Genomic DNA, 42,198 nt, shown 5'->3' with positions numbered 1-42,198 from the left:
CGGCTCCAATCAGCGTCAGCCAATCTCTAGGATTTCTCTAGAACAAAGGACTTCGTCGCCAGCAGCGCCGCCGCCCTCGTTCAGTGAGCGGCGTTATAAGCGGAGCCCCGGAAACAAGTCAACAGCGTTGTTTTCAAAAATCCAAGAAATCTGACAAGTAGCTGATTTTTCTTGGAAAATTCGAAACCACTCAGAATTTGTCCGGAAAAGGAGCCGCTTCCACGACATTTTTCCCGGGCCGCTCGCGACGCTTCCTGTGGAACGCCCCGAAACTGCCCCGACAAATTCACAATCTCATGATTAGCAGTCTTTAGATGGGGATTCGCAACCCGATTTCAAGAGGCGTATGCCGCCGCGGAGAGTTTGACTCCCGGCGCCGAAACGGGCACATGTTTGGCCCACGTCCGGCGCGGGGGGCTCGATCTGCCGGCAGTACCAAGGGGATTTGACGAACCGGATGACGACGGCGCGCAGTATGATCCGTTCGCTTGGCAACGAACCGCCGATCCTTGCCGATGGCAGGCGCGCGCCCGACCGGCGTGAGATTTCCTTTCGCTGGCTCTCCGGAACCTTCCTGACGGGCATCACCTCTTCTATCCTTATGGGCGTCGCATTGTTTGCCGCTCTCGACGGCCGCCAGCAGCTCGCGATACCCGCCGAGGCATCCGCCGCTCTTCCCGCCGATGATGGGGATGGCGAGGTTTCCCGCGGCGGCCGTCTGCTCGGCGGCAATATCGTGGCCATGCCGACGGACCGGAAGGTCATGGAAGTGGCCACCGTCGTTCACGAGGGCAATAAGGAAGTCATCCGCCGCAAGCCTTTCGCCCATGTGAAGATGAACCTCGCGGTCAATCACGTGGCTCAGGAAGACTATCCTTCCTTCGATCCCTTGAAGATCTTCGCCTCCGCCGAAAGCTCCCCCGCGGCCAGCCGCACCGGCGCGATCTATGGCTCGGAAGTCGAATCAGAGGTCAGCCTGCAGACTGTCGCCTTCCCCGTGAAGGATGCGACCTATGCATACGCGCCCTCGATGACGCTGGAGGAGGTGGAGGAGAATGTCCGCTCCAACGGCTCGGTCCTGGCGGATGGCAATGCGCAGCTTTCCGCGCTCTATTACGTGGACCCGCGCCGCTTCTCCGCCGACAATGAAGGCGATCTCGACATCACCGCCGGACTGGCCGCCCGCATCGTCGAGCAGAACATGACCGTTTCGGCCTCCGAGCCGTTCACGCCGAAGACGCGGGAATATGCCGACGACGTCATCCCCATCCGCCGCGACATGCCGATTGCCGCCGCGCTGACGGAAGTGGGTTATCCCAAGGGCAAGGCCGACGAGATCGGAACCTATCTGGAGCAGCGCCTCGGTAAGAAGGAACTCTCCACCGGTGACGTGCTGCGCATCGGCGTGCTTCAGGAAGGCGACATGGTATTGGTCGTTCGCGCCAGCGTCTATCACCGCGGCGATCATGTCGTGACGGTGGCGGTCGATGACCACGGACGTTTCGTCGACGGGCATGAACCGCAGATGCTCGATGCGGTCGCATCGGCCTTCAGCGAGCAGCCGCCGCAGATCATAGCCGGCCGGGAACTGCCGCGCGTCTATGACGGCATCTATCGCGCCGCCCTCTCCTACGGCATGACGACGGATATGACCGGCCTCTTGGTAAAGCTGCTTGCGAGCAGCGTCGACCTGCAGGCGCAGTTGAAGCCGACCGACAGCGTGGAGGCCTTCTTCTCCGTGGCCGACGAGAAGGGTCAGGCGACCCGTGAATCCGAGCTGCTCTACGTCAACGCCCGTTTCGGCGACACGCATACCCGCTTCTACCGCTTCCAGAACCCGGAAGACGGCTCGGTGGATTACTATGATGCCGAGGGCAAGAGCATCCGGCAGTTCCTGTTGCGCAACCCCGTGCCGAACGGCCGCCTGACCTCGGGCTTCGGCATGCGGCGCCATCCGATCCTCGGCTTTTCGCGCATGCATACCGGCACTGACTGGGCTGCACCGCGCGGTACGCCGATCATCGCGACCGGCAATGGCGTCGTGGAATCGGCCGGCTGGTCTTCCGGCTACGGCAACCAGACTATCGTGCGGCATGCCAACGGCTACGAATCCTCCTATAATCACCAGAGCGCCATCGCCAAGGGCGTCAGGCCCGGCGCGAAGGTAACCCAGGGCCAGGTCATCGGTTATGTCGGCTCGACCGGCCAGTCCACCGGCGCGCATCTGCATTACGAGCTGATCGTCAACGGCACCAAGGTGGACGCGATGAAGATCCGCCTTCCCGGCGGCAGCTCGCTCACCGGTCGCCAACTCGCCCGCTTCGAGGAAGAGCGCAAGCGCGTCGATGCGCTGCTCGGTACGAGCGGGCAATCGGACAAAGTCGCCAGCCGGTAATATCAGCTTCGGTAAGTCATAGCGTACGACGAAAAAGGCGGCCTTGTGGGCCGCCTTTCGTTCGTTTCTCGACGCTCCGGCTTATGCAGCTTCGCTGACGTCGCGCTCGACGCGGAAGAGCAGCCGGTCAGAACCGGAGCTCACCGCCACCATCGAACCATCCGGGATCTGCCCTCCGAGGATCTGCTCGGCCAGCGGGTCCTGGATGAACTTCTGTATCACCCGCTTCAGCGGCCGTGCGCCATAGACCGGATCGTATCCCTTGGCCGCCAGCCAGTCGCGGGCGTCTTCTCCGAGGTCGATAACGATCTTCCGCTCCGCCAGAAGCGAAACCAGCCGCTTCATCTGGATGTCGACGATCGCGCCCATGTCCTCGCGGCGCAGGCGGTGGAAGAGGATGATCTCGTCGACGCGGTTCAGGAATTCCGGCCTGAAATGCGCCCGCACCATCTCCATCACCGGCTCGCGCACCGCTTCCACGTCCTGGCCTTCCGGCAATTCGGTGAGATAGGTCGCGCCGATATTCGAGGTCATGATGATGATCGTGTTCCTGAAGTCGACTGTGCGGCCCTGCCCGTCCGTCAGGCGCCCGTCGTCGAGCACCTGCAGGAGGACGTTGAACACGTCCGGATGCGCCTTCTCGATCTCGTCGAACAGCACGACCTGGTAGGGCTTGCGGCGAACGGCCTCCGTCAGCGCGCCGCCTTCCTCGTAGCCGACATAGCCGGGAGGCGCGCCGATCAGCCGGGCCACGGAGTGCTTCTCCATGTATTCCGACATGTCGAGCCGCACCATCGCCGTCTCGTCGTCGAAGAGGAAACGGGCGAGAGTCTTGGTCAGCTCCGTCTTGCCGACGCCGGTCGGACCGAGGAAGATGAACGAGCCGATCGGCCGGTTCGGGTCCTGCAGGCCGGCGCGCGAGCGGCGGACCGCACGCGAGACCGCCTGCACGGCGTCGCCCTGGCCGACGACAGCTTTCGCCAGCTCGTCCTCCATGCGCAGAAGCTTTTCGCGCTCGCCTTCCAGCATCCTGTCCACGGGAATGCCCGTCCAGCGGGAAACCACATGGGCGATATTGTCCGGCGTCACGACCTCCTGCACCATAGATGCGGCGGCGCTGTCGCGCTCCTCGGCTTCCTTCAGCTCCTTTTCGAGCCCCGGGATCACGCCATAGGCAAGCTCGCCGGCGCGCTGGAACTCGCCCTTGCGCTGGGCGATCGCCAGTTCGTTGCGGGCCTCGTCGAGCTGCTTCTTCAAGTCGGCGGCAAGGCCGAGCTTCTGCTTTTCCGCCTGCCAGCGGGCGGTCAGCGCATCCGCCTCTTCCTCGAGCGAGGTGAGTTCGGTTTCCAGGCGCGCCAGGCGGTCGGCCGAGGCGCTGTCGGTTTCCTTCTTGAGCGCCTCCCGCTCGATCTTGAGCTGGATGATGCGCCGGTCGAGCTCATCGAGCTCTTCGGGTTTGGAATCCACCTGCATGCGCAGCCGCGAGGCGGCCTCGTCCATCAGGTCGATCGCCTTGTCCGGCAGGAAACGGTCGGTGATGTAGCGATTGGAAAGCGTCGCGGCAGCCACGAGCGCCGAATCCGAGATGCGGACCTTGTGGTGCTGCTCATATTTTTCCTTCAACCCGCGCAGGATCGAGATCGTGTCCTCGACCGTCGGCTCGTCCACCATGACGGGCTGGAACCGGCGGGCAAGTGCGGCGTCCTTCTCCACATGCTTGCGGTACTCGTCGAGCGTGGTGGCGCCGACGCAGTGCAGCTCGCCGCGCGCGAGCGCCGGCTTCAGGAGGTTCGAGGCATCCATAGCGCCTTCGGACTTGCCGGCGCCCACCAGCGTGTGCATCTCGTCGATGAACAGGATGATCTCGCCGTTTTCGGCCTGCACCTCGTTGAGCACCGCCTTCAGTCGCTCCTCGAACTCGCCGCGATATTTCGCGCCGGCGATAAGCGCACCCATGTCGAGCGCCATCAGCCGCTTGTCCTTCAGGCTTTCCGGCACGTCGCCGTTGACGATCCTGAGCGCCAGGCCTTCGGCGATCGCCGTCTTGCCAACGCCGGGCTCGCCGATCAGAACGGGGTTGTTCTTGGTGCGGCGGGAAAGAACCTGGATCGTGCGGCGGATCTCGTCGTCGCGGCCGATGACCGGGTCGAGCCTGCCTTCGCGGGCTTCGGCCGTCAGGTCGCGCGCATATTTCTTCAGCGCGTCGAAGCCCTGTTCGGCATTGGCGCTGTCGGCCGTGCGGCCCTTGCGCAGCTCGTTGATGACCTGGTTCAGCCCTTGCGCGGTCACGCCTGCTTTTTTCAGGCTCGCGGAGGTCGAGGCCGAGCTTTCGATGGCAAGCGCAAGCAGCAGCCGCTCGACGGTGACGAAACTGTCGCCAGACTTCTTGGCTGCCTCTTCGGCCGTCGAAAACACCTTGGCGAGCGGCTGGGAAAGATAGATCTGGCCGTTGCCGCCGGAAACCTTCGGCAGCTTGGCGAGCGCCGCATCGTTGGCGATGCGCGCCTCCTTGGCGTTGCCGCCGGCGCGCTCGATCAGCGAGGCCACCATGCCCTGGTCGTCGTCGAGCAGAACCTTCAATACGTGTTCGGGCGCGAACTGCTGGTGACCCGAGGCCAGCGCCTGGGTCTGCGCCGATTGCAGGAAGCCCCGCACGCGCTCGGAATATTTCTCTATATTCATGCCTATACCTCCTGAATCGCCCTGCCCTTCCTGAGGCACAGGCCGATGGTTGAGATCGGGCTCCCCGAAGGCGAGCCCCCGCCGATCAACTCGGCGCTGACGGAGATATGGTAGGTGATTTCACGGATTTAAAGGATCAGCCGGATAGCTTTTCGCCCCTGGCCATCTGGCTCCGCCGTCAGCCGGAACGGCTCAGCGGTGAAGGGAGGGCGAAGCGGGAGAAAGCAGCAGTCTCACGCCGAATGCGATCATGATGCCGCCCGCGATACGCTGTTGCCAGACCACGAAGGACGTGTTGCGCGACATCCAATCCTTGAACGCCCCCGACGTCAGAGCCACCGTGCCGAGAATGAGCAGTCCCGTCAGCTTCATTGTCGCACCGAGAACGAAAAACTGCAGCGCCGCGGAGCCTGCGGACGGGTGCACGAATTGCGGAAGGACCGCGAGCATGAAGGAAAGCGCCGTGGGATTTGTCAGATTGCAGATGACGCCCTGCCGGAAAGAGCCGGCAAGCGACGGCGACCCGACACGATCCTGCATGTCGCCCGAGGCCGTCTTCCCGCCGGCGGCCAGGAAACGTATTCCGAGATAGATCAGATAGGCCGCGCCGATCAATTGCATGGCTTTGTAGAGCGGCGGCGAGGATATGATGACGGTGGCAAGACCCATTGCCAGCAGGGGTATCTGAATTGCGCCCGCCGCGACGCAGCCGAAGGCCGTGGCAAGAGCGGCCTTTCTCCCCTGCCCGATGCCACGGCTGATGACGAGCATCATGTCCGGACCCACTCCGGACAATTGATAGGCAAGCACGGCGCCGAGAAATGCGGCATAGGTAGCGGGATCTGGCATTGCCCTGGAACTCCCGCGGGTGGTGGAGGTTCCCGCAACCCTGGAGTTTCGCTATCCGGGCGATCCCGTGCCTTTACCCTGACCCTATGCCCGCCAATCCGTTCACTCGATTTCGACCGCACGCCGTGCCCTGCGCCACATATCGGCATAGGGCAGCGCGAACATGTAGAGCCCGGTGAACAGCAGCAGGAAAAGCGGCGGCAATGGCGAGTAGACCACCCAGGCGGGAGGCTCTCCCGCCAGCCCGAAAGAAGCAAAGTTGGCGATGACGGTCACCGTAAAGATGACGGACAGCCAACGGTGGACTTGCCGAATCCATTTGTTCCAGTTCAATCCGACCTCCCTAAAAACGAAATCTGACGCATGTCGCGCAAAAGTGTGCAGCGGTTTTGCGCGACATGCGCAAAAAAGTTCCCTTGGATTTCAGTCCAGCCGCTCCAGAACCCGTTCCATCGCGTCGAGGAACCTCGGCCAACCGGCATGGGCGCCCCGGAAATACGGCTGCTGATCCGGCCGGAAGCCCGACTGCTCCATGCGGATCTGGGTTCCGCTATCCGTGGGGGTAAGCGTCCAGGTGACGGTGCTCTTGAGGTCCTTGGTATCCCAGCTATAGACCAGTATCTTGTGCGGCTCGATCGCCTGGACCTCACAGTCGACGGCGCCCCAATCGGCGCGAAGATTGAAACGATGCCCCTTCTCGGGTTTGAAATCGTTCGTCATCAGCCACTCCTCGATCAGATGCGGTTGCGTGAGCGCGCGCCAGATCTTTTCCGGCGGATACGACACCTCTCGTTCGAGAACGACGGAAAGCGTTTCGGTCGACATTTCGTTCATTGGTCCATCCTTTTGAGCAAGTCTTCCAGGGCGTCGAACCGGCCCTGCCAGAAGCCGGTCATCTGGCTTGTCCAGTCGATCAGCGGCGCGAGCGCGTCGAGTTGGGCGCTATAATGCGTGTTCCGTCCTTGGTGGCGGTCGCGAACCAACCCCGCCTGCTTCAGAACCCCGAGATGTTTCGAGACGGCCGGTTGGGAAACCCCGGCCCCGGCCGTCAGGGCCGCAACCGTCTGGTCTCCGTCGCGGCAGAGCCGCTCGAAAATGGCCCGCCGCGTCGGATCGGCAAGTGTTCTGAAAAGGACATCGTGGGGTTCAGACATAACAAACCCATAACTCGTTGGCTATGAGAAATCCATAACCGACGAGCTATGAGTGAGTCAAGCGGCAGCGCGAAACATCAACGCGGTTCCTCAAGACGAAAAAAACTCCGGCCTTTCGGCCGGAGTTTTATTTTTTGTCAGTCTCTGAAGCCTGCGCTTATTCCGAAGCGGCAGCAGCCAATATAGGCGGCTGCGGGACTTCACCGGATTCGCCTGACTCGTCGGCGGAACCGGCTGCTGCTTCCTCGCCCTCGTCAGCGGTCTCGCCGCGGCGCGGACGACGCGCGCGATTGCCGGCATTGCGGCGGCGGCGCGGAGCGGCTTCTGCCTGCTGTTCTTCCTCGACGGCGACTTCCGCCGGCGTACCCTCGATCACGGGCTGCGGGCCGCTGCCATCGTCGGTGGCCTCGGCGGCCGGAGCGGGCTCCGGACGGCGCTCGCGGCGCGGCTGCTGGTCGCGGGGGCGACCTTCGCGGGAACGCTGCTCGTTGCGCTGTTCCTGCGGCTGCTCCGGCTGCGCTTCGGCGATCACCGGCTGCGACGAGCCAGTATCATCGGTATCGGCCATATCCAGATCGTCCTGATCCAGATTGCCGTCGCGGTCGTTGTAGTCGTGGCGGTCGTCGCGCTGGAAGCGCTCCTGCATCTGGGCCTGGGCGGCCGCGATGATCCGGTTATAGTGCTCGGCGTGCTGGAGATAGTTCTCGGCCATCACCCGGTCGCCGGAGCTCTGGGCATCGCGGGCCAGAGCCGAATACTTCTCGGCGATATGCTGGGCGGTTCCGCGGATTTTCAGATCGGGACCCGAGCTATCGTAAGTCCGCGTCAGCGGATTGCCACCCTTGCGGTTGAAGTTGTTGTTGTTACCGCCGCCGCCGCCGCCATTGTTGCTGCCGCGCCCTCGACCGCGTTTGTTCTGCTGTCCTGGCCTCATCTATCGTTCACCAATTCTCTGTCTACGCTGATAATCTGTCATCGCTGGTAAAGGGCCGCGCGGCCGTTCCAGCGTCGAGCCGGAGCAAGACTTCGCGCGCCGCGCACAGGGCGGAAAAAGCGTCCTGCCGCTTGTGAAAGTCGAATTAACTGAATCACGCACCGGGTTTGCTCAACCTTCGCAACTCTTCGAAAAGAGCAGGCTTTGGGGTTGACCTTATAACCCGAACGAATCGCTGTTCATTCCCAGCCGCCCCGATGCGTGCTGTCACGCTATCCCGCTTCATCCGGAAATCCAAGCCTTTTCTTTCGCTGGTCAACATCATTGCCGATCGATTGAAAACACGAGCACCCGATCATTGCCGCCATAGTCGCGCACCGCTTCGCGAAGCACAAAGCCATGGGAAGCAAAAATGTCGGTGACGGCTCGCTTCTGGTCGAATCCGATCTCGACGCCTAATACGCCGTCCTCCTGGAGGAAATTTCCTGCCTCCGCGGCAATCGCGCGATAGGCATCGAGTCCATCGGGCCCTCCGTCGAGCGCCGCCAGCGGATCGAAATCCCGGACTTCCGGTTCCAGTGCGGGGATAACATCGCTGCGTATATATGGGGGATTTGACGCGATTATGTCAAAGCGCCCCGAAATATTTTCAAACCATGTACTGCGCACCGTTTGGAACCTTGCGGCCATTCCCAGCCGTTCCGCATTGCGTGCGGCGGTCTCGAGCGCGTCTTGCGAGATATCGCTTCCAACCCCGCTAAGTTGCGGAAATTCCTTCAAAAACGAAAGCGCAATCGCGCCGGTGCCCGTACCGATGTCGAGCAGGAGGGCCGAGCCCTTCCCTGCGACAATCCGCCTCACGTGAGGCAGCATCGAATCCACCAGGATTTCGGTGTCCGGGCGAGGCTCCAATGTCTCCTTCGAGATCAGGAGCTCCATGCCATGGAATTCACGTATCCCTAATATGCGGTGCACGGGCTCCCTTTTCAAGCGCCGCTCCACCGCTTGCGCGATTTTCTCCTGTTCGGCCTCGGTCAACAGCCGGTCGCCGCCGGTGAAAACCTCCGTATTGGAGAGCCCTAGCAGTCCGCCGATCAGCATCCGTGCCTCGATCGCCGCATCAGCAAGTCCGGCCGCCGAAAACCTGGCGCGGGCCTCGGCCACTGCGGCGTCGAGCCTCGTCATCTCTGGTTCTCTCCGAGCCGGGCGAGCTGGCCCGCCTGGTAGTCCGCGATCAGCGCATCGACCAGTTCATCGATCTCGCCTTCGATCATGCGATCGAGCTTGTAGAGCGTCAGGTTGATGCGGTGGTCGGTCACCCGCCCCTGCGGAAAATTATAGGTCCGGATGCGTTCGGAACGGTCGCCGGAACCGACCTGGCTCTTGCGGTCGGCGGAGCGCTCGCTGTCGGCCTTCTGCCGCTCCATGTCGAAAAGCCGCGAGCGCAGCACCTGCATCGCCTTGGCGCGGTTCTGGTGCTGCGATTTCTCCGAGCTGGTCACCACCAGGCCGGTCGGCAGGTGGGTGATGCGCACGGCGGAATCGGTCGTGTTGACGTGCTGGCCGCCCGCACCGGAGGAGCGCATCGTGTCGATGCGGATGTCTTCGGGGCGGATTTCGATGTCGATCTCTTCCGCCTCGGGCAGCACCGCCACGGTCGCCGCCGAGGTGTGGATGCGCCCTTGCGTTTCCGTGTCCGGCACCCGCTGGACGCGATGCACGCCGGATTCGAACTTCAGCTTCGAGAAAACCCCGCGCCCGGTAACCGTCGCGATGATTTCCCGGTAGCCGCCCGCTTCGCCCTCGCTGGCGGAAAGCACTTCCACCTTCCAGCCATGCGTGCTGGCATAGCGCTCATACATGCGGAACAGATCGCCGGCAAAGAGCGCCGCCTCGTTGCCGCCGGTGCCGGCGCGGATTTCCAGAATGGCGCTCTTCTCGTCGGCCGCATCCTTCGGCAGGAGAAGGATCTGCATGTCCTTTTCCAACGCCTCGACACTCTCCTCAGCCTCCGGCAGCTCCATTTCGGCAAGCTCGCGCATCTCGCGGTCCGTCGCCTTGTCGGCAAGCATGGCACGAAGACCCGCCACCTCGGCGACCGCCTTCTCGTAATCGCGGATCTTGCGCACCACCGGCTGAAGCTCGGAATATTCCGAAGCCAGCTTCACATAAACTTCGGCGGAAGGCCCCGCGGACATGCGCGCCTCGATCTCGCCGAAGCGGCGCTCCAGTTCACGCATCTTTTCAACAGGAAGCTTCGCCACCCTGACCTACTCCGTTCTTGTTATTGTTGCCCGCTAAACCGGGATGTTATTGGTCTCGGCGAACCGGACCAGCAGGTCGCGCACCGGCTCCGATGATCCGGTATCGTCGAGCACGGCATGCAGTTCGGCCGAGAGCTTGTCCGCGTCGAGCGCAAGCAGCATCGCCTTGATGGGCCCGATCGAGGTCGCCGCCATCGAGACCGAGCGGAAACCAAGCCCGATCAGCGCCATGGCCGAGAGCGGCTTGCCCGCCATCTCGCCGCAGAGCGTGACCGGCGTGTTGTTCCGCTCCGAAGCCCGCACGATATCGCGCAGGATACGCAGGAACGGCTTGCCCAGATTGTCGAACCGGTCGGAGACGCGGGCGTTTCCGCGATCGGCGGCCATGGTGAACTGCAGGAGGTCGTTCGATCCCACCGAGACGAAATCCACCTCCGCCATCAGCTCGTCGAGCTGCCACATCAGCGCCGGCACTTCCAGCATGGCGCCGAACTGCAGCTTGCGCGGCAGGCCGTAGCCGAACTTCGAAAGATGCTGCACTTCCTTCTGCATCAGTTCGCGCACCGCATGGATTTCCGCAACCTCGGTCACCATCGGCAGCATCATCTTCAGCTCGGCTCCCGCCGAGGCTCTCAGCAGCGCCCGCAGCTGCGTGCGCAGCAGTCCCGGCCGGTCGAGCGAAAGGCGGATCGCCCGCCAGCCGAGCGCCGGGTTCTCCTCGTCATGGCTGCGGAAATAGGGGAGCACCTTGTCGCCGCCGATATCCAGCGTGCGGAAGGTCACCGGCCGGCCGGCCGCCTGCCTCAGCACATTGCGGTAGAAGGCCTCCTGCTCCTCCATCTTCGGCATGGTCGAGGAGATCATGAATTGCAGCTCGGTCCGGAAAAGCCCGATGCCGTCGGCGCCGGATTCGGCAAGCTGCGGCAGGTCGACCATCAGGCCGGCATTCATCTGCAGGCTTATGCGCTTGCCGTCCTTGGTGACCGGCTCAACCGTGCGGAGCGCGCGGAACTGTTCCTGCCTGCGGGCTCTCAGCCGCACCTTCTCGCCATAGGCCTTCTGCAGGTCCACCATCGGCCGCAAATGCACCTGCCCGTCATCGCCGTCGATGATGACCGGATCGCCGTTCTCGGCGAGCGCGACGACGCCGGCCGCCTGGCCGACCACCGGAATGCCCATGGCGCGCGCCACGATCACCACATGGCTGGTGACGGCGCCGTCCTCCAGCACCAGGCCGCGCAGGTTCATGCGCGGATAATCGAGCAGCTCCGCCGCGCCCATGGCGCGAGCCAGTACGATCGCATCGTTCGGGAAGCCCTCATCGACCGTGCGGCCGCTATACCCGGTGAGCTGCCGAAGCAGCCGGTTGGCGAGGTCGTCGAAATCGTGCATGCGCTCGCGCAGATAGGGATCGGTCAGGCGCAGCATGCGCGCCTTGGTGTCGCTCTGCACCTTCTCCACCGCCGCTTCGGCGGTCAGCCCGTTATGGATCGCCTCTTCCATGCGGCGCACCCAGCCCTGGTCGTGCGCGAACATGCGATAGGTTTCCAGCACCTCGCGATGCTCGCCCTCCTGGGCGACTTCGCGGCGCGACAGCATGTCGTCGATGGATATGCGTAAGCTACCCAGCGCTTCGGCAAGCCGCGTGATCTCGTTTTCCGCGTCCTCGTTCAGGAGATTGGTTACGACGACGCGCGGCTCGTGCAGCACCACGTGGCCCAATCCGATGCCTTCGTTATAACCGTCTCCCTCGATCGTCACCGCGCGGGTGAGGTCGAGTTCGAGGCCCGGCCGGGTTATCTTCTTAAGTTCTCCGGTCGCGATCATCTCGGCGATTACCATTGCCGTGGTTTCAAGCGCCTCGACTTCGTCCTCGCGATAGTTTCGGCTGGCCCGGTTCTGGACGACGAGAACGCCCAAAGTGCGGCCGGCTCTCAAGATAGGAACGCCAAGGAAGGAATGGTAGATTTCCTCGCCCGTTTCCGGGAGATAGCGGAAGGCGGGGTGCGCCTGCGCGTCGGAAAGGTTGAGCGGCTGGGCCGATGCGGCGATGGTGCCGACGAGGCCCTGCCCCATCTTCAGCTGCGAAAGGTGGACGGCTTCCTTCTTCAGGCCCTCGGTCGCATAGAGCTCGAGCACGCCGTCGGAGCGCAGCACATAGACCGAGCAGACCTCGGCCACCATGTTGCTGGCGATCTGACGGACGATCCGGTCAAGCCGCTCCTGCGGATCAAGCGGCTCCGCCATCAATTCGCGCAGGCGCCTGAGCAGAACGCGTGGACCCGCCGACAGATCTCTCATCGGCCATAGTTCTCCCGAAACGACGTCTCACATCCGAATACGCCGCGCCGAGGAAAAATCAAAGCGCGTCGAGCCGGCTCACAATCAACTCTTATCCAGACCGTAGGTGGAATGCAAAGTCCGAACGGCGAGTTCGGAGTAAGCGCCGTCGATCAGGATGGAAATCTTGATTTCCGAGGTAGTGATCGCCTTTATGTTGATGCCTTTTTCGGCAAGTGCCTTAAAAGCTTGCGCGGCCACGCCCGCATGGCTGCGCATGCCGATGCCGATCACCGAAACCTTGGCCAGCCCTGATTCGTTCTGGGCGACGTCGAAGCCGATCGTTTCCTTGTTCTCCCCCAGAACCTTGAGCGCCTTCTGCACGTCGCCGGAGGGAACCGTGAAGGTCATGTCGGTCTTCGAACCGTCTTCCGACGTGTTCTGCACGATCATGTCCACGTTGATATGCGCTTCGGCGAGCGGGCCGAAGATCGCGGCGGATACGCCGGGGCGGTCGGCAAGGCGCCGGAGCGAAATCTGCGCTTCATCCTTGGCATAGGCGATGCCGGTGACGACTTCCTGTTCCACGATTTCTTCCTCGTCGCAAATCAAAGTGCCGGGTGGGTTAAGCAGGTCGCCCATGCCCGGCGCATCGGGATCTTCGAAACTGGAGCGCACGAAGGTGCGGACCTTGAAGACCATGGCAAGCTCGACCGAACGCACCTGCAGGACCTTCGAGCCGAGGGATGCCATTTCCAGCATTTCCTCGAAGGAGACTTTCTTCATCCGACGGGCGGCAGGCACGATGCGCGGATCGGTCGTATATACTCCGTCCACGTCCGTATAGATATCGCACCGGTCGGCCTTGACCGCCGCGGCGATCGCCACCGCGGACGTATCGGAACCGCCGCGGCCGAGCGTGGCGATGCGGTTGTCGGGGCCGAGCCCCTGGAAGCCGGCGACCACAGCCACCTGCCCCTCGCCCATCCGCTTGATGATATCGGAACCGTCGATCTCCAGGATGCGCGCTGCGCCATGGGCGCTGTCGGTGCGGATCGGGATCTGCCAGCCCTGCCAGGAGCGCGCGTTGATGCCCATGGATTGCAGCGCGATCGCCAGGAGACCGGAGGTCACCTGCTCGCCCGAAGCCACGATCGTGTCGTATTCGCGCGCGTCGTAGAAGGGCGAGTTGGCGCCCGTCACCTTGGGCATCCCCTCGACCCAGCCGACGAGTTCGTTGGTCTTGCCCGACATGGCCGATACGACGACCGCCACCTCGTGGCCCGCCTCGACCTCGCGTTTCACATGGCGCGCGACATTGTGGATGCGTTCGAGATTGGCGACGGACGTGCCGCCGAACTTCATGACGATGCGAGCCATAACTGACCAATCCCACCCGTTCGCGCCCCGGAAACCTTGGGGGAGCGTCTGCTTTCAAACCGCCTCTGTGACGAAGGCATAAAGTTGCGGGGGTCTCTTAGCGAAAAGGCGGGGGCCGCGCAATGGGCAGCTCATATATGAGGGCCCACACCACAGGGCCCTGCATTGGCATGAAAAACATGAGGCGGCGGAGCCCAGAAGCCCCGCCGCCGTCCTTGGATATCTGGAAGCGCTCAGTCGCCGTTGATGCAGCGCTGGTCGTTTGCTGCGCAGAGGCCACCGCGGGCACCGGGAACCATGCCGCTGCCCCTGAGAGCATCGCCGCGATCCCGCTCCCTGGCGCGGTCCCGGTCACGATCACGATCCCTTTCGCGCTCGCGCTGCTGGGCCCGCTCGCGATCTCTCTCGCGCTCACGATTCATCTCTTCGCGCTGGCGATCACGGTCGCGGTTCATGTCCTCGCGTTGCCGCTCGCGGTCACGCTGCCATTCCTCGCGGGACCGGTCGCGATCACGATCGCGATCGCGGTCACGCCACTCTTCGCGGGTTCTGTCGCGATCCCACTCCCGGTCGCGATCCCAGCGATCCCGGTCACGGTCGCGCTCCCAGCGCGGCGGCGGGGGTGGAGGCGGGCGGCGATCCGGCCCGCGATCCCAGTCGCCGCCGCTATACCGGCGCCAGCGGTCGCGGTCGCGGTAGAAATCGCGGTCGCGATAGTAGCGGCCCCAATAGGTATCCACGTCGAAGGTGACCATCGGGATGCCGAGCGGACGGTAGTATTCCGGCCCGATATAGACGCGGTCGGAGCGGTATTCCGCCTGCACGTAGCGGCCGGAAACCCAGCCGCGGCCGCCGACGAAGGAAACGTCGCACCAGTTGACGCTGCTCATGCAGCCATTGATGGTGACGGGCGCGCCCACCGGGATGACGGTGACGGCGGGATAGCCGGTGCTGGGTCCGGAGCGCATGTTGACGTTGGCCGTCGCAAAGCCCCTGACTGCTGCGTCCGCGATCGACGGCGCCACGAGCAGGGCGCAGAAAGCCGCGGCACTCATCATTATGCGTTTCAAGGGATGTCCTCCTGAAGGAACGATGTTCTTGTTCGATACGCCCTTCTCATCGCGAGACGGGTTGATCCGGCACGTTAAATGCCCGAGATCGCTTGATTGTTCCGGATGAGTGCTGAATGGATCATGAATAAAGCGTTCGGGCGGCATTCAAGCTCTTCATTCGCGACAGAAACCCCTTCCACTCGCCGGCATCGGCAACAAGACTTGCCCTTCCATACGGTCGATTTTAATCGGGGCCGGCGTTCATTTGCGTGTCTCTCACCCCCGCCTCCGCTTCGCTCGGCGCACCCTCTCCCCGGGGCGAGGGTGAACGGCGGCAGCGCGGTATATCGATCCCCCCTTGAGGGGGAGATGCCCGGCAGGGCAGAGGGGGTGCCTCGACACACACAGGCTGATTTTGCGGAGCTGTTATCCCTCCGTCATCTCCGACGGCATCTCCCTCTGACGAGGAAGATCGGAGGGAGTTTGCCACGGAGAGGACCATTGCCGTCTCATGATTGTTGTTTGTGCTTGGATCCTCGGGACAAGCCCGAGGATGACGAAAGAGAAGGTTCGAGCAAGGGTGCCCCGATCAGCCGCCGAGGACGGTATCACTGAGGCCAGGATCACTGGAGACCACACCGAGAGCGGTACTGCTGGGTGTACCCCAAGGCACGACCTCGAGTTTGGCACCTTTTGCAGAACCTCAAGGTTCGTCATCCTCGGGCTTGTCCCGAGGATCTACCGCACAAACAAGCCGTTCTCTCCGTTCAAGTGGGGGATGATCCGGTGCATCTTTCGCAATGTTTCAATAACTTAAATCATTCTTCATCCCCGCTCTCCAACTTTGCCTCATACTGTCCTAGTCCTGTTTCGGCTGCACCGGTTAAGCATCGCCGGCGAGATGGGGCCGGTGCCCTTTCGATCCGCCGTTGATGCAGGCGGGTTGTCAGGGGCTGCGCAGAAAATGGTCTCCCTCTCGCCTGAGAAATGGCGGGGCGTGCGTGTGTCGCACACAACCCGGCCCGGCTAATAATCAACAACATATGGGCCGCCGCAGAGGGACCGGAGTTGCGCGGAAAAATACACCGAACGGGACACGTCGCGTGTCACCATAAAATACAAATACGAGGCACACGACGTGTCCCGGCCAATCCTCGTCCTCGGGTTAAACCCGAGGATCATCCGAGGATGACGAAAGAAAGAAACCGAGATCGCCAAGGGACGAGTCTGCCTACTCGTCATCCTCGGACAAGCGAAGCGCGATCCGAGGGCAAGGGAGGAGTATGTCTTGAGAACAAAAACATCGACTGAACATAGGGACTTCAGCGACTACGAAAAGCTTCGGGCCGAACAGCACGAAGAACTCTCCCGCGCTGCTTCGTCACTCATGTGCATCAGCAATGATCTGTGCCGTCTGCGCTCCTGCCGCCGCCGGCGCGTGTGCGGTGGTCCGATGCAGCCTTCGCCGCACCAGGCATTGGCTGTCCGCGCTCAGCGGGAAATCGGCCTCAGCGGCAAGGCCTGCGCCGATCTCCCCGTCTGTATCGCAAACCAGAAGCCATGGGTTTTCGATATCTACAAAAAACTCATGGCAGACCTTCTGCAGATAAAGCTGGACATCCCGAAAATGGATTTGATCCTGGCCTGCGTCGAGGCTGCGTCAAGACGGCGCTTGCCCAAGAAGCACTCTTGACTTCCCCTTCCGATCATCCGACTTCAAACGCTGAAACGAGGGAATGACGACCATGACCGAGACCGCCCGCAGCACCATAGACCAGAGCGAAGTGGACCGGTTTTCCGCCATGGCGGCGGAATGGTGGGATCCGACCGGCAAGTTCAAGCCGCTGCACAAGTTCAATCCCGTGCGGCTCGCCTATATCCGCGACCGCGTCTCGGAGAATTTCGGCAAAGACCCCAAGAGCCACCTGCCGCTCGCCGGTTTGCGTGTGCTCGACATCGGCTGCGGCGGCGGCCTCTTGTCTGAGCCCGTCGCGCGCATGGGCGCCACCGTCGTCGGCGCCGATCCTTCGGAAAAGAACATCGGGATTGCCTCCACCCATGCGGCCGAGACGGGAACAGTGGTCGATTATCGCGCCGTGACTGCCGAACAGCTTGCCGAAGCCGGCGAGACCTTCGACGTCGTCCTCAACATGGAAGTCGTCGAGCACGTCGCGGATGTGGATTTCTTCATGTCCACCTGCGCGAAAATGGTGCGCCCCGGCGGGCTGATGTTCGTCGCCACCATCAACCGCACCTTCAAGGCCGGCGCGCTCGCCATCTTCGCGGCGGAAAACATCCTGCGCTGGCTGCCCAAGGGTACGCACCAGTACGAAAAGCTGGTCCGTCCGGAGGAGCTGGAAAGGCCGCTTGCCGCAAGCGGCATGGAAATCATCCACCGCACAGGCGTCTTCTTCAATCCCCTGCAGGACCGCTGGAACCTCTCCTCCGACATGGACGTGAACTATATGCTGCTGGCGAAAAGGCCGGGGTGATTTCGGCATCCCCGCCCTTCGATCTCCTGCTACACTCCCGGTAAATGCATGAAGGGCCGGACATTATCCGTCCAGCCCTTCGGGTTCTTTGAAATGAGTTCCGTATCGGGATGCGCTCAGTTCGCATCCTCGGGCAGCACCGGCAGCGGCGCCACCTCGATGCCCTCCTCGAGGAGATCGCGCACCTCGCCGAAGCTCGCCTGGCCGATGATGCCGCGAGCGTCCGCTTCGCCGTAATGGATCTTGCGCGCCTCTTCCGGGAACTTGTCGCCGACATCCTCGGCATTGGCCTTGATGGCGGCGACAGCAGCCTTCAGCCTGGCCTCGGCCTCGGCGCGCGCCATGTCCATCGCCACCGCCTGCTTTTCTTCTTTCTTGCGCGCGGTCGAAACGGATGGCGCCATCAGGGTCTTGGAGATCGAGGCGGAATTGCAGACCGGGCAGGTCAGAAAGCCGCTCGCCACCTGCCCGTCGAAGTCCGCGCTGGTCGAAAACCAGCCTTCGAAAGTGTGGGCGTTCTCGCAGGACAGTGAATAGCGGATCAAGCGGCAACTCCTCCGGCTGCCGGCGCAACGGTGTCGAGCGTGAACTCGCGCGCGTTCTTCAGGTTCGGGATCTTGCCCCGGGCAGCCTTTACTTCGGCGACGTCGATCTCGGCGATCACCACCGCTTCGCCGGAACCGCCGGCGGATGCCAGCACCTTGCCCCAGGGATCGACGATCATCGAATGGCCGAATGTTTCGCGGCCGTCTTCATGCAGCCCGGCTTGCGCGGCGGCGATCAGGAAGGCGCCGTTCTCGATGGCGCGGGCGCGCAGCAGCACTTCCCAATGCGCCTCGCCCGTCTGGCGGGTGAAGGCGGCGGGAACGGTCAGCACCTCCGCCCCGGCAACCGCCTCGGTCCGGAACAGCGAGGGGAAGCGCACGTCGTAGCAGATTGCGAAGCCGAGCCTGGCGAAGGGCAGCTCGGCCACCCGCGCTTCCTCGCCGGGCCGATAGACGGCGCTTTCGCGCCAGCTCTCGCCGTTGTCGAGATCGACGTCGAACATGTGGATCTTGTCATAGGTGCAGATCCGGCTGCCGCCGGGCGCGAAGAGGAAGCCGCGATTGGCGATCTTCCCGTCGTCGAGCGCAATCGCCGTCGAGCCGACATGCACATGGATGCCGAGTTCGCTGGCGAGGCTGCGGGCGGTCGAAACGACGATGTCGTTCGCCTCGTCCTTCAACACCGCACGAAGCCCGGCGCGATCCTTCTGCACAGCACCGGTCATTTCCGGCGTCTGCACATAGACCGCACCTTGCGCCGCGGCATCCCGCACGAGGCGGGCCATGTCGGCGGCGTTCTTCTCCGGATCGACGCCGGAGCACATCTGGATCGCTGCAGCCTTGAATGCCATTCCTAACTTCCCTCAATTCGCCAGCATCGGATCGAGCTTGCCGGCCCGGTCGAGTGCATGAAGATCGTCGCAGCCGCCCACATGCTGGCCGTCGATGAAGATTTGCGGAAAGGTCGAACGTCCGTTCGCCTTGCCGATCATCTCCTGGCGGAGCTCCTGCGAGTAGGTCGCGTCGTGCTCGACATAGTCGATGCCCTTTGATTCAAGCAGGGCTTTGGCGCGGGTGCAATAGCCGCAGAACTGGCGGGTATAAATGGTCACATCTGCCATGAATGTCTCCAGGCACGGCCGGGAGCGGAAGCGGGGCCGCGCGAAATTGTCTTGATTGTCATATAGGCCCGGCGACAGCCATTGCAAAGGTCAAAACCGTGACCTCCGCGGCTCCCGCCTTCTTCAGCGCGCGCGTGGCGGCAGAGACGGTGGCCCCGGTGGTATAGACATCGTCCACCAGTATGAGGCGCTTGCCGAAAACCTCCCCCTCCCGGCCCGAAGGGGTTGCGAAGGCGCCGCGGACATTGTCCTCCCGGCCCCGCGCGGTCAGCCCCACCTGCCGGCTCGTGCGCTTCACCCTGGCGAGCGCTTCCGGCAGAAAGGGCTTGCCCGAGAGATGGGCGATATGCCGCCCGAGCTCGGCCGCCTGGTTGAATTTTCGAAGCGCGAAGCGCAGCCGGTGCAGGGGAACCGGAACGATGCCGTCGCAGTTGGCGACATGGCCGTCGGAGGCTCTCAGCATCCATTCGGCCATCATCGGCGCCAGGTTGGTGCGGTCGCGATATTTCGGGAGTGCACGAGATTGCGGGCTGCCCCCTCGTGGATCGCCACCGAGCGCAGCCGGTCGAACACCGGCGGCTCGGCGATCGCCTGGGCCGAAAGCATGCCGGGTCCGGGATCGTAGGAGAACGGCAGGCCCAGGCGATCGCAATAGGGCCGCTCGATGAAACGGATTTGCGACCAGCACCCTCCGCAGAAGGCGGCATGCCGCCCCGTCCGGATGCCGCAGCCGAGGCAGGTCGGCGGATAGACGAGGTCGCCGAGCGACTTCATCCACCCTCCCGCGAGGGATGCTAGAATTGACGCAGCGGAAGGGGTCTGCTCGGCGGACATGTCTTGACATTAGCGAAGCCGAAGCGCCTTTGCGAACGGAGAAATGAAGGCGACGTCATATGGAAATACTTTTCGATCAGCACCTGGCCGCCCGCCGTCGCGAAAGGGCATTCGCCCGTAACGGTGCTGCGGCAGGCTTCCTGCTGGAAATCGCCGCCCGCGAATTGGCCGAGCGCCTCGCCGTCGTGGAGCGCCGTTTCGAAGAGGCCGTGGAACTCCACGGCGGCACGGGTGTCGCGGCAAGGCAAAGCCTGGCGACCGGCAAGATCGGCAGCATGAGCCGGATCGAAACCAGCGGGATATTCGCCGCTCCCGGCGAGGAAGTGCGGGAAGCGGGATTGGACGACGTGCCGCTTGCCCCCGAATCCGTCAATCTCGTGCTCTCGCCTCTGGCGCTGCATCTGACCAACGACACGCCGGGAACGCTGATCCGCATCCGCCGCGCGCTGAAGCCGGACGGCCTCTTTCTCGCGGCGATCCCCGGCGCAGGCACGCTCGCCGAATTGCGGGATGTCCTGCTTGCAGCCGAAGCGGAGTTGAGCGGCGGAGCAAGCCCGCGCGTCATTCCCTTTGCCGATGTCCGCGATATGGGCGGGCTCCTGCAGCGCGCCGGTTTCGCGCTGCCGGTGGTCGATGCGGAAACCTATACGGTCCGCTACGATTCCCTGTTTCCCCTGATGCGCGACCTGCGCGCCATGGGCATGACCAACCCGCTTGCCGGCCGCAGCAGAACGCCGGTCACACGGCGGTTCTTCTTGAGAGCCGCGGAACTCTATGCCGAACGCTATTCCGATCCGGACGGCCGCATCCGTGCGACCTTCTCGATCATCTACGCCTCGGGCTGGGCGCCGCATGAAAGCCAGCAGAAGCCGCTGAAACCGGGTTCGGCAAAGGCGCGGCTCGCCGATGCCCTTCGCGATGCGAGCAAGCCGCAGATCGAATGAAGGCGCTTAGTCGATCGGCTTTGCGATGTTGTTTTCGACGGTCGAAAAGGTGTTCTGCAACGCCTCGGAAAAAGCGCCGAGCCCCAGGATGAGGGCGCCGCCGATGATCGCCGCGATTAGCCCATATTCGACGGCGCTCGCTCCATGGCTGTCGCGTAGGAAGGATCGAAGGAGACGCATGGATTGCTCTTATTCCCGTTGCCTTCCGCCCGATCGCATCGAATGCGGAACGTTTCGCCGTTTCAACAATCGCCGTCCGCGCCGTAGCCCTTGACGATGCAGATGGAACCCGGCGTTTCCTGCAGGACGCTGCGCCGGATGGTGTAATGCTTGATACCCTTGTCGGGCTGTATCGAGCCGGTGGTGATCCGGTCGAATTCCTCCTGGACATGGGCAAGCCGCCGCCCGTCCGTTCGGTCCGAAAGCATGGGTGTGATGATCAGCGAGAGGGCGATTGCAGCCGTGCCGAATAGAAGTGCGGCATTGAGCGCACCGGTCATACCGGACCTGTACGTCGCCCGCTGCCGGACACGCACAGTCTTCCAGAATTCCTCATCCATTCTCTCAAAGCCCCGTCACGCAAATACTGCCCTGATGAGATCCGGCCTATCATGCCGGGCTAAATGAACGGTTAATACGGAATGAATTCGGCCCGTCTAATTTGAATTATAGGAGATCCTGGAGAATGGGGATCAACGGCTCGTCGGCCGGAGGCATGGGGTAGTCGCGAAGCGCCTTGGCCCGCACCCATTTGATAGCCTGGCCTTCCCGTCCGACCGGCACGCCCTCGAACCGCCGGCAGACATAGAGCGGCATCAGCAGATGGAAGGTTTCGTAAGTGTGGCTGGCAAAGGTGAGCGGCGCGAGGCAGGCAGCCTTGGTCGTGATGCCGAGTTCCTCGTTGAGTTCCCGGATCAGGGTTTCTTCCGGCGTTTCGCCCGGCTCGACCTTGCCGCCCGGAAATTCCCAGAGGCCGGCGAGCGTTTTGCCCTCGGGCCGCTGGGCGAGCAGGATGCGCCCGTCGGCATCCACGAGGGCGCAGGCGGCGACAAGCAGAAGCTTCTTCGAACCTTCGCTCACTCTCAGGCCTCCCTGCGCCAATAGCGATAATCATAGGCATGGCGGAAGCCGAGCTTGCGGTAGAGCGCCAGCGCCGGCTCGTTGGTATCGACGACCTGCAGCCAGGCCATGCGCGCACCGCTGACCCGCGCCCAGCGCAGCGCCGAGGAGAGCATGTCGGTGCCGATCCCCTCCCGCCGGCGCTCCGGCTTCACGGCAAACGAGACGATGCCGGCGAGATCGTTGTCCTGCACGCAGAGCGTCGCCGCAACCGGTCCCGTCTCCGGGTCCTCGACAACGAAGAGGCCGCTTGCCGGCTTGATGGCATTCAGGATTTCCGCAAGCGCCGGTTTCAGCGAGGCATCCTCGCCGGTCACGACAAGGCTCGCATCCACGAAGCGGCCGACATTGTGGCCGGGCAGGAGATGGACCGTATCGGGAAGATCGATTTTCGTGAGGTCGGCGGTCAGCACGTTGACCGTTTCGAAAGCCTGCCAGCCGTTTCTCTCCATCATCTCGATGAGCGGCCGCGGTGCGAGCGGCGTCTCGCGTACGATCAGCGGCCGGCCATAGGCCTCGAAGCGCTGGCGCGCCTTTTCCAGCCGCAATTCCATGTCGCGACAGTCGGAAGGATCGAGCGGCACGACGCAGTTCAGACGCTTGGAGGGATGCCCGCCGGTGAGGCGTATCTGCCAGCTTCCGTCATAGGCGACCGAGGCGGCCGGCCAGGCACGGAAGCCGACGGCCTCGAGGCGCCTGACGAGAGGCAGATCGCTGCGCGGGGAAAATGCCTGCATCACGCCTCAGCTCCGGTAATCGCCGTTGATGGCGACATATTCCTTCGTGAGGTCGCAGGTCCAGACGGTTGCCGTGCCGTTTCCAAGACCGAGATCCACCCTCACCGGAATATCCTGCTTCTTCATGACGTCCGACGCAGCGTTCTCGGAATAGTCCGGATCGCGCTCGCCGTTGAGGGCAACGCGGACATCGCCGAACCAGATCGCCAGGCGGTCGCGATCGGCGGCTTCGCCGGCCTTGCCGACGGCCATGACGATGCGGCCCCAATTGGCGTCTTCGCCGGCGGCGGCGGTCTTGACCAGGGGCGAATTGGCGATCGACAGCGCGATGGTCTTTGCCGCCGCATTGCTCTCGGCCCCGGTCACCGTGATTTCCAGCATCTTCGTCGCGCCTTCACCGTCCCGGGCAACCTGGATTGCCAGCGCTTTCAGAAGATCGTTAAGAGCCGCCCGGAAGCCGGCAAGCGCCGGATCGTCCGCGTCCTCGATACGCTTCTGGCCATCCGCGGCGGCGGCACCAGTCGCAAACAGCATCAGCGTGTCGGAAGTCGACGTGTCGCTGTCGACGGTCATCGAATTGAAGCTCGGCTCCACGCCGGCGGACAGCAGGGATTGCAGCACGGGCGATGCGATATCCGCATCCGTCACCACGAAGGAGAGCATGGTCGCCATGTCGGGAGCAATCATGCCGGCGCCCTTGGCGATGCCGTTGATCGTCACCTTCACGCCGCCGATCTCGGCGGTGCGGGTAGCGACCTTCGGATAGGTGTCGGTAGTCATGATGGCCTTGGCGGCTTCCTGCCAGAAATCGCCCGTCGCCGAGGTGTTCATGTCACCCAGCACGCCTGCGAACTTGGAGGCATCGAGCGGCTCACCGATGACGCCGGTCGAGGCGAGATAGATCTCGTTCTCGGCACAGCCGACGGCCTCGGCGGCCGATTTCGCGGTCAGCGCCGTCGCTGCCCGTCCCTTCAGGCCGGTGAAGGCGTTCGCATTACCGGAATTGACGACCACGGCGCGCGCCACCCCATGCGACAGATTGGCGCGGCAGAAATCCACCGGCGCCGAAGGGCACTTGGAACGGGTGAAGACGCCGGCCACCGAGGCCGGCTTGTCGAAGACCATCAAAAGCACGTCCGTGCGGTTCTTGTATTTGATGCCGGCAGCGGCGGTCGCCATGCGAACGCCGCGCAGCGCCGGCATCTCGGGATAGGACTTCGGGGCAAGGGGGGAAACGGAGACGGACATCTGATAGCAACCCGGGCTGAACGTGGAAGGGCCCGGAAAACCGGGCCCTCAACTGAATGTTACTGCTGCGGCGCAGGCTCTTGGCCGGCTTCCGGCGCCTTGTTGGCGTCCTCGTAGCCCTTGCGGAGCGCCTCGTCGACGATCTCGACCTTCTCCTCGCCCTTGGCCTTCTCGATCACAGCCAGGTACTTGTCGCGCATCACGAGCTGCTTGACCTGGTCCTGAACCTGATCCAGCGCCGGCGGCTGCACGTCGCGGCGGTCTTCGAGCTTGATGACGTGGAAGCCGAACTGCGACTTTACCGGGGTCTTGGTATAGGCGCCCTTTTCCAGCGTGAAGGCCGCTTCCTCGAACTCGGGAACCATGCGGCCCTTGGTGAACCAGCCGAGATCGCCGCCGTCGTCCTTGTTGGAATCCTGGGATTTCTCCTTGGCGACTTCCGCGAAATCCTTGCCGCCGTCGAGTTCGGCGATGACCGCCTTCGCCTCATCCTCGGTCTTCACCAGGATATGGCGGGCATGCACCTCCTCCTGCTTCGGCATGGCGGCGACTTCCTTGTCGTAACGGGCCTTGACCTCTTCAGGCGTCACGGCATCCACGACATGCTTGCGGAAGTAGGAATTGTGCAGTTCGCGGGCCTCGATATAGGCCATGCGCTGCTTGAAGTCCTCGGTATCCTTCATGCCTTCGTCGATGGCGCCCTTGGCGAGCAGCTTCACGTCGATCGCACCTGACAGCGCGGCGACGCGCTTCTGGTCGTCAGGCAACTGCTGGAGCTGCGGATCGAGGTTCTGCACGGCAAGATCGAGCTCCGACTGGCGGATCTCCAGATCGCCGACCTTTGCAACGACCGCATCTTCCTGAGCGAAGACCGGAGCCTGGAACGAGACTGCCACGACAAGCGCGGCCGTTGCGAGAAATTTGTTGCGCAACATCGATTCAACCTTTCGATAGACGCCGGCATCGAATACCCGATTCCGGCCGGAAACCCTCACAAACACCGGATTGTGGCCATTGTGTATCAGCCGTCACCGTTGACATAATTCGACCCCCCTCTTATCTGTCACGCAACTTTGCGTCCAGAAGAGTTTCCGGGCCACGCACGGGGTTTTGAGGACAAAGAACCGTGATGCCGCAAGCCCGCGAGTCTTAGGCAGACATCTTGAGAAAGGACCATTCGTATGGTCAGCTTCGGCGGCATAGCCCGCAAATTGTTTGGTTCGGCGAATGATCGCCGCGTCCGCTCCTACCGCTCCAAGATCGATGCGATCAATGCCATCGAGGAGAAGACGAAGGCTCTCACCGATCAGCAGCTGGCAGCCCAGACCGGCGAGTTCCGGCAGTTGCTGGCCGAGGGCAAGACGCTCGACGATATCCTGATACCGGCCTTCGCCGTGGTGCGCGAAGCCTCGCGCCGCGTTCTCGGAATGCGTCCCTTCGACGTGCAGCTTACCGGCGGCATGATCCTGCATGAAGGCTCCATTGCCGAAATGAAGACGGGTGAAGGCAAGACCCTGGTGGCTACCCTTCCGGTCTACCTGAACGCGCTCGCCGGCAAGGGCGTTCACGTGGTGACCGTCAACGACTATCTGGCCAGCCGCGACGCCGGCACGATGGGCAAGCTCTACGGCTTCCTCGGGCTCACCACCGGCGTCATCGTCCACGGTCTCAACGACGACGAGCGCCGCGCGGCCTATGCCTGCGACATCACCTACGCGACCAATAACGAGCTCGGCTTCGACTATCTTCGCGACAACATGAAGTACGAGCGGTCGCAGATGGTCCAGCGCGGCCACAATTACGCGATCGTCGACGAAGTGGATTCCATCCTGGTCGACGAGGCGCGCACGCCGCTCATCATTTCCGGCCCGCTCGACGACCGCTCCGATCTCTACAATACGATCGACGCCTTCATTCCGATGCTGGACGAAGCCGACTACGAGATCGACGAAAAGCAGCGCTCCGCCAACTTCTCGGAAGAGGGAACGGAGAAGCTCGAAAACCTGCTGCGTCAGGCCGGGCTCCTGAAGGGCGAATCGCTCTACGACGTCGAGAACGTCGCGATCGTTCACCACATCAACAACGCGCTGAAGGCCCACAAGCTCTTCACCCGCGACAAGGACTACATCGTCCGCAACGGCGAGATCGTCATCATCGACGAGTTCACCGGCCGCATGATGCCGGGCCGCCGCTATTCCGAAGGCCAGCACCAGGCGTTGGAAGCCAAGGAAAAGGTGCAGATCCAGCCCGAGAACCAGACGCTCGCCTCGATCACCTTCCAGAACTATTTCCGCATGTACGAAAAGCTCGCCGGCATGACCGGCACGGCCTCGACGGAAGCGGAGGAATTCAGCAACATCTACAGGCTGGAAGTAGTCGAAGTGCCGACCAACCTGCCGATCCAGCGCATCGACGAGGACGACGAGGTCTATCGGACCTTCGACGAGAAGTACAAGGCGATCATCGCCGAGATCAAGGATGCGCACGAGCGCGGCCAGCCGGTGCTGGTCGGCACCACATCCATCGAGAAATCGGAACTGCTCGCCGATATGCTGCGCAAATCGGGCTTCGACAAGTTCCAGGTGCTGAACGCACGCTATCACGAGCAGGAAGCCTATATCGTCTCCCAGGCCGGCGTGCCGGGTGCCGTCACCATCGCCACCAACATGGCCGGCCGCGGTACCGACATCCAGCTCGGCGGCAATATCGACATGCGTCTCGAGCGTGATCTCGAAGGCATCGAGGACGAGGCGGAACGCACCGCCAAGGAAGCCGCCATCCGCGAAGAGGTGAAGAGCCTCAAGGAAAAGGCGCTTGCCGCCGGCGGTCTCTACGTGATCGCCACCGAACGCCACGAAAGCCGCCGCATCGACAACCAGCTGCGCGGCCGCTCCGGCCGCCAGGGCGATCCGGGCCGCTCGAAATTCTACCTGTCGCTCCAGGACGACCTGATGCGTATCTTCGGCTCCGACCGCATGGACGGCATGCTGCAGAAGCTCGGTCTCAAGGAAGGCGAGTCGATCGTCCACCCCTGGATCAACAAGGCGCTCGAACGGGCGCAAAAGAAGGTCGAGGCCCGCAACTTCGACATCCGCAAGAACCTCTTGAAATACGACGACGTCACCAACGACCAGCGCAAGGTGATCTTCGAGCAGCGCATCGAGATGATGGATGCCGAGGACGTATCGGAAACGATCGAGGACATGCGCAGCGAGGTGATCGAGGTTCTCGTCACCAAGCATATCCCCGAGCGCGCCTATGCCGAGCAGTGGAATGCGGTCGGTCTCAGGGAAGATGTCCAGCGCCTCCTCAACCTCGATCTGCCGATCGAGGATTGGGTGCAGGAAGAGGGCATCGGCGAGGAAGATATCCGCGAGCGCATCACCGAGGCGGTGGAAAAGGCAGCCGCCGACCGGCGCGAGCGCTTCGGTCCCGGGATCATGACCTATGTCGAGCGCTCGGTCGTGCTGCAGACGCTCGACCATCTGTGGCGCGAGCATATCGTCAATCTCGACCACCTGCGCTCCGTCATCGGCTTCCGCGGCTATGCCCAGCGCGACCCGCTGCAGGAATACAAGGCGGAGGCCTTCGAACTCTTCCAGGCCCTGCTCGCCAACCTCCGCGAAGCGGTGACGGCGCAGATCATGCGCGTCGAGCTGGTGCGCGAGGCTCCGCCCTCGCCCGAGCCGCCGCAGGTCATGGAGGCGCATCACTTCGATCCGACGACAGGCGAGGACGAAATGGCTGGCTTCGGCGGCCAGAATGTCCTCGCCATGGCGCCGGACCGGACGCCGGAAGATCCCGCCACCTGGGGCAAGGTCGGCCGCAACGAGCCCTGCCCCTGCGGTTCCGGCAAGAAGTACAAGCATTGCCATGGGGCCTTCGAGCAGGTCTGAGATTCATCGCCCGGCATGACGATGCGACGCCGCCCAACGGGCGGCGTTTTGCTTTTGGAAAGAGCTCGTTTCCTAAACTCCGGATGCGCCACAACACCCTTTCTTAACTCTGCCGTGGCAACAATTCCTTCCGATTGTCCCTTGCGTATTCGAGTTTTGCGTTGCCCATCATGGCGGTCATCGAGACAGCGGAAAGATTGCTGCCGCCAGGTCTGCGTGCCCGGCTGTTGCCGCTTGCCCGCAAGCTCGCCGCCACGCTTGCCGAAGACAGCGAAAACGCCCGCGCCCAGCGTCGCGCGCTGACCGCCTTCGTCATCCGCATCCTGAGCGCCGCGATCGCCTTCATCTCGCAGATCGTGCTGGCCCGGCTGATGGGCGAGTTCGAATACGGCATCTTCGCCTTCGTCTGGGTTCTGGTGGTGCTCGCCGGCAATCTCTCCTGCCTCGGCTTCCACACATCGGTCATCCGCTTCCTGCCGCACCACAAGGCGCGCGGCGAATTCGACGCCATTCGCGGGCTCCATGTCAGCGTCCGCATCTTCGCGATGATTTCGGCAACCACGCTTGCCTTCCTCGGTTTTCTCTTCCTGCGCTTCTTCGGCGACACGATCGAAGCCTATTGGACGGTGCCGGTCTTCCTGGCGCTCTTCACGCTGCCGATGATCGCGCTCGGCGACGTGCTGGACGGCACCGCGAGGGCGAGCGGCTGGACGATCACCGCGCTCAGCCCGACCTATCTCATCCGGCCGGCGCTGATCCTCGCCTTCATGCTGGCGGCACTCTGGATGGGGGCGCCACAGACCGCCGCCACCGCCATGGAGGCCGCACTCGCCGCCACCTATGTGACGACGCTCACCCAATTCCTTCGCATGCGGAGACGGCTGCGGCGGGAATACGGCCCTGGAGGCCTGCAGATCGAGGCGGGCACCTGGTTCCGCTATTCGCTTCCCGTCTTCATGGTGGACGGCATCGGCTTCCTGCTCACCAATGCCGACGTGGTGGTCGTGGGTTTCTACCTGCCCCCGGACCAGGTGGCGATCTACTACGCGGCGGCAAAGACCATCGTTCTGGTGCAGTTCGTCTCCTTCGCCATCAAGGCCGCGGTAGGTCCGCGTTTTTCAGCCATCATCGCCGAGGGCGACATGCCCTCGCTTGCGGCCTTCGCCAGCCAGGCGGCGCGCTGGAGTTTCTGGCCGGCGCTCGGCGTCGGGCTCGTCGTTCTGGCGCTGGGCGAGGTGCTGCTGTCGCTCTTCGGCCCGGCGTTTACCGCCGGCTACGGCCTGATGGCCATATTGTTTGCGGGCATCCTCGCCAAGGCGATGGTCGGCCCCGGAGAGGTTCTCCTGAGCATGGCCGACCGGCAGAAACTCTGCGTGGCGCTCTACGCGGCCATTCTCGCGATCAATATCGGCCTCAACATCGCCCTCATCCCCCGCTTCGGCCTCACGGGCGCTGCAATGGCAACCGCGCTGGCCATGATGATCGAGGCGGTTCTTCTGCATATCGCGGTCCGCCGGACGCTTGGCATCGTGCTCTTCGCCTTTGCCGCGCCGCTCGCCGCCGCACCCTCAAAGGCAAGATGACCATGGCTGAAATCCCGACCGGCGGCGATCCCCACAGAAATGGAAGCGCCCTCCTTCCGGCGCTCGGCCAGCCATTCCGACCCGAGCGTCCGGATGCCGACGCCCGCATGCAGGTCGGCCGGTCGGGCCGCGAGCTCTGCCTCTATCCGGCTGCGTTCGGCTACGATCTCCAGGAAGAGCTGGAATTCCTCTCCAACCGCGCGATGGAGCCCAACATCTTCTTCAGCGCCCGCCTGCTCGTCCCCGCAATGCCGAGGGTCGAAGACAAGCAGGTCCGGCTCGCGCTCATCCGCGACGAGAGCGGCGCGGCGAGCCGCATGCGGCTGCTCATGCCGTTCACCGTGGAAAGGCCGGGCTTTTCCGTCGGCGCCTCGATCATCCGCGTATGGGCCAACCCGTTCGGCCCGCTCGGCACGCCGCTGGTGGATGCCGAGGACGCGGCTGAAACCATCGACAACCTGCTGGAAGGGCTGGCCCGGCGCGAGGCGCGCCTGCCCTCCGTGCTGGTCATGCCGGATATCCGCCCGAACGGCCGTTTCGCCCAGCTCGCAAGGGCAGTGGCGATCGGGCGGAACCTGCCGATCACGCTCACCGACGCCTTCACCCGGCCGATGCTCGCAAGCGACCTCGATGGTGAAGCCTATCTCAAGCGGGCGGTCTCCGCCCATCATCTACGGGAGATGCGACGCCTGTGGCGCCAGCTCGGCCGGCAAGGTAGGCTCGACTACAGCGTGGCCCGTCAGCCGGAAGAGGTCCGTCTGCGGATGGAAGAGTTCCTGGCGCTGGAAGCCCGAGGCTGGAAGGGCCGCAAGCGCTCGGCACTGATCAACGACCGCTACCGCTCGGCCTTCGCCCGCGAGGCGATCACCAATCTCGCCGAGGTGGATGCGGTGCGCATTCACACCCTCGATTTCGAGGGGCGCGCCATCGCATCCCTGATCGTCTTCCTCATGGCCGGCGAGGCCTATACCTGGAAGACGGCCTATGACGAGAATTTCGCCCGCTATTCTCCGGGCAAGCTCTTGATGATGAAGCTGACCGAGTGGCATCTCGAGGACGCCAATATCGTTCGCACCGATAGCTGCGCCGTGCCGGATCACCCGATCATGAGCCGCTTCTGGGAGGAGCGCGAGGAGATGGGAAGCCTCGTCATCGGGCTCGCCGAGAACGGCGACCGCGACGTGCGGCAGGTGGCGGCCCAGCTTCACCTCTACCGCAACACGCGCAACATGGCGCGAATGCTCCGCCAGAAGATCCTCTCGATGGCCGGCCGGGCGGAGTGACACGGGCCCGCCTGTTTGCGGCGAGCCCGTGACGCGATCATTTAGCGGGATGCGGTCGTCCGCAGCATCCTGCAGAGGCTGACCAGCGCCGCATCGCCGCCGTTCGCCGTTATATCGGCGCAGCGATAAAGAAGCCTGCGCTGCTCGGCCCGCGACATGCCGTTGAAAGCCTGCCGCTGCGATGGGGTCAGGCCGGAGCCTCCACCCGGTCCGCCGGCTCCGGGACCGCCATTGCCGGGGCCACCGTTACCCGGTCCGCCGTTGCCAGGTCCGCCATTGCCCGGACCACCCGAACCGGGACCGCCGATGCCGATATCCACATCCGCATCGATGCCGCCGGAACCGATACCCAGGCCGACGCCTGCATTGATCCCGTCGCGCCCGCCGACGGAAGCGGTGACATCCGCATCCACGCCGTCACGTCCGCCGATACCGACATCGGCACCGGTATTGATGCCGTTCGAACCACCCACGGATGCATTGGCGGTCGCGCCGAGGCCGCCGCCGCTGCGGCTACCCACATTCGCATCGGCGTTGACGCCATTCCGCCCGCCGACCGAGGCATCGACATCCGCGAGGCTGTCTCGCCCCCCCACATCGGCGCTCGCATTGACACCGTTGGAGCCGCCGAGGGACGCATCGACCCCGAGCCCGCCGCTGGTATCCACCCCGACGCTCAAGCCGTTTTCTCCGCCGATCGACAGGCCTTGGGCAAAGCCCGATGCGGCCAGAGGAAGAACGACGCAACTCGACAAAAACATGATACGAAGAGATTTCCGCATGATCTCCATCCTCCTGGAACCCGGCATCCATTGCCGGACTAAGCGCGAGGAGAACTCGCCAAATCCCCCCTTGTTTCAGCAATCGGGATGCAACCTGAGATCATCATTAAGGATCGTCTAAGGCGAAGGAACACATGTCGCCGGATGAAACGCTTCAGCCTCGACAAAGATCGTTCGTGCCTGCACTTGCGCGCGAGCGCCGCTGCATGATAGAGGCCTTGGCACCATCTCGGCGCGGGCGTGGCGGAATTGGTAGACGCAGCGGACTCAAAATCCGCCGTCGCAAGACATGTCGGTTCGAGTCCGACCGCCCGCACCAAAGCTTCCGGATATCACATCGAAAGTTTCAACCTTGCGGGCGGTGCGCCTTGACGACCGCCGGATCGGTTTCGATCCGTCCGGCGCCGATCAAATCCAGGCAATAGGGAATGGCCGGAAACACCGCATCGAGCGTCATGGCGATCGAAGCAGGCTTTCCCGGCAGGTTCAGAATGAAGGATTTGCCGCGCGTGCCCGCGGTCTGCCGCGAAAGAATGGCGGTGGGCGTCTGTTCGAGACTGGCGCGCCGCATGAGTTCGCCAAATCCCGGCAGCTCTTTCTCCAGGACGGCGCGCATGGCTTCCGGGGTCTCGTCGCGCGGGCTCGGGCCCGTGCCGCCCGTCGTCAGAACCAGGTCGCAACGCTCGCTGTCGCAAAGATCGATCACCGTATCGCGTACCGACGCCATGCCATCGGGAATGATGCGCCGAACCAGTTCGTAAGGCGTCACTATCGCCGCCGCCAGCCATTGGGCAATCGCCGGACCGCTCAGATCTTCGTATTCGCCGCGGCTGGCGCGGTCGGAAATCGTGACGACGGCAATCTTCAAGGCTTATTCCAATCTGTCGGACGGTTTTGCGATACCCGCTCATCCTCTACGATCTGCCGGAGCCAGGCAACCGTGCTCGCGTATTCGGTGACAATAACATGTGAAGGGTGGAAACATGTGAAGAGCGGGGTCTCGTTTCGCTGGAAATCGAAATCGGCCCGATCGTTGCGGCACCTCACGAAAAATTGGCGGCACCGGCCCAGTTGCGTCATCGGCACACATTTACAGCGCATTCCCATGTGATCTAAGGGAACTTCAGCCGCCCAACGGCCAGATGAAATTTCAGGAGAAGCGAATGGCGCTTGCAGTCATGACCGCCAAGTCCCGCATCGGTTTCCCTCTCGTCGTGACGCTCGGCATGGCGGCGGCGGTCGGCGGCGCGCTCGCATTCGAGCATATCGGCGGCTATATCCCCTGCGCGCTCTGCCTGCTCCAGCGCGACCCCTATTACTACGGCATCCCCGTCGGCATTGCCGCGATCGCCACATCCGCGCTTGGCCTGCCAGCCTGGATCATCCGCGCGCTTCTCGCCGTCGTCGGCGTGATGATGCTGGTCGGCGCCGGCATGGGCGTCTTTCATGCGGGCGTCGAGTGGGGCTTCTGGGAAGGCCCGGCGAGCTGCGGCGGGGGCGGCGCCATGACCACCAATGCCGGCAGCCTACTCGACGACCTGAACGCGGTGCATGGCCCCTCCTGCACGCAGGCAGCGCTGCGCGTGCTTGGTCTTTCGTTCGCGGGCTGGAACGTCATCGCAAGCCTCATCCTGGCGGCGATTGCCTTCGTCGGCGCGAAGAGAGCGTAAGAGCACGGATCAGGGCTGCAGCACGGTATCCCAGTAGAGATAGTCCATCCAGCTTTCATGCAGGTAGTTCGGCGGGAAGAGCCTGCCATTGTTGTGCAGGTCCTGCACCGTGGGCTGATAGGGCTTCTGATGCGGGAACATGCCCGCCTGCTTCGGCAGCTTGCTGCCCTTCTTCAGATTGCAGGGCGAACAGGCGGCCACGACGTTTTCCCAGGTCGTCTCGCCGCCATGGGCGCGCGGGATCACATGGTCGAAGGTCAGGTCGTCGTCATGGCCGCAATACTGGCACTCGAACTTGTCACGCAGGAAGACGTTGAAGCGCGTGAACGCCGGATTGCGGGTCGGCTGGATATAGGTCTTGAGGCTGACGACACTCGGCAGCCGCATCGAGAAGCTGGGTGACGAGACGGAATGCTCGTATTCAGCGATGATATTCACTCGGTCGAGGAAAACCGCCTTGATCGCGTCCTGCCAGGACCATAGCGACAAGGGATAATAGCTCAGCGGCCGGTAGTCGGCGTTCAAGACGAGCGCCGGCAGGGCCTGCGGGGAGACTGCGATCGTCAACGTGACGCTCCTACCCGATTCGGCTTCCGTATCTTCTATATTAGGTCCGTTGTTACAGGATTGTGAAGCCAATAAATGCAGATAGATAACTCTCGTCCGCAGTCACGGCAGCGGCGTCACGTCCCGCCGCATCCGCGCCGCATAATAGGCCCAAAAAAGCCTTGCTGCGACCGATCGCCACGGGCTCCAGATTTCCGCGAGTTCCGCCAGTTTTTTCGAGGAGGGACGCGCCTCCAGGCCGAAGGCATGGGCGACGGAAGCCTGCAGGGCAACGTCTCCCGAGGGAAAGATATCGGCATGTCCGGCAGAGAACATCAGATAGACCTCCGCCGTCCATGGTCCGATGCCTGGGAGCCGAATGAGTGCCGTTATGGCGTCGCGGGGTTCCATGCGGCCGATCGATTCGAGATCGAGGCTGTTTTCGGAAATCGCCCTAGAGAGACCGATCAGCGTTGCGGCCTTCGCCCGTGAAAGGCCGAAGGTGGCCACCACGGCAGGATCGTGGGCCAGGTAACTGGCGGCGGTCACGGGACCCGCGGCGGTGATTCGCCTCCAGATGGCCGCAGCGCTCGCCTTCGAGACCATCTGCGAGACGACGATGGAGGCAAGCCCGGCAAAGCCGGGTTCCTGCAGCCGCAGCGGCACCGGCCCCGCTACCTCGATGATGGCGGAAAGCCGCGGATCGATGCCGGCCAGGGCTTCGAGCCCCTCCTCGATATGCGAATGGTCGCGAATGATCGTCATCGGCTTTCCCATGGCCGTTTCCTCGAAAGCATGGCAGAAGAAAAATCATGCCCGTCACGCCCTCTGATAAACCCGTCTATCGTTTCGCGCCAAGCCCGAACGGCCTGCTTCACCTTGGCCATGCTCTTTCGGCGCTTCTGAACTACGACATGGCAAGGGCGAGCGGCGGTCGGTTTCTGCTGCGGATCGAGGATATCGACCTTGCCCGCTCGACGCCGGAATTCGAAGAGGCGATCTACCGGGACCTCGCATGGCTGGGGCTCCAGTGGGAACAGCCGGTGCGGCGGCAGTCGGAGCATTTCGATACCTATCGCACGACCCTGGAACAGCTGCACGCAATGGGCCTCGTCTACCCGGCCTTCATGACCCGCGGCGAGGTAAAGGCCAGGGTCGCGGCTTTCGAGGCGGCGGGAAAGACCTGGCCGCGCGATCCGGACGGTTCGCCGCTCTATCCGGAAGATGACAGGCTGAGGAGCGAGGGCGAGCGTAAGGCCCTCATGGACAAAGGCTTGCGTCATGCGTTTCGGCTGGACATGGGAAGGGCCCTGGAACTGCTCGGCAAGCCGCTGACCTTCCGCGAAACCGGCGACGGGCCGCAAGGCGAGATTGCCTGCGATCCGGCAATCTGGGGCGACGTGGTACTGTCGCGCTCCGATGCGCCGTCGAGCTACCATCTGTCGGTCACGGTGGACGACGCCGTTCAGGGCATCACGCACGTGGTGCGGGGGCTCGATCTCTTCGAGGCGACCGCGGTCCATCGATTGCTGCAGGAGCTTCTGGGCCTTCCCGAGCCTCTTTACCACCACCACCGGCTGGTGCTGGGCGAAGATGGCCGAAAATTGGCGAAGAGCGAAGGGGCGACCGGTCTAGCGGCTCTGCGACTTCAGGGGCTTTCGCCCCTCGACATCCGCCACCTCGTCGGGCTCTGAGGCTAGCATTTCGCGGCGCCTGCTGCGGCTGCGCACCCTCGAAACCACGGAATAGACGCGATACTTCATCAGCGCCGCGTTGACCTCCGCTCCCAGCATGAAGATCACGCCGACCATGTAGAGGAAGACCAGCACGATCATGATCGAGGCGAGGCCGGCATAGGTGGCCGCATAATTGGCGAAAGTCGCGAGATAGGACGCGAAAAGATAGGCTCCGAGCGACCAGAGAAGCAGGGTCAACGCCACGCCCGGCAGGACGTCGATGATCCGCCTCGATCCGGCCGGCAGCCATTTATGCGAGAAAACGAGGCCAATGGCCAGCACCAGCACCGTGCCGAACAGGCCCCAACTGGAGACGACGGCAAGGTCAGCCGCCAGCCAGGGAAATCGGGTTTCGGCAAAGCGCAGCGCCACCGGCACGGCGACCAGCACGATGCTGATGACGGCGAAGATGACGACGGCCACGATGACGTAGCCGAGGCTGGCCAGGCGCGTCACGTACCAATAACGCGTTTCCTGCACCCGGTAGGCTCGGTTGAGAGAAATGCGCAGCGCCTCCACACCATTCGAGGCGAAATAGGCCGCCGCAAGCACCGAGACGGTGAGAAGCCCGCCGCGGGGAATGGTGAGCACCCGCTGGATTTCCCGCGCCAGCGGATCGGCGATATCGGCGGGCCAGATATCGAAGAGGAGATGGACTGCCGTCTCCGAGAATTTATCCGCCCCGAGGAAGCCCGCAAGCGCCGTGCCGAAGATCAGGAAGGGGAAGAGCGCCAGCAATCCGGACAGCGCCACATGACTTGCCAGCGCCCAGCCATCGTCTTCGTTGAAGTGGCAATAGGCGTCGTAAAGCACCTTGTAGGCAAGGCTGTACCAGCGGTACGGGCGGATTTCTTCCGACACTTGGGACTCCGTTGTAACTTCCTCCGGAATATGGGAAATCGGGACCGATTGTACAGGGAGAACGCATTGCCTGGGGAAAAGTCCATCATCGTCACCGGCTGTTCTTCCGGCATCGGCGCATATTGCGCCCGGGCGCTTTCAAAGGATGGCTGGAGGGTGTTCGCGACTGTCCGCAAACCGGAAGACACCGGGCCGCTCGAAGCCGACGGCATAGAAGCCCTGTTGATGGATTATACCAGGCCGGAGACCATCGTCGCTCTGGTCGAGACGGTGCGGGAACGCACCGGCGGGCGGCTCGACGCCCTCTTCAACAACGGCGCCTACGGTCAGCCGGGCGCGGTGGAAGATCTTTCGACCGAAGTGCTGCGGGCGCAGTTCGACACCAATTTCTTCGGCTGGCACGAGCTGACGCGTCGGGCGATCCCGATCATGCGGCGCCAGGGGCACGGCCGTATCGTGCAATGTTCCTCGATCCTGGGATTGCTGCCCTATCGCTATCGTGGCGCCTACATCGCCTCCAAATATGCCCTCGAAGGCCTGAGCGCGACGCTGCGCATGGAACTCGAAGGCAGCGGCATCCATGTGAGCCTCATCGAGCCCGGACCGATCGCCTCGCGCTTCACGGCCAATGCCCTCGCCAAGCTTCATGAGCATGTTGATCTGGAAAATTCCGCCCATGCCGATGAGTACCGGCGGCAGCTAAAGCGCCTGAACGGTTCCGGACCGGCAAACCGGCATAAGCTCGGCCCGGAAGCAGTCTACGACGTGCTGAAGCACGCCTTGACCGCGCCGCGCCCCAAGCCGCATTATCTTGTCACAACGCCCGCCAAGCAGGGCGCATTTCTGAAACGGCTCCTTCCCGCAACGCTCTTCTACAAGCTGATGCGCCGGGTGGACTGATCACGATCAAAGGCTGCAATCCCAGATGTCCAGTTTCGCCACCATCGCCACCCTTCTCGTCATGGGCCTTGTCGTGCTCGTCCTCATTCGCGGACTGTTCAACATGCTCAAGGGCGGCAGCGGCAACAAATCGAACAAGCTGATGCAGATGCGTCTGCTCTTGCAGGCGATCGCGATCGTGCTCATCATGTTCACGCTCTGGTTGACCGGCGGCGGGCGGCCGAGCTGAAGGATGGCTGATGGTCAAGCTCAATAAGATCTACACCCGCACCGGCGACAGCGGCACCACGGCGCTGGTCTCGGGGCCGCGCCGCGAAAAGCACGATCTGCGGGTCGAGGCCTTCGGCACGGTGGACGAGGTCAATTCCGCGCTTGGCGTGGCGCGCCTTCACACGATCGGGGAAGGAGAGCTCGACGCGATGCTCTTCCGCATCCAGAACGATCTCTTCGATCTCGGGGCTGATCTCGCCACCCCCGACACCGGCGAGAAGCCGCAATACGAGCCGCTGAGGATCGTGGACGCTCAGGTGGAGCGGTTGGAAGCCGAGATCGACCAGCTCAACGCCGGCCTCGATCCATTGAATTCCTTCGTGCTTCCGGGCGGCAGTCCCGCCGCAGCTTATCTCCATCTCGCGCGCACCATCGCGCGGCGGGCCGAACGGCTGACGGTGGAACTTTCCCGCCGGAAGGGCGAGAGTGTGGGCCGGCCGGCGCTCAAATACATCAACCGCCTTTCGGATTTCCTTTTCGTAGCGGCGAGATACATGAATGGCGGTGGCAAGGCCGACATTCTCTGGGTCCCTGGCAAGAACCGCTGAAACGAGGCGGGAGAAAGCAGAAAACGCATGTTCATCCCGCTCCACGACAGAAACGACCTCAAATATATCCGCGTCCAATACGTGACGATCGGCCTGATTCTCGCCAATGTGCTGGTCTGGCTGGTCGCAGTCGTCTCACCAGAGAACATCGCCAACCTCGCGGCCCTCGGCCTCGGCTTCATCCCGGCGGTCGTCTTCGATCATGCCGTGCTCGACCCCTCGCTGGTGATCGTGCCGGACGACGCAACCTTCATCACCTATGCCTTCCTGCACCTCGATTTCTGGCATCTCGCTTCCAACATGCTCTTCCTGTGGGTGTTCGGCGACAATGTCGAGGATGCGATGGGGCATTTTCGCTTCCTGATCTTCTACCTGCTCTGCGCGGCGGCCGGCGCCCTGGTGCACGGCTTCGTCGCCCCGACCTCGGAAGGACCGCTGATCGGCGCATCCGGCGCCATATCCGGGGTCGTCGCCGCCTATTTCCTGCTGCATCCGCGCGTGCGGGTCTGGGTTCTCGTGCTTTTCCGCATACCGCTGCCGCTGCCGGCCTTCATTCCGCTGGCGCTGTGGATCGCCCAGCAATTCGCCATGCTGGTTTTCGATCTGGACAGCATGATCTCCTGGGGTGCACATGTGGGCGGCATTCTGGCCGGCGCGCTCCTCGTCCTCGTCATGCGTCGCAAGGGTGTGCCGCTTTTCGACCGCACCTTGGTCAAGCCACGGGCGATGGAGACCAAGACGAGCATTCCCAGCGCGCCCCTGGCCGAATAGCGTCATGAGAAAAGAGCATGGCGGACTGCGAAAACCTCGTTGTCTTCGGGGAAAAAATGCTTATCCATGTCGCCCATTGAATATCGGATAGACGGGAGAAGCCGCATCTTGCGGCAGGAGAACGTTCAAGGAAGGACCCCATGAAAATCCTCGTCCCAGTAAAACGCGTGGTCGATTACAACGTGAAAATCCGGGTGAAGCCGGATGGTTCGGGCGTCGAGCTTGCCAATGTGAAGATGTCGATGAACCCGTTCGACGAGATTTCAGTCGAGGAGGCCCTGCGCCTGAAGGAAGCCGGCAAAGCCGAGGAAGTGGTCGTCGTGTCGATCGGTCCTGCAAAGGCGGAAGAGACGCTGCGCACGGCGCTCGCCATGGGGGCCGACCGCGCGATCCTGGTCGAGACGGACGACGTGGTCGAGCCGCTGGCGGTCGCCAAGATTTTGAAGGGTGTAGCCGAGGCCGAGCAGCCGGGCCTCATTATCGTCGGCAAGCAGGCGATCGACGACGATTCGAACCAGACCGGCCAGATGCTGGCGGCCTTGCTGGGCTCCGCCCAGGCGACGTTCGCTTCCAAGATAGAGATTGCTGACGGCAAGGCCAAGGTCACCCGCGAGGTGGACGGCGGCCTGCAAACGATCGAAGTGAAGCTGCCGGCAGTGGTGACCACCGACCTGCGCTTGAACGAGCCGCGCTATGCCTCGCTGCCGAACATCATGAAGGCCAAGAAGAAGCCGCTCGACAAGAAGAGCCCGGCCGATTTCGGCGTCGATACCGCGCCGCGCCTGAAGGTGCTGAAGACCGAGGAGCCTTCCGGCCGCAAGGCAGGCATCAAGGTCAAGGATGTGGCGGAACTTGTTTCGTCACTCAAGACCGCCGGCGTGCTTTAATCCGGAAGAGACAGGGAGATTCAAGATAATGGCCATTCTTCTTCTGGCAGAACACGATAACACCCACCTCAACGATCAGACCGCCAAGGCGCTGGCCGCAGCGTCCCAGATCGGCGGTGACGTCCACATTCTCGTGGCCGGTTCCGGCGCAAAGGCCGCAGCCGACGAGGCCGCCAAGCTTTCCGGCGTCTCCAAGGTGCTGCTCGCCGACGACGCCAGTCTCGCCAACCGGCTTGCCGAGCCGCTTGCCGATCTGATCGTCTCGCTCGCCGGCTCCTATGACGCGATCGTCGCTCCGGCGACCGCTGCGGCCAAGAACGTCATGCCGCGGGTTGCCGCCCTTCTCGACGTTGCCCAGGTCTCGGAAATCGTCGAAGTGGTGAGCCCCGACACGTTCAAGCGGCCGATCTATGCCGGCAACGCCATCCAGACCGTGCAGGCGACCGACGCCAAGAAGGTCATCACCGTGCGCACCGCGTCCTTCCAGGCTGCGGCGGAAGGCGGCTCGGCACCGGTGGAAACCGTTTCGGCTGCCGCCGATCCGGGCATATCGAGCTTCGTGTCGGACGAGCTTTCCTCTTCCGAGCGCCCCGAACTCACCTCGGCGAAGATCATCATTTCGGGCGGCCGCGCGCTCGGCTCCTCGGAGAAGTTCAAGGAAGTCATCCTGCCCGTCGCCGACAAGCTCGGTGCGGCGGTCGGCGCTTCCCGCGCCGCGGTCGATGCGGGCTATGCCCCGAACGACTGGCAGGTCGGCCAGACCGGCAAGGTGGTGGCGCCCGATCTCTATATCGCCGCAGGCATTTCCGGCGCCATCCAGCATTTGGCCGGCATGAAGGATTCGAAGGTCATCGTCGCCATCAACAAAGATGAGGAAGCGCCGATCTTCCAGGTCGCCGACTACGGTATCGTCGGAGACCTCTTCGAGATTCTGCCGCAGCTTGAAAAGGCTCTCTAAGAACGGGCCTTTCGCAAACGCGAAAAAACTGGAAAAATGCCTGCCAGCGGAATAACAATCTGCCGGGCTGCATCACCGCAGTCCGGCATTTTCATGATAGACATGGGATGCGCGGCTGGGGCGCAGACGAGGGAGCGAGCATGGTAGCCTTGAAGAATATCGGCATCATCGGAGCAGGCCAGATGGGCTGCGGTATTGCGCATGTGAGTGCGATCGCCGGCTACAAGGTGCAGATGTACGACCTTTCGAAGGATCGCATCGAGGCGGCGCTCGCCACCATCAACGGCAACCTTGCCCGCCAGGTCTCCAACGGCAAGCTCTCTGACGAGGATCGCCAGGCAGCGCTTTCCCGCATTTCCGGTTCCGCCGATATCAACGATCTCGCGCCGATGGATCTGGTGATCGAGGCCGCCACGGAGGAAGAGGCCGTCAAGCGCAAGATCTATGCGCAGGTCTGCCCCGTCCTGAAGCCCGAGGCCATGCTGGCGACCAACACGTCCTCACTGTCCATTACCCGCCTCGCCTCCGCTACCGACAGGCCGGAGCGCTTCATGGGCATCCATTTCATGAATCCCGTGCCGATCATGAAGCTCGTGGAACTGGTGCGCGGCATCGCCACAGAGGAAAGCACCTTCCAGGCCGCCAAGGATTTCGTGGCCACGCTTGAAAAAACGGTGACGGTGGCCGAGGATTTCCCGGCCTTCATCGTCAACCGCATCCTTCTGCCGATGATCAACGAGGCGATCTATACGCTTTACGAAGGCGTGGGCTCGGTGGAGGCGATCGATACCGCCATGAAGCTCGGAGCCAACCACCCGATGGGGCCTCTGCAGCTTGCCGATTTCATCGGCCTGGACACCTGTCTTTCGATCATGCAGGTGCTGCATGACGGACTTGCAGACAGCAAGTACCGCCCCTGCCCGCTGCTGGTGAAATATGTCGAAGCTGGCTGGCTCGGCCGCAAGTCCGGCCGCGGCTTTTACGATTATCGCGGGGAAGTGCCTGTCCCGACGCGGTAATGCGAGCGGTCAGGCAGCCGCGATGTCCGTGTGGGGAAAATCATTCCCTTTGAACAGCAAAGGCAGGTCATGAACCTTCGCGCATGCGTAGGACATGCAATCGGCCAGATTGAGCTGAGCGGGATGGCCTCGCCCCTTTCCGTATTCCGCGAAAGCGCGAACGGCCGCCGTGGCGATCATCCCGTCGATGGATAACATCGCGATATCCGCCTCCTCCATCAACGCCCTGACACGCGTTTCGACCACCACGGGGTCGATATCGAGCATGGTCGCAAGTCGCATGGAGGCCTCAAGGACGACCAGGCCTGACGTGAAGCAATCGGCAGCCTGACCGATCCGCTCGGCATAGGCTGCGGCATCCGGCTCATCGGCCAACAGCGCCACAATGACAGACGTATCGATGAACATCAGGAATGGCCCCAAAGGTCATCGATCTCTTCCTTGGAGATCGATCTCCC

43 protein-coding genes, 1 tRNA gene and 1 pseudogene (1 of these 45 cut by a window edge) are annotated in these 42,198 nt (G+C 63.0%); 17 read left to right on the top strand and 28 right to left on the bottom strand.

Annotation, left to right across the window (positions count from 1 at the left end):
* Positions 1-457 precede the first annotated feature (457 nt).
* Positions 458-2,395: a M23 family metallopeptidase gene (locus YH62_RS21975; RefSeq protein WP_046796397.1), complete on the top strand. Its 1,938-nt coding sequence runs from the start codon at positions 458-460 to the stop codon at positions 2,393-2,395.
* An 81-nt stretch (positions 2,396-2,476) separates the two neighbouring features.
* On the opposite strand, the gene clpB is transcribed toward YH62_RS21975, so the two are convergent.
* The 11 genes from clpB to YH62_RS21920 all read right to left on the bottom strand — a co-directional run bounded on the left by clpB (position 2,477) and on the right by YH62_RS21920 (position 15,008).
* The gene (gene clpB, locus YH62_RS21970; RefSeq protein WP_046796396.1) at positions 2,477-5,077 is read right to left on the bottom strand and encodes an ATP-dependent chaperone ClpB; all 2,601 of its coding nucleotides are present in this window, start codon (positions 5,075-5,077) and stop codon (positions 2,477-2,479) included.
* Positions 5,078-5,269: 192 nt separating this feature from the next.
* Positions 5,270-5,926 carry a LysE family translocator gene (locus tag YH62_RS21965; RefSeq protein ID WP_046796395.1) on the bottom strand — a complete coding sequence of 219 codons (657 nt, stop codon included), beginning with the start codon at positions 5,924-5,926 and terminating at the stop codon, positions 5,270-5,272.
* A 102-nt stretch (positions 5,927-6,028) separates the two neighbouring features.
* Positions 6,029-6,259, bottom strand: coding sequence for a hypothetical protein (locus tag YH62_RS21960; protein ID WP_046796394.1), 231 nt, complete (start codon positions 6,257-6,259; stop codon positions 6,029-6,031).
* Positions 6,260-6,349: 90 nt separating this feature from the next.
* Positions 6,350-6,760 carry an SRPBCC domain-containing protein gene (locus tag YH62_RS21955; protein ID WP_046796393.1) on the bottom strand — a complete coding sequence of 137 codons (411 nt, stop codon included), beginning with the start codon at positions 6,758-6,760 and terminating at the stop codon, positions 6,350-6,352.
* Positions 6,757-7,080 carry a metalloregulator ArsR/SmtB family transcription factor gene (locus tag YH62_RS21950; RefSeq protein WP_046796392.1) on the bottom strand — a complete coding sequence of 108 codons (324 nt, stop codon included), beginning with the start codon at positions 7,078-7,080 and terminating at the stop codon, positions 6,757-6,759. The genes YH62_RS21955 and YH62_RS21950 overlap by 4 nt, the downstream gene beginning before the upstream one ends.
* Positions 7,081-7,237: 157 nt before the next feature.
* Positions 7,238-8,014 carry a DUF4167 domain-containing protein gene (locus YH62_RS21945; protein ID WP_046796391.1) on the bottom strand — a complete coding sequence of 259 codons (777 nt, stop codon included), beginning with the start codon at positions 8,012-8,014 and terminating at the stop codon, positions 7,238-7,240.
* Positions 8,015-8,335: 321 nt separating this feature from the next.
* On the bottom strand, positions 8,336-9,199 hold the full coding sequence (gene prmC / locus YH62_RS21940; RefSeq protein WP_046796390.1) for a peptide chain release factor N(5)-glutamine methyltransferase: 864 nt from the start codon (positions 9,197-9,199) through the stop codon (positions 8,336-8,338).
* Complete coding sequence (gene prfA, locus YH62_RS21935) at positions 9,196-10,278, bottom strand: peptide chain release factor 1 (RefSeq protein WP_046796389.1); 1,083 nt, start codon at positions 10,276-10,278, stop codon at positions 9,196-9,198. Before prfA ends, prmC begins: the two co-directional genes overlap by 4 nt.
* Positions 10,279-10,311: 33 nt before the next feature.
* On the bottom strand, positions 10,312-12,579 hold the full coding sequence (gene ptsP / locus YH62_RS21930; protein WP_046796388.1) for a phosphoenolpyruvate--protein phosphotransferase: 2,268 nt from the start codon (positions 12,577-12,579) through the stop codon (positions 10,312-10,314).
* Between the two features lie 84 nt (positions 12,580-12,663).
* Positions 12,664-13,938: an aspartate kinase gene (locus YH62_RS21925; protein WP_046796387.1), complete on the bottom strand. Its 1,275-nt coding sequence runs from the start codon at positions 13,936-13,938 to the stop codon at positions 12,664-12,666.
* Positions 13,939-14,171: 233 nt separating this feature from the next.
* Positions 14,172-15,008: an SH3 domain-containing protein gene (locus tag YH62_RS21920; RefSeq protein WP_082118450.1), complete on the bottom strand. Its 837-nt coding sequence runs from the start codon at positions 15,006-15,008 to the stop codon at positions 14,172-14,174.
* A 1,270-nt stretch (positions 15,009-16,278) separates the two neighbouring features.
* On the opposite strand from YH62_RS21920, the gene YH62_RS21910 reads away from it, so the two are divergent.
* Together YH62_RS21910 and ubiG are read left to right on the top strand one after the other, a co-directional pair.
* The gene (locus tag YH62_RS21910) at positions 16,279-16,683 is read left to right on the top strand and encodes a hypothetical protein (RefSeq protein ID WP_137326711.1); all 405 of its coding nucleotides are present in this window, start codon (positions 16,279-16,281) and stop codon (positions 16,681-16,683) included.
* A gap of 52 nt (positions 16,684-16,735) precedes the next feature.
* On the top strand, positions 16,736-17,482 hold the full coding sequence (ubiG, locus tag YH62_RS21905; protein WP_046796437.1) for a bifunctional 2-polyprenyl-6-hydroxyphenol methylase/3-demethylubiquinol 3-O-methyltransferase UbiG: 747 nt from the start codon (positions 16,736-16,738) through the stop codon (positions 17,480-17,482).
* Between the two features lie 116 nt (positions 17,483-17,598).
* Here ubiG and YH62_RS21900 read toward each other — a convergent pair whose 3' ends face one another.
* The 4 genes and pseudogenes from YH62_RS21900 to YH62_RS21885 form a co-directional block, all read right to left on the bottom strand.
* The gene (locus YH62_RS21900) at positions 17,599-18,027 is read right to left on the bottom strand and encodes a DUF1178 family protein (RefSeq protein ID WP_046796384.1); all 429 of its coding nucleotides are present in this window, start codon (positions 18,025-18,027) and stop codon (positions 17,599-17,601) included.
* Positions 18,024-18,878, bottom strand: coding sequence for a carbon-nitrogen hydrolase family protein (locus YH62_RS21895; protein ID WP_046796383.1), 855 nt, complete (start codon positions 18,876-18,878; stop codon positions 18,024-18,026). The genes YH62_RS21900 and YH62_RS21895 overlap by 4 nt, the downstream gene beginning before the upstream one ends.
* Positions 18,879-18,890: 12 nt before the next feature.
* The gene (gene grxC / locus YH62_RS21890) at positions 18,891-19,148 is read right to left on the bottom strand and encodes a glutaredoxin 3 (RefSeq protein ID WP_046796382.1); all 258 of its coding nucleotides are present in this window, start codon (positions 19,146-19,148) and stop codon (positions 18,891-18,893) included.
* A 58-nt stretch (positions 19,149-19,206) separates the two neighbouring features.
* A pseudogene (locus tag YH62_RS21885) lies at positions 19,207-19,922 on the bottom strand (ComF family protein).
* 119 nt (positions 19,923-20,041) lie between these two features.
* Between YH62_RS21885 and YH62_RS21880 the strand changes: the two are divergent.
* A complete protein-coding gene (locus YH62_RS21880) occupies positions 20,042-20,926 on the top strand; it encodes a methyltransferase domain-containing protein (protein ID WP_046796381.1) in 885 nt (294 codons plus the stop codon).
* A 6-nt stretch (positions 20,927-20,932) separates the two neighbouring features.
* Here YH62_RS21880 and YH62_RS21875 read toward each other — a convergent pair whose 3' ends face one another.
* From YH62_RS21875 to YH62_RS21850, 6 genes are all read right to left on the bottom strand, one after another.
* Positions 20,933-21,106, bottom strand: a complete 174-nt coding sequence (locus YH62_RS21875; RefSeq protein ID WP_046796380.1) for a Flp family type IVb pilin — start codon at positions 21,104-21,106, stop codon at positions 20,933-20,935.
* 62 nt (positions 21,107-21,168) lie between these two features.
* The gene (locus YH62_RS21870) at positions 21,169-21,486 is read right to left on the bottom strand and encodes a hypothetical protein (protein ID WP_046796379.1); all 318 of its coding nucleotides are present in this window, start codon (positions 21,484-21,486) and stop codon (positions 21,169-21,171) included.
* A gap of 106 nt (positions 21,487-21,592) precedes the next feature.
* Positions 21,593-22,006: an 8-oxo-dGTP diphosphatase MutT gene (mutT, locus tag YH62_RS21865; protein ID WP_046796378.1), complete on the bottom strand. Its 414-nt coding sequence runs from the start codon at positions 22,004-22,006 to the stop codon at positions 21,593-21,595.
* 2 nt (positions 22,007-22,008) lie between these two features.
* The gene (locus YH62_RS21860) at positions 22,009-22,782 is read right to left on the bottom strand and encodes a GNAT family N-acetyltransferase (protein ID WP_082118449.1); all 774 of its coding nucleotides are present in this window, start codon (positions 22,780-22,782) and stop codon (positions 22,009-22,011) included.
* 6 nt (positions 22,783-22,788) lie between these two features.
* A complete protein-coding gene (gene argJ, locus YH62_RS21855; RefSeq protein WP_046796376.1) occupies positions 22,789-24,030 on the bottom strand; it encodes a bifunctional glutamate N-acetyltransferase/amino-acid acetyltransferase ArgJ in 1,242 nt (413 codons plus the stop codon).
* A gap of 59 nt (positions 24,031-24,089) precedes the next feature.
* Entirely contained in the window at positions 24,090-24,965 is an 876-nt protein-coding gene (locus tag YH62_RS21850; protein WP_046796375.1) for a peptidylprolyl isomerase, read from the bottom strand.
* A 246-nt stretch (positions 24,966-25,211) separates the two neighbouring features.
* Between YH62_RS21850 and secA the strand changes: the two genes are divergently transcribed.
* From secA to YH62_RS21835, 3 genes are all read left to right on the top strand, one after another.
* Positions 25,212-27,926, top strand: coding sequence for a preprotein translocase subunit SecA (gene secA / locus YH62_RS21845; RefSeq protein ID WP_046796374.1), 2,715 nt, complete (start codon positions 25,212-25,214; stop codon positions 27,924-27,926).
* A gap of 161 nt (positions 27,927-28,087) precedes the next feature.
* The gene (locus YH62_RS21840) at positions 28,088-29,509 is read left to right on the top strand and encodes a lipopolysaccharide biosynthesis protein (protein WP_280950073.1); all 1,422 of its coding nucleotides are present in this window, start codon (positions 28,088-28,090) and stop codon (positions 29,507-29,509) included.
* Positions 29,510-29,511: 2 nt separating this feature from the next.
* The gene (locus YH62_RS21835; RefSeq protein WP_082118448.1) at positions 29,512-30,792 is read left to right on the top strand and encodes a GNAT family N-acetyltransferase; all 1,281 of its coding nucleotides are present in this window, start codon (positions 29,512-29,514) and stop codon (positions 30,790-30,792) included.
* Between the two features lie 41 nt (positions 30,793-30,833).
* Here the strand turns inward: YH62_RS21835 and YH62_RS21830 are convergent, their stop codons facing one another.
* Positions 30,834-31,574 (bottom strand): hypothetical protein, encoded by a 741-nt coding sequence (locus YH62_RS21830; protein WP_046796372.1) that lies wholly within the window; start codon positions 31,572-31,574, stop codon positions 30,834-30,836.
* Between the two features lie 234 nt (positions 31,575-31,808).
* On the opposite strand from YH62_RS21830, the gene YH62_RS21825 reads away from it, so the two are divergent.
* A tRNA-Leu gene (locus YH62_RS21825) sits at positions 31,809-31,893 on the top strand.
* A gap of 27 nt (positions 31,894-31,920) precedes the next feature.
* Here YH62_RS21825 and mog read toward each other — a convergent pair.
* Complete coding sequence (gene mog / locus YH62_RS21820) at positions 31,921-32,442, bottom strand: molybdopterin adenylyltransferase (RefSeq protein ID WP_046796371.1); 522 nt, start codon at positions 32,440-32,442, stop codon at positions 31,921-31,923.
* A gap of 295 nt (positions 32,443-32,737) precedes the next feature.
* Between mog and YH62_RS21815 the strand changes: the two genes are divergently transcribed.
* The gene (locus YH62_RS21815; protein WP_046796370.1) at positions 32,738-33,244 is read left to right on the top strand and encodes a disulfide bond formation protein B; all 507 of its coding nucleotides are present in this window, start codon (positions 32,738-32,740) and stop codon (positions 33,242-33,244) included.
* 9 nt (positions 33,245-33,253) lie between these two features.
* Here YH62_RS21815 and YH62_RS21810 read toward each other — a convergent pair whose 3' ends face one another.
* Positions 33,254-33,811 carry an HNH endonuclease gene (locus tag YH62_RS21810; RefSeq protein ID WP_046796369.1) on the bottom strand — a complete coding sequence of 186 codons (558 nt, stop codon included), beginning with the start codon at positions 33,809-33,811 and terminating at the stop codon, positions 33,254-33,256.
* Between the two features lie 102 nt (positions 33,812-33,913).
* Positions 33,914-34,555 (bottom strand): DNA-3-methyladenine glycosylase, encoded by a 642-nt coding sequence (locus tag YH62_RS21805; protein ID WP_046796435.1) that lies wholly within the window; start codon positions 34,553-34,555, stop codon positions 33,914-33,916.
* 47 nt (positions 34,556-34,602) lie between these two features.
* Here YH62_RS21805 and gluQRS point away from each other — a divergent pair, with 47 nt between their 5' ends.
* Complete coding sequence (gene gluQRS, locus YH62_RS21800) at positions 34,603-35,484, top strand: tRNA glutamyl-Q(34) synthetase GluQRS (RefSeq protein WP_046796368.1); 882 nt, start codon at positions 34,603-34,605, stop codon at positions 35,482-35,484.
* Here gluQRS and YH62_RS21795 read toward each other — a convergent pair.
* On the bottom strand, positions 35,422-36,387 hold the full coding sequence (locus YH62_RS21795) for a YihY/virulence factor BrkB family protein (protein ID WP_082118447.1): 966 nt from the start codon (positions 36,385-36,387) through the stop codon (positions 35,422-35,424). The two genes, gluQRS and YH62_RS21795, sit on opposite strands and share 63 nt — an antisense overlap.
* 66 nt (positions 36,388-36,453) lie before the next feature.
* Between YH62_RS21795 and YH62_RS21790 the strand changes: the two genes are divergently transcribed.
* The 7 genes from YH62_RS21790 (at position 36,454) to YH62_RS21760 (ending at position 41,740) form a co-directional block, all read left to right on the top strand.
* Complete coding sequence (locus YH62_RS21790; RefSeq protein ID WP_137326710.1) at positions 36,454-37,287, top strand: SDR family oxidoreductase; 834 nt, start codon at positions 36,454-36,456, stop codon at positions 37,285-37,287.
* 25 nt (positions 37,288-37,312) lie between these two features.
* Positions 37,313-37,516, top strand: a complete 204-nt coding sequence (locus tag YH62_RS21785) for a twin transmembrane helix small protein (protein WP_046796366.1) — start codon at positions 37,313-37,315, stop codon at positions 37,514-37,516.
* A gap of 10 nt (positions 37,517-37,526) precedes the next feature.
* A complete protein-coding gene (locus tag YH62_RS21780; protein ID WP_046796365.1) occupies positions 37,527-38,105 on the top strand; it encodes a cob(I)yrinic acid a,c-diamide adenosyltransferase in 579 nt (192 codons plus the stop codon).
* A gap of 27 nt (positions 38,106-38,132) precedes the next feature.
* The gene (locus YH62_RS21775) at positions 38,133-38,876 is read left to right on the top strand and encodes a rhomboid family intramembrane serine protease (protein ID WP_046796364.1); all 744 of its coding nucleotides are present in this window, start codon (positions 38,133-38,135) and stop codon (positions 38,874-38,876) included.
* 140 nt (positions 38,877-39,016) lie between these two features.
* Positions 39,017-39,763: an electron transfer flavoprotein subunit beta/FixA family protein gene (locus YH62_RS21770; protein WP_046796363.1), complete on the top strand. Its 747-nt coding sequence runs from the start codon at positions 39,017-39,019 to the stop codon at positions 39,761-39,763.
* Between the two features lie 28 nt (positions 39,764-39,791).
* Entirely contained in the window at positions 39,792-40,721 is a 930-nt protein-coding gene (locus YH62_RS21765) for an electron transfer flavoprotein subunit alpha/FixB family protein (RefSeq protein WP_046796362.1), read from the top strand.
* A 140-nt stretch (positions 40,722-40,861) separates the two neighbouring features.
* Positions 40,862-41,740, top strand: coding sequence for a 3-hydroxybutyryl-CoA dehydrogenase (locus YH62_RS21760; RefSeq protein WP_046796433.1), 879 nt, complete (start codon positions 40,862-40,864; stop codon positions 41,738-41,740).
* A 9-nt stretch (positions 41,741-41,749) separates the two neighbouring features.
* On the opposite strand, the gene YH62_RS21755 is transcribed toward YH62_RS21760, so the two are convergent.
* Positions 41,750-42,148, bottom strand: coding sequence for a type II toxin-antitoxin system VapC family toxin (locus YH62_RS21755; RefSeq protein WP_046796361.1), 399 nt, complete (start codon positions 42,146-42,148; stop codon positions 41,750-41,752).
* A protein-coding gene (locus tag YH62_RS21750) for a type II toxin-antitoxin system VapB family antitoxin (RefSeq protein WP_046796360.1) crosses the window boundary here: on the bottom strand, positions 42,148-42,198 show its final stretch. It continues 192 nt past the right edge of the window; the window shows 51 of its 243 coding nt (coding positions 193-243); its start codon lies off the right edge, out of view — the gene reads right to left on this strand; its stop codon occupies positions 42,148-42,150. The genes YH62_RS21755 and YH62_RS21750 overlap by 1 nt, the downstream gene beginning before the upstream one ends.

The sequence above is a fragment of the Rhizobium sp. LC145 genome, assembly GCF_001005825.1.
Taxonomy (GTDB): domain Bacteria; phylum Pseudomonadota; class Alphaproteobacteria; order Rhizobiales; family Rhizobiaceae; genus Neorhizobium.
This window is presented reverse-complemented; position numbering and strand designations above follow the sequence as displayed.

Excerpts from the sequence above, each read along its gene's own strand:
- secA (WP_046796374.1), top strand. The coding sequence starts at position 25,212 with ATGGTCAGCTTCGGCGGCATAGCCCGCAAATTGTTTGGTTCGGCGAAT.
- YH62_RS21895 (WP_046796383.1), bottom strand. The coding sequence starts at position 18,878 with ATGGCATTCAAGGCTGCAGCGATCCAGATGTGCTCCGGCGTCGATCCG.
- YH62_RS21835 (WP_082118448.1), top strand. The coding sequence starts at position 29,512 with ATGGCTGAAATCCCGACCGGCGGCGATCCCCACAGAAATGGAAGCGCC.
- YH62_RS21850 (WP_046796375.1), bottom strand. The coding sequence starts at position 24,965 with ATGTTGCGCAACAAATTTCTCGCAACGGCCGCGCTTGTCGTGGCAGTC.
- YH62_RS21955 (WP_046796393.1), bottom strand. The coding sequence starts at position 6,760 with ATGAACGAAATGTCGACCGAAACGCTTTCCGTCGTTCTCGAACGAGAG.
- YH62_RS21880 (WP_046796381.1), top strand. The coding sequence starts at position 20,042 with ATGGAAATACTTTTCGATCAGCACCTGGCCGCCCGCCGTCGCGAAAGG.
- YH62_RS21950 (WP_046796392.1), bottom strand. The coding sequence starts at position 7,080 with ATGTCTGAACCCCACGATGTCCTTTTCAGAACACTTGCCGATCCGACG.
- YH62_RS21945 (WP_046796391.1), bottom strand. The coding sequence starts at position 8,014 with ATGAGGCCAGGACAGCAGAACAAACGCGGTCGAGGGCGCGGCAGCAAC.
- YH62_RS21785 (WP_046796366.1), top strand. The coding sequence starts at position 37,313 with ATGTCCAGTTTCGCCACCATCGCCACCCTTCTCGTCATGGGCCTTGTC.
- YH62_RS21775 (WP_046796364.1), top strand. The coding sequence starts at position 38,133 with ATGTTCATCCCGCTCCACGACAGAAACGACCTCAAATATATCCGCGTC.
- YH62_RS21925 (WP_046796387.1), bottom strand. The coding sequence starts at position 13,938 with ATGGCTCGCATCGTCATGAAGTTCGGCGGCACGTCCGTCGCCAATCTC.
- YH62_RS21765 (WP_046796362.1), top strand. The coding sequence starts at position 39,792 with ATGGCCATTCTTCTTCTGGCAGAACACGATAACACCCACCTCAACGAT.
- YH62_RS21975 (WP_046796397.1), top strand. The coding sequence starts at position 458 with ATGACGACGGCGCGCAGTATGATCCGTTCGCTTGGCAACGAACCGCCG.
- YH62_RS21860 (WP_082118449.1), bottom strand. The coding sequence starts at position 22,782 with ATGCAGGCATTTTCCCCGCGCAGCGATCTGCCTCTCGTCAGGCGCCTC.
- YH62_RS21780 (WP_046796365.1), top strand. The coding sequence starts at position 37,527 with ATGGTCAAGCTCAATAAGATCTACACCCGCACCGGCGACAGCGGCACC.
- YH62_RS21760 (WP_046796433.1), top strand. The coding sequence starts at position 40,862 with ATGGTAGCCTTGAAGAATATCGGCATCATCGGAGCAGGCCAGATGGGC.
- YH62_RS21805 (WP_046796435.1), bottom strand. The coding sequence starts at position 34,555 with ATGACGATCATTCGCGACCATTCGCATATCGAGGAGGGGCTCGAAGCC.
- YH62_RS21875 (WP_046796380.1), bottom strand. The coding sequence starts at position 21,106 with ATGCGTCTCCTTCGATCCTTCCTACGCGACAGCCATGGAGCGAGCGCC.
- YH62_RS21965 (WP_046796395.1), bottom strand. The coding sequence starts at position 5,926 with ATGCCAGATCCCGCTACCTATGCCGCATTTCTCGGCGCCGTGCTTGCC.
- YH62_RS21755 (WP_046796361.1), bottom strand. The coding sequence starts at position 42,148 with ATGTTCATCGATACGTCTGTCATTGTGGCGCTGTTGGCCGATGAGCCG.
- gluQRS (WP_046796368.1), top strand. The coding sequence starts at position 34,603 with ATGCCCGTCACGCCCTCTGATAAACCCGTCTATCGTTTCGCGCCAAGC.
- ptsP (WP_046796388.1), bottom strand. The coding sequence starts at position 12,579 with ATGAGAGATCTGTCGGCGGGTCCACGCGTTCTGCTCAGGCGCCTGCGC.
- prmC (WP_046796390.1), bottom strand. The coding sequence starts at position 9,199 with ATGACGAGGCTCGACGCCGCAGTGGCCGAGGCCCGCGCCAGGTTTTCG.
- ubiG (WP_046796437.1), top strand. The coding sequence starts at position 16,736 with ATGACCGAGACCGCCCGCAGCACCATAGACCAGAGCGAAGTGGACCGG.
- YH62_RS21830 (WP_046796372.1), bottom strand. The coding sequence starts at position 31,574 with ATGCGGAAATCTCTTCGTATCATGTTTTTGTCGAGTTGCGTCGTTCTT.
- YH62_RS21770 (WP_046796363.1), top strand. The coding sequence starts at position 39,017 with ATGAAAATCCTCGTCCCAGTAAAACGCGTGGTCGATTACAACGTGAAA.
- clpB (WP_046796396.1), bottom strand. The coding sequence starts at position 5,077 with ATGAATATAGAGAAATATTCCGAGCGCGTGCGGGGCTTCCTGCAATCG.
- YH62_RS21815 (WP_046796370.1), top strand. The coding sequence starts at position 32,738 with ATGGCGCTTGCAGTCATGACCGCCAAGTCCCGCATCGGTTTCCCTCTC.
- YH62_RS21870 (WP_046796379.1), bottom strand. The coding sequence starts at position 21,486 with ATGGATGAGGAATTCTGGAAGACTGTGCGTGTCCGGCAGCGGGCGACG.
- argJ (WP_046796376.1), bottom strand. The coding sequence starts at position 24,030 with ATGTCCGTCTCCGTTTCCCCCCTTGCCCCGAAGTCCTATCCCGAGATG.
- grxC (WP_046796382.1), bottom strand. The coding sequence starts at position 19,148 with ATGGCAGATGTGACCATTTATACCCGCCAGTTCTGCGGCTATTGCACC.